We start from the raw sequence: 56,763 nt of genomic DNA on the forward strand, positions 1-56,763 counted from the left end.
GTCCGCGTCTCGACGGGGACGTCGAACGCCTCGGCGTCGGCCCGTGCGTCGGCCATCAGTTGTTCGGAGGTCGCGGAGATGCGGTCGCGTTGCTCTGAGGCGGCGAGCAGCGAGGTCTGATCGGGCACCTGGATCACGTGTGTCGCGAGCAGTCGCCCGTCGTCGTGCTGGGCCAGCGCTCCGGCGAGCGTGACCAGCGAGTGTTCCGTCCGTGGGTTCGAGACCGCGACCATCGTGGTCGGGCGGTCGGCGGGCCTACCGGAGCCGTTCGGTGCGACCGTCGCGGCCGCGTCGACGACCGGCGAGGGGAGCGTCTCGCCACGGTCCAGGATGAACCGGCCGAGCAGCCCCTGTTCTTCGGTCCGGGAGCGGGCGTACAGGAAGTACCACACCACGGCCACGACGATGAACACGGCCGACAGCGCGAGTTCCCGCCCACCGACGAACCCGAGCAAGCCGAGCGAGAGCACGAAGCCGAGCGCGGGGGTGATCGGGTACAGCGGCACGCGGAACGCCGGGTCGTAGTCGGGGTCGGTCTCCCGGAAGACCACCAGCGCGACGTTCATCAGCGCGTAGACCACGAGGTGGAGCACGCTCGCCGCCTTCGCCAGCACCTCGATGTCCTGGCCCAGGAGGGCGATGAACACGACGATCATCGCGCCGGTGAGGACGATCGATCGGTACGGCGTCGCGTGGTCGGGGTGGATCTCGTTGAGCCAGTTGGTGACGATCTTGTCACGGCCCATCGCGAAGTTGATCCGCGCCGACGCGAGGATCGAGGCGTTCGCACTGGAGGCCGTCGCCAGCAGTGCGCCGAGCGTGACGACCGTGACGGCGATCGCACCCAGCCCGCCGCCGAAGGCGATCTCGGTCGCCTGCGTCAGCGGGGCGGTCTGGCTGAGATCTGGCCACGGGACGACGCCGAGCATGATGCTGACGAGGATGCCGTACACCACGGTGACGATGGCGACACTGCCGATGATCGCCAGCGGGAGGTTCCGACCGGGGTTCTTCAGTTCCTCGGCGACCGTGGCGATCTTCGCGTAGCCGAGGAAGGAGACGAAGATCAGCGCCGTCCCCGGCAGGACCGCCCCGTAGCCGAACGGGGCGACACCGCCCTCACTCAGGAGGGTGGCGAGGTCGAACGAGAGCCACCCCTGCACGGCGAAGAGCGCGAGGATGGCGAGCAGGATCGTCACGATCACCGTCTGGACGCCGCCGGTCTCCTTCGCACCGACGTAGTTGACGCCGACGAAGACGGCCCCGGCGACCAGCGCACCGACCTGGATCTCCGAGAGGAACAGCACGCTCGGGACGGGCAGCAGCGTCGTGAGGTACTGACCGAAGCCGATGCTGTAGAACGCGGAGGCGAACGCCAGTCCCATCCAGTCGCCGAGACCGGCGATGGAGCCGAACAACGGCCCGAGCGCCCGGTTGACGTAGTAGTAGCCGCCGCCGGCTTTCGGCATCGCCGTCCCGAGTTCGGAGACCGACAGCGCGTTCACCATGGCGATCAGTCCGCCGACGACGAACGACACGACGACGATTGGGCCGGCCGTGCTGGCCGCGACGCCCGGCAGGACGAAGATACCCGCACCGATCATCGTCCCGATGCCGATGGTGAGCGCCGAGAGGAGTCCGAGGTCCTTGGCGAGTTCCTCGTCGCTCATCGGCGGCCCCCGCTGTCCGCCCGCTCCGTGTCACTCGCGGCGGACTCCTCGGATGTCGTGGTGTCTCTCACGGACGATCCGGGCGTCTCCGGGCCGTGATCGACACTCCCGGTGTGGTCCGCCAGGGAGACGACCGGGACGGTCGGATTCTTCACCAGGCCCGTGGCCGTCTCACCCGAGAGGAGTCGGACGAGTCGACCGCGCTCGCGTGAGCGGAAGACGATGGCAGTCGCGCCCACGTCGACTGCCGTGTCGAGGATGCGCTGGGCGACGTCGTCGCCGAAGACGATCCGGGTCTCGACCGTCACCCGGTCGTCGATGTCCGCCGCCAGTGCGGCGAGAAATCGCTCGGCGTCGGCGCGCAGTTTGTCGGTCGGTGCCTTGTTGATCGCGCCGGGCCGCGTCTCGATCACGTGCCCCAGCGTCACCCGTTCGATCTGATCGAGGTGTGGCGCGAGGGCGAGAGCCGTCTCCGTCGCGTCACGCTCGTTCGCCACGGGGACGAAGCTGTGCCGGAGCAACACCATCTGATCAGCCACCTCCGGCGAGTGTCGACGCGGTCGCCTCGGGCGTCGCCAGTCGAGTACCGACTGGCTGGCGCTTCAGAGGACCGTCGCCGTCTTCGATTCCGTCGAGACCGTCTCTGCTGTCGGCGAGACCGGTCGTTCCACCGGTCTCGGTCGGCCGTTCGCGGTCTTCGGGAGTGACCATGTCGACCGCCTTTGTTTCGAGAAGCTATAACTACTCCGCTTTGATTTGGGATACCGAGAAAATTAGCCCTTATTATTTGTGAAGACGAAATACTGTGTCGGGCCACGGACTCGTCCACGGGTCGCCCCCGGTTCTCGTCACTGACCCTCCAGTTCAGACGGTGGTCTGAAGGCCTCGAAGGCGCGTGCGTCGGACTCGTGACGCGAGAGGAGCGTCACGATGTCGTCGGGGCGGACGACGGTGTCGCCGTGTGGGAGCAGTTCGTCGTCGTCGCGTTCGATCGAGATGACGAGGGTGTCCTCGTCGAGGATGCCGGTGCGGTTCGCGTCTTCGAGCGACCGACCCGCGATCGGGGCGTCTGCGGCGACGTTGACCGTGAGTATCTTCGCGTTACCCGTGAGGTCGATGAAGTCGTTCAGCGCGGGGGCGCGCGGACTGTCGTCGGGGTCGAACGGCGCGTAGGGGTCGAACAGTTCGTCCTCGAGGAGATCCTCGTCTTCGATCTCGATGCCGAGTTTCGAGAGGCTCCGGGAGACCCGCTGGAGGTCCTTCGTGTTCTCCCCGACGGCGAGGATGTGCAGGTTCCGCCGGCCGGTCATCAGCGACCGCACGTTGATGACGCCCGGAATCGCGCGGGCCTCGTGAGCGAGCGCCTCGCGTTCGGGAACCGGGACGTTACAGAGGTAGAGGTTCCGCAGTTTGCCGCCGGCGATCTCGAAGTCCACGTGCGCGCGGTAGCCGGTGATGATCCCGCGGGCTTCGAGTTTCTCGATCCGGTTGCGGACCGTCGCCCCCGAGACGCTGGCGTCGGCGGCGATGGACGCCGCCGTCGCCCGTGCGTCGTCCATGAGCGCGTAGATGATCCGCCGGTCGAGGTCGTCGAGTCGGTAGCCGTCGTCGGTCGGCGTCATCGCCACCCGCCCCGCCGGCGGGGTCGCCGCCAGTCTGCTCGGTCAGGTCGTCCAGGCATATCCGACCGGACGGTGTCGACGGCCAAATAAGTGCTGAGCGTCGAGGACGGGCGACGAGGACCGCCCTCCCGCACTCGATCACAGCTTCGCCAGCGCTGAACCGCTCGGCGGAACTCGCCTGGACCTCTCGCCAGCCGTGCCGAAGTATCGGGTCGCCGACGCGGGTCGGCCGGGTGCGGCCGCCTCTCGACGCTGGCTCCTCGTTTCGGTCGGCGTGGAACGTGTGTCGAAACGGCCATGTGTCGGTGTTCGGTTATCGTACCTATGAGCTGGTACGGATGGTGAACATACGTGTCGACTACCGGGTGAGTCTCGCTTACGTCGGTGCCGTGCTGGAGTATCTCGGGGTCACACCCGCGTTTCCCTTCGTTCTCGCCCTCTACTACGGCGAAGACCCGCTCCCGTTCGTCGTGACGAGTTTCGTCATGATCGGGAGCGGGGCGCTGTTGAAGCGCGTCGACAGCGGCGGCAACCTCGGCAACCGCGAGGCGTTCCTCCTCGTGAGTCTGGCGTGGCTCGTCGTCCCCCTCGCCGGGACGCTCCCGTATCTCGTCGCCGGCACCGGCACCGTCGCACAGCCGGTCAACGCGCTGTTCGAGAGCATGAGCGGGTTCACGACGACCGGCGCGACCGTGCTCGGCGAGATCTCGATCGAGCGACACGGCCACGCGATGCTGCTGTGGCGACAGTTGACACAGTGGCTCGGCGGGATGGGGATCCTCGTGTTGATGGTCGCCATCCTCCCGGAACTCTCCGTGGGGGGCGCACAGGTGATGAACCAGGAGGCACCCGGTCCGTCGCTGGAGAAACTCACACCCCGGATTCAGGAGACCGCACGCGCGCTCTGGCTGATCTACGCGGCGTTCACCGGACTCGCGGCGGCGGTCTACTACGGCCTCCACCTGCTCGGTGTCGCGCCGAACATGGGACTGTACAACGCGGTCGCACACGCGCTGACGACGCTCCCGACGGGTGGCTTCTCGCCGGAGGCGCGCAGTGCAGAGGCGTTCTCGCCGGCGCTCCAGTGGGCGATGATGGCGTTCATGATCGTCGCGGGGACGAACTTCGCGCTGTTCTGGTACGTGTCGAAGGGCGAACCGCGACGGCTGGTCGAGAACACGGAGTTTCGCTCGTACCTGCTCACGATCGCCGGGATCGGCGCGCTCGTCACCGCCACGCTGTTCGCGGGCATCGGTCTCGCGGGGACGCCCGCGAACGTCGGCACGATTCCGGGCAACCTGGAGCCGGCGCTGCGGCAGGGGCTCTTCCAGGTCATCGCGATCGTGACGACGACCGGGTACGCGAGCATGGACTTCAACAAGTGGCACCCCGCCGCACAGACGATCCTGCTGTTCGCCTTCTTCCTCGGCGGTTCTGCTGGCTCTGCGGCGGGGTCGATCAAGATCGTTCGGTGGGTCGTCGTCAAGAAGGCCGTCGACCGGTCGCTGTACACCTCCGCCCACCCCGACGCGGTTGTCCCGATCCGATTCGACGGGACGGCCGTCGACGAGACGGCGGTTCGAGACGTGTTCGTGTTCGTCCTGCTGTTTCTCGGGCTGTTCGCCGTCTCCACGATCCTGCTCTACCTCGACAGCTTCCGCACCCCGGACCTGTCACTGACCGGCCTGGAGGCGATGAGCGTCGCCATCGCCACGCTCGGGAACGTCGGTCCCGGCTTCGGCCCCGTCGGGCCGATGAACAGCTTCCTCGGCTTCACGCCCGCGGCGAAACTGTACATGATCTTCCTGATGTGGATCGGTCGGCTCGAAGTGCTGTCGGTACTCGTGATCCTCACCCCGTCGTTCTGGCGGCGGTGACGGGGCCGCTCGTTCCTCACAAGCGGACGGCACCGGGGAATCATACAAGCCGACGGCTGTCGATACATCGGAGACGGGATGCTGCTCGAGGGCCTCGGCTTCCTGATCGGGCTCGGACTCCTCCTGGTCGGTGCCGACAGAACTGTCGACGCTGCCGCCGAGTTGGCACTCTACTACGGGATCTCGGCGTTCTTCATCGGCGTGACCGTCGTGTCGATCGGCACGTCAATCCCCGAGATGACGACGTCGGTCTACGCGGCACTCTACGACGCCGGCGACCTGCTGGTGGGGAACATCGTCGGCTCGGAGACGGCACAGATCACCCTGGCCATCGGCGTCGTCGCACTGCTCTCACAGATCGAGGCCGAGCGACGGAACGTCCTCGTCTACGGCGGCGCGATGGTTCTGGCGATGGTGATCATGCTCCTCGTGCTCGAAGACGGCGTCCTCATCCGGTCCGAGGGCTTCCTGATGATGCTCGCGTACGTCGCCTTCGTCCACGACCTCTACTCCCACGAGGGCGGCGAGGAGGTCATCGACCCACGACTGAAGTCGCGGGCTTGTCCGTGGACTCCCGGTCTGACGACGAAGCGTCGTAGGCGGTGTAATCGCCGTTCCCGTTCAACGTCCCAGACTTGAGGGCGAGATGACCGTCGCCCAACCCAGAGGGGCGTTTGCCCTCCGGTAAAGTTAGCAGTTTCAGGCCAATATTCTTCGCCGCGTTGTAGTCACCATCAACTGAGTACCCACAGTCGTTGCACTCGAACCAGCCGTCTGAGCTACGGTTCGTGCTGGACTGATGGTCGCACTTCGAGCAGGTCTGACTGGTAAACGCAGGCGGAATCTGCTCGACGCGAATCCCGTACTCACTGGCCTTGTACGCGAGCATCTCTTGGAGTTCGCGGAACGCCCAATTGTGCATCTGACGCTTCACTTGGTCGTTCCGATTGTTCATCCGCTCGCGGATGTGGGTCAAGCGTTCGACAGCGATGTACGAACAGTCGTGGGTGTCTGCCTCCTCCACGATGCGTCGAGAGATAGTGTGCAGGCGATTCAGCACGAAGCGGTTTTCTCGCCCCGACAGTCGCCGGAGTACCTGCTTGGCGGAGCGAGTGCCTTTGTGCTGAAGGCTTCGACGCACCCGGAAGTAGTGGTTCTGCCCCCACAACAGTTCGCCACCATCGTAGAACGAACCCGTACTGGTCACGGCGACGTTTTTCAGGTTCAAGTCCACGCCCAGTATCTTGTCACCGTCGCGTTCTTCGACTTCTTTCTTGATGACGATGTGGAGGTAGAACGCATCCTCGTCCTCGCGGTAGTGGAGCGTTCCCATCCGTTTCTCGTAGTCGTCATCATCGAGGTAGGACTTCTGGTAGTCACCGAGAACGTAGTCTACGGCGACCCGCCCGTTGATGGTCGAAAGAGTGGCCAACCTGTCCTTGATGGTCAACGTCCGTTTGTCGTAGACAGCGGACAGTTCGTTGAATTGAGGGAGTGGTCGGCTGGTACCCTTCTTCCAGTCTGCGACGGTGGACTTCATCGCTTCGACGGCTTTGGAGTAGGCGCGAACGCAGAGGTTCGCGGGTAAGTCTGTCTCGTCTCGCAAGTCGTGGTACACTTCGTCGTGTATCCTCGACCTGTTGAGGATGAGGTAGCCGTCGTTGTTTCTGCCGTGCTGGACGGTGTAGTTGCAGGCGTGGTTGAACTGCTCGATGGTCTGATGGAGGTCGTCCTCTCGGTCTTTTGGAACCGAGAGTTTGACCGGAATGGTTCGTTTGACCTCCATCTGTGACTTTACGTGCGGAGCGTTGCTTTATAAATCTACGACTGACGTAGGGGAGTCGGACTGCCATCGCTCGTGGTTTGATTCGAGGCTTGTCAGATTCCTCTCACGGCTAAAGCCGTGGGCTTCCTCCTTGCATCTGTGTGAAGAACTCGGTATCGTCACCGAAGTCGACCCCGAGTCCGAGGACTGACACCGACCGGCCGGCCAGGGCGATGCTCGACCGTGCTCGTTCGCGCGGCGTCGAGGCGACCGGGTGACCGGGGTCGGGGACCAGGGGGACCGTGTCCGGAGCGTCCCCAGCAACGTCCGAGGCCGGCGACAGGTACAGGCGACTCCGAGGGATGGACATCGTTTTAGGGCCGACCCGACACGCTTGTCGTGTCACATGGTGAGTCTGCTCGCCGTCGTCGGCATCCTCGTCGCGGCGTTCGTCGGGTTCAACATCGGTGGGTCCTCGACGGGCGTCGCGTTCGGTCCCTCGGTCGGGAGTCGTCTCGTGCGGAAGGCGACCGCTGCGGCGCTGTTCACCGGCTTCGCCCTCCTCGGTGCGTGGACGGTCGGCCGGAACGTCATCGCCACGATGAGCAGTAGCATCGTCCCCGCGACCCAGTTCTCGCCGGTCGCCAGCGTCGGCGTCCTCTTCTTCACGGGGGCGTCACTGCTGGTCTCGAACATCTACGGCGTCCCGGCGTCGACCTCGATGACTGCCGTCGGGTCCATCGTCGGGTTGGGGCTGGCGACCGGATCGCTCAACGAGGCGCTGATGTTCACCATCGTCTCGGCGTGGATCGTCGCGCCGCTGGTGGGGTTCGCCTGTGGGGCGCTCATCGGCCGGTACGTCTACCCCTATCTCGACCGACGGCTGGCGTTCACGACCTTCGAGACGCACCTGTTCCGCCTCGACAACTCGGGGAGCGTCCCGCGTCCACGATTCAACGACGACGCGTCCCCCCGCGACCTCGTCGGGTCGCTGGCGGTGATCGTCATCGCCTGTTACATGGCCTTCTCGGCGGGCGCGTCGAACGCCGCCAACGCGGTCGCCCCCCTCGTCGGTGCGCAGGGGCCGCTGACCGTCGATCAGGGGGTCCTGCTCGCGGTGTTCGCCTTCGGCCTCGGTGGGTTCACCATCGCCAGACGGACCCTCGACACGGTGGGCGACGACATCACCGAACTGCCGATTCTCGCGGCGCTGATCGTCTCCGTCGTCGGCGGGACGATCATCACGGTGCTGTCTGCACTCGGCATCCCGGCGAGTCTCGCGGTGAGTACCACCTGCTGTATCATCGGCCTCGGCTGGGGGCGCGCCAGTCGGGCGGCGACGGTCGCCGAACTCGCCGCGCCGACCCCCGAGGGCGAACCGGAACTCGAGGTCGGCACCGGCGCACTCGTCACCTCCCGCGACGAGGACGTGCCCACGGGACCCACGGTCGGCGACATCGCCCGGGGCGAGGCCCCGCCGGAGAAGCCGGACGACGAACCGCCAGCGGTGCCGGAGATCGGTGAGAAAGCGCCGGCCGAGGTCGACAGACAGAGTCTGTTCGATCCGAGTGCGGTCAAGCGCATCGCGCTGCTGTGGGTGCTCACGCCGACGCTCGCGGTGGTCGGGTCGTACCCGCTGTTCCTGCTCGTGCTGTGAGTCGTGTGCGTCGGGTGAGGACCGACCGCGTCACTCGACCGAGCCCCGCTCACCGAACGACCGTCACGGGGACCGGCGAGCGGCGGACGACCTTCTCGGCGACGTTCCCGACGAACAGCCGGTCCGTCAGAGAGCCACCGTGACTGCCGACGACGACCGTGTCGTAGTCGTCTGCGACGTCGAGGATCACCCGTGCCGGATGTCCGCTACCGATCTGCAGGTCGATCTCTGCGTCGTGGTCGGCCGCGATCTCCCGTGCGCGCTCTACGACCGGCGCGGCGTACTCGGCCATCGACTCCTCCGGATGCTCGGAGAGCGCGATGGCCGTCGCCTCCCCGAACATCGCCGACGGTTCACCGACGACCGTCAAGACCGTGATCGACGCCGCCGGAAAGGCGTCCAGCGCGTATTCGAGTGCGGTTTCTGCGACCTCCGAGCCGTCCATCGCGACGAGCACCCGTGAGACCATGCGGGAAGTCGATCCCTCTCTGTGATAAGCGTTCGCACGATCTCTGGCGACCGGTACGCTCGGACCGACCGACCGGAATCGAGTCGACGACTCCGACCTTCGATCGGCCGGTCTCGGTCGATGAACTGGTTGCCCGGATACCAGTAATTATGCCTGCTCGGGTAGTAGAGTACTGTTACGCGTCGTGTCACTGATTCACACGTTCGAGTCGGGCCGACGCGCACGACCGACCAGTCACTCGTGACCCAGCGACGGACCTACCGACCATGTCACCAGACTCCAACACAGACGACAGCATCGCCGTCGACCGACGTACACTCCTGAAGACGCTCCCCCTCGCCGGACTCGTGGGCCTCGGCAGCACACCGGTCTCGGCACGAGGCGGGAGTGCCCGGTTCCCCGACCTCATCCCCCTGCCGACCGGGTTCCAACCGGAGGGGATCGTCTCCGGGAGAGGCACCGAGTTCTTCGTCGGATCGCTCGCGAATGGCGACATCTTCCGCGGCGACTACCGCACGGGCGAGGGCGACGTGCTCTCGACCGAGGGCTCGACCGCAGTCGGTCTCTCGTACGACCGCCGCAGTGACCGCCTGTTCGTCGCCGGCGACGGCACGGGGCGGGCGTTCGTCTACGACGCCCGGACCGGCGAGACCGCCGCGACGTACCAACTCACCGACCCCGGTACCTTCGTCAACGACGTCGTCGTCACGCGCGAGGCGGCGTACTTCACCGACTCGTTCCGACTCTCAGAGGACGGTCGACCGTTCTTCTACCGGGTTCCGCTCGGTCCCGGTGGCCGACTGCCCGACCAGAGCGGTGTCACCGAAGTCGAGATCGGCGAGGACTTCCAGGTCGTCCAGGGGTTCAACTCCAACGGGATCGACGCCCCGCCGAACGGCGAGTTCCTCGTCATCGTCAACTCCTCGACCGGCCTGCTCTACCGCGTCGATCCGGCGACCGGCGAAGCGACCGAGATCGACCTCGGCGGCGATCTCGTCACCGCCGGGGACGGCATCCTGCTCGACGGGAAGACGCTGTACGTCGTCCGGAATCAACTGAACCAGATCGCGGTCGTCGACCTCGCGCCCGACGCGTCGTCGGGTGAGATCGTCGACACGATCACCGATCCGGACTTCGACGTGCCGACGACGGTCGCGGAGTTCGGCAACTCGCTGTACGCGGTGAACGCCCGATTCGGCATCCCGAATCCGGGTGACGCCGAGTACGACGTGGTCGGCGTCTCGAAGTAGATGGCCGACCGCACCGACTGGATCCGGGCAAGCAGCGCTCGGCGCTCCGTTCGGGAGTGGCCGTTCGGGCCGCGATCGCGGTGAGAGCGGCGGGACACCTGCCGAAACCGGCCGTAGGGTGGGACCTTGCGAGGGCAACCACAACGACTTCGCCGCCGAGGAGCCTTCATCTGACGATGTCACGGACGTCGAGAGTGTTCGACAGCCTGTACAGCCGCGAATCGTCGTCGAACCCCACGGAGGAGTCGGTCGAAACGACCGCGGTCGACGACGACACGATCACAGAGACGGTGCGCGAGGCGGTCGCAGAACACGAGCGCACCTTCCACGACGCCGAGGATCCGAGCGTCGACGACCCCGACGGAGCGGAGAGGTCGGTCGACTCGGGCCGGTCGCCCGTGCGAGTGCTGGGCGTCGCGGCGGTACTCGCGCTGCTGGGCTACCTCGCGCGGAAGCGTCGTCGAGGTCCGGACGGCGATCGCGACGCGACCGACGGCGGCGAGTCGGTCGGGTCCGACGACCGGTAGAGCGTCCCGCTGGCGGCTCCGACCCGCGACGGTAGACGCGTTCTCTCCCTTCGCTGCCACGTCTGATCCGACATGCGTCGACCGAACCCGATCCGCCTGAGCAAGTCTGTGCTCGCGGTGGCCAACGAGCGAAACATCAAGATGACGGCCGCCAGCGTCGCGTTCTACACGTTCAACACCGCGATCCCGCTCGCACTGCTCGTCTTCGTCGGCCTGTCGTACTTCGGAGGCGTCGGACTCCTCGATCGGGCCGTCGAGATCGTCATCGGGGGGAGCGCGAGTCGGTTCCAGGCGGTCGCCGATCGTATCAGCGACGATCCGCCGGGTCGGTGGCGTGCCGCCGCGATCGCGGCCGGGATCCTGCTGTGGAGCGCCTTCCGCATGTTTCGCGCGGTCGACAGCTCCTTCGCCGAGGTGTACGACGAGCGCAAGGCGGCGTCGCTGACAGAGACACTGATCGACACGGTGATCGTCCTCGTCGCGGTGATCGTCGGCGTCCTGGTGGTCGGGGTCGCGGGCGCGCTCCTCTCCTTCCGTGCCGAGGGGGCAGTCTGGGTGCCGTACACCACCGGACTGCTGTTCGTCGTCCTGCTGGTCGCCTTTCTCCCGATGTACTACATCTTCCCGCGCGTCGAGACCTCCGTGTGGGAAGCTCTCCCCGGAGCAGTCCTCGCGGCGACGGGCTGGGCGGTCTCGGCGGTGTTCTTCCGGCTCTACCTGAGCCTCTCGCCGAACCCGTACGGGTTCGCCGGTGCCGTCCTCCTGCTGCTCACCTGGCTGTACGTCGGCGGACTCGTCCTCCTGTTGGGTGTCGTCCTGAACGCGGTGCTCGGGGGACACGTCGAAGTGGACTACGAGTGGCTCCCGGGCACCGACGAAGCGTGAGTCGGGTGCGGACACGCTCGGACGGACACTGCACCGAGCACCCCGACCGGTCGCCGGTCTCAGACTGTGCGACCGCGGAGGAAACGGAGCAGCTTTCTGAGGAGATGCACTGCGGTGATCACACTCGAGTCGTAGTACGCGAGTTTGCGGAGTCGTTTGAGCATTCCTCCGGAAGGGAGGCGCCACATCCCCATGGGCGAGGTGCTTTCAGTGGCAAGCCGGCTTCTCTCGGGGGGCAGTGTCAGTGGACACCTCGAGACGTCAGTTACCCACGACTGAAGTCGTGGGCTTCATCCTTGCATCTCTGTGAACGACGGCTGTCTCGCTACTGCGACTGCAGGCGCTCAATCCGCTTTTCCATCGGTGGGTGCGTCGCGAACACGCGGTCCAGCAGGCCGCGCTTCCCGCCGAAGATACACATCGCGGCGGTGCTGGCGTCCACGTCTGCGGCCTGTTCGCTCTCGCCGACCTGCTTGATCGTGGCGAGTGCCCGCGCCAGCGCGTCGGGGTTCCCGGTGTACTCGGCGGCGTCGGCGTCGGCGACGTACTCGCGGTACCGCGAGATTGCCAGCACGAACACCATCACGAGCAGTTGGGCGACGATACTCAGCACGTAGCTGATCACGAAGCCGAGAATCGGAATCTCGTCGGTGACGAGTTCGACCAGGAAGAAGACGCTCAGGCCGACGATGGAGGCGATCGACTGGCCCAGCAAGAGCATCACCACGTCGCGGTTCTTCACGTGGGCGAGTTCGTGAGCCAGCACGCCCTCGATCTCGTCTGCGGTCATGTGACCGTCCTCGTACAGCGCCAGCATGACCTCGCTGACGACGACGACACCCGATCCCTTCCGACCGACTGCGAAGGCGTTCGGCGTCCCCATCCGCCCACGCTTGAACGCCGGGGTCTCGATCTCCATCGCGTCGCTCAGGGCCTCGAACCGTTCGACGAGTTCGGGGTACTCGTTCGCGTCGATGTCCTCGGCGTCCACGCTCCGGAGGGCGAGCCACTTCCCGAGTTTGTACTGGACGCCGACGAACAGCACCGATCCGGCGAGCACGACCGGAATCCCGACGATCGGGGCGGCGAAGACGCCGACCAGTGCGTAGAAGCCGAACAGGATCGTCCCGGCGACGACCATCCGGACCTGCAAGCCACGGTGAGTCATACACGAGCGACTCGATCAGACAGAAAATAAGTATTTGGTTGGTTTCTGGTGATCAGCCGACAGACTGGATCACAGCCCTGCGCGCCGGCCCGGCCGTCTGGAGCGACGCAGACGACACCGATCACCGGTGGTTCGTCTTGCCGGTGAGACACGTTCTCAGTCGGTGAAGTCCGTCTCAGCGGTGCCTATACATCAACAATTTGTGTAGTCAGATCTGATGTACTCGAACGAGACCTCTGGAGTGAATTCCCAGTGACCGACAGTATCGCCGCACCCTCGCTCGCCACGCTGACCGACTACGAGGGGGTGACGTTCGACGTGGACGGGGCGGACGGGGTCGGCCTCCGACTGGACGAGGTGGAGCGCCGCGCGGTGGACGACGACTGGGAACGGTTCTCGCTGTGGTTCAGTTCCGACGACGAGGTGTCACAGGATCTGTACCGACTGACCGACCCGCAGGGCGAGGCGTTCGACGTGACCATCGCACCGACGAGACGGTTCGACGGGAGTCCCGACACGCACACGTACGAGGCCATCTTCAGCCGTCCAGCGTCGGACGCCGAGATCACGGGGCCCAAAGCCGCACTCGACGCCGGGATGCACCTGCCGAACGCGACGAGTGAGAGTCAGAACGTCCCTCGCCGGGCCGAGTTCATCACGGGACAGGTCGTGCTGTTCGGTGGACCCTTCGCGGTCGCGGGGTTCTACGAGTGTTCGGGCCTCCCGCTCCAAATCAGCCAGCACTCGGTTCTCTACTCCGTCATCGGGACGACCTACGGCGGTAACGGAAGAGTGACCTACCGACTTCCGGACTTGAAGGGGCGGGTGCCGCTCCACAACGACCGCCACCATCAGGTGGGGAGCGCGGGCGGCACGGAGACTGTCACGCTGACGAAGAACCAGTTGGCGAGGCACCACCATTACGCGACGGACATCGATCTCCCGGTGAGTGAGGCCGAGGGAACCGAACAGGACCCGAGCGGCAACCTGCTGACGACGGACCCGCACGGCGGGGGACGTGGCGCGAAGACGATCTACGCCGATGGGAACGAGAGTGCCGGCGCGATGCAGGTGGAGGGCACCACCGACGACACCGGACGCGGAGACGAACACACGAACATGCAACCGTACCTCTCGGTGAGCTACCAGATCTGTATGGACGGGATATTCCCCACGCGGTGACACTGGAGCCCTCTCACCCGGCGGGTCGCAGCAACGGGAGCGAACGACGGGGTCCTTCGCGACGCGACCGTCCCTCCCGCGTCCGTCGTGGTGGTGAAAGTGCCACCGTCGATGTTCAGTTAATTCTACAGTTTCGCAGGTGAGACAATATCTCAGCGGTGACTACATATCAGCCATCGGTGTAGTCGAAGACGATGTACGCGACAGCACACGCTGGAGTCGATGTCCGATGACCGACATCGTCGACGCACCGTCACTGAGCACACTGACGGAGTACGAGGGTGAGACCTTCGACGTCGAGAGCGACGCGGGGGTCGGTCTCCGACTGGACGAGGTCGACCGCCGGCGGGTCGGCGACGACTGGGAGGCGTTCTCGCTGTGGTTCTCCTCGGACGACGAGTCGGTTCTGCCGCAGGGCCACTACCGGTTCGCCGCGCCGGACGGAGAGGAGTTCGACGTGACCGTCGCGCCGACCCACTCGGCGACGGCGGCCCCCGAGACACACACATACGAGGCCGTCTTCGACCGCCCGGCACCGGACGGCGAGACGCCCGACGTGAGCGCGGCGCTCGCGGCGGGACACCACCTCCCGGCGGCGGGTGTCGAACCGCAGAGTGCCACCGTCGCGGGTGACGAGTACGTCGGCCAGGTGATCCTGTTCGGCGGAGCGCGGACGATCCAGGGGTTCTACGAGTGTGACGGCGCGCTGGTCTCGATCCAACAGCTCTCGGCACTGTACAGTCTCATCGGGACGAAGTACGGCGGCGACGGGACGTCGACCTTCGGGCTTCCGAACCTCTCCGGGCGCGTCCCGATGCACCGGAGCAGCCAGCACGGCATCGGAAGCGCGGTCGGGTCCGCAGAGACTCGACTCGCCATCGACAACGTGCCGGTCCACAGTCACGGGGCGACGAATCTCAGCGTTCCGGTGAGTGACGTGTCCGGTTCGGAACCGGACCCGGACGGGAACGTCCTGACGACGGACCCACACGGCGGCGGTCGCGGAGCGAAGACCATCTACACCCCCGAAAACGAGATGAGCGGGTCGATGGTGGTCGCGGGCGAGACCGATCAGGTCGGCATGGGTGCGGCGTTCAACAACGTGCAACCCTCGCTGGCGATGAACTACGAGATGTGCGTCACCGGTATCTACCCCGGGACAAACTGACGCCCCACCGTCGAGACGGTGTCACTCGGCTGGCCGACCCAGTTCCCGGACGGTGAAATCGACCCACTCCCGAAGTCGCGGGCTTCCTCATTGCATCTGTGTGAGTGAAACTGAAACCGAAGCCGAAATCGAGTCGTCGGACCGTGAGTCCGGTCGCGGTCAGTCGTCGGCCGCCGAGGCGTCGACCGTCTCGTCGTCGGCGACGTCCGGAGTGCCGGTCCCGCGCACGTCACCCTCGCGCCACGTCCCCCGGCGGAACCAGAGCCACGCGATGGTCGCACCCACGGCGTTCGAGACGAAGAAGGCGATCCAGATGCCCCGTGGGTCCGGACTGCCGAAGAACCACCAGTCGGTCGGCAGGATGCCCTGCGAGGCGACGTAAGCGACTGGAAGCCGGATCCCGGCGAGCGTGACGATGGAGATCGCGGCGGCGACGAGTGTCTCGCCGGCCCCACGGAACCCGCCCGTGAAGGCGCGCATGATCCCGATGAAGCCAAAGGAGAGCGCGACGTACCGGAGGAACTGCGCACCCACCGCGAGGACGCCGGCGTCGGTGGTGAACACCGAGACGATCGGTTCGGGAACGAGGAAGATACCGACCCCGACGAGCCCCAACACCGCGAACAGGCCCTTCGCCGCGAGGTAGTTCGCCTGCTCCGCCCGGTCGTACTTCCCCGCGCCGATGTTCTGCCCGCTCATCGTCTCGACCCCGCGAGCGACCGCGATCGCCGGGAGGAAGATCACCGAGAAGACGCGCGTCCCGATGCCGAAGCCGGCGACGACCGACGTGGAGAACAGGCCGACGACGATCAGCAGGGCGTTGATCGACAGCGCCCGGCCGGTCCCCTCGATGGACGCCGGGACCCCGATCTTCAGCAGTTTCCGGAGGAACTGGAGGTCGGGCGTCATCTGCGAGAGGTGGATCTGGATGCCGCGACTGCCGGACAGCATGATGTAGAGGCCGACGGCCATCGCCAGACTCCGGGAGAAGACGGTGGCGACCGCCGCACCCTCGATGCCCATCTCCGGGAAGGCGACGGGCCCGATCGCCCACCCGTTGATGAGGAACGGGTCGAGCACGACGTTCACGACGACGGTCCCGAACATCACGAGCATCGGCGTGATGGTGTCGCCCGCCCCGCGCATCAGCGAGATGAACACGAAGAAGCCGAACATGAACGGGAGGCCGAGCGCGATGACCTGCATGTACGCTGTCGCCCCCGGCAGGACCTCGGGTGACGCGCCGAGAAAGGCGAGAAACGGCCGGACGAAGGGGTAGCCGAGGGTGCCGAGCAGGAGCGACCCGACCGTCGCGTACAGCACGGTCTGGGAGGCGGCGTACTCCGCCTCGCCCGTCTCCTCTGCACCGGTGTACTGTGCGACGAGGACACTCCCCGCGACCGACAGCCCCATCCCGAGCGAGATGAGCAGGAACACCATCGGGAACGCGAAGGAGATGCCGGCCAGCGCCTCCTTCGAGTACTGGCCGAGCCAGAAGGTGTCCGCGAGGTTGTACGCGGTCTGCATCAGGTTCGTCACGACGATCGGCAAGGAGAGGTACAGCAGTGGCTTCAGGATGCCACCCTCGGTGAGGTCGAGTTCTTCTTGCCCCTTGAACAGGCTCACGGGGACACCTCCGCGTCCCGTGTCTCGTCCTCGTCGTCGGGGTCCGACCCCGACCCGTCGGCGACGGCCGACCGCTCACCCGCCGACGGCGTCCACCCGAGTCGCCGGTCGAGCACGCTCTCGACGACCGCTCGGGTCGCAGACGGGTCCTCGCCGAGTGCGACGGTCCGGACGTGCGCGCCGTTGATGACGGTGACGACCAACCGGGCGACCGCCTCCGGGTCGGCGTCGGCGAAGTGGCCCGCCTCGACACCGTCGTCGACCGCCTCGCGGACGACCGCTCGCATCACCTCGTCCAGCGCCCGGAACCGCTCGCGGAACCGGTCGTGGTACGGTGCCTGCCCCTTCAGTTCCATCAGCGCGACCGGGAACTCGTCGGCCCCGTCGTCTCCGGAGGCGTCGGCGTCTGCACCGTTCTCGGCGGCCGACGAGGGGGTGAACACCGCGTCGAGGAACGTGGCGAGACGCTCCCGTGGGTCGACCGCCTCACAGGCCAGTCGCGCCTCGAACCGGTCCAGCAGGTCGTCGAGAAAGGCGTCCAGCAGATCGTCTTTGGTGTCGAAGTGGTAGTGGATCGCCGCCGTGGTCAGCGACGAGCGCTCGGCGATTCGTTGCATCGTCAGGTCGGCGTAGCCGTGCGCACACAGCGCCCGACCCGTGGCGTCGATGATCTCGCGTTTCGTGTCCGAGTCCATCCGTAGTTACTCGAACTTACTAACTAGTCAGTCAAGAGGGTTGGGATCGATCGACGGCGAGTGAATCCGTCGCGTGGATCGCGGTGGCACGCACCGAGAGACGACTCGGGAGCACACACCGAGAGACGACTGGCGGTGACTCGCGCCGGGGACCGTGATTCATACCGTGTGCGTCCATAGGACCGGTATGGAACTCGCCAGTGGCGTGTACGGACTCACGGTGGAGTCGGACTTCGACGGCCGAACACTGGAGATTCACCCGGTCGCCGTCGAGACACCTCGGGGCCTGCTCCTCCTCGACGTGGGCCTCCCCGAGTGCGTACCGGACCTCCGTGCCGCACTCGACGAGGAGGGCCTCTCGCTAGACGACGTGTGGGCCGTCGTCGTCACGCACCAGGACCTCGATCACGCTGGCTGTCTGGCCGAGGTGATCGAGGCAGTCGGCGTCGTCGTCGTCACCCACGAGGACGAAGCGCCGTATCTGGAAGGCGACAGAGCGTTGGTGAAGTCCACCGACGACCGACCGATGAAGCTGGCTCCCGTGATCGTCGACCTGCAGGTCGTCGGCGGGGAGACGTTCGCAACCTCGGCTGGACCGATGCGGGTCGTCGAGACCCCCGGTCACGCGCCGGGACACACCTCGTATCACTTCCCGGACGCAGAACTGCTCGTCAGTGCCGACGCGCTGAACGTCGTCGACGGCGAGTTGGTCGGGCCGCGCGAGGACGCGACGCCCGACCTCGACACCGCGTGGGGGAGTGTCGGACGACTGGCGGATCTCGACTTCGACGAGACGTTCTGTTTCCACGGTGGGTACGTGGACGCCGGGAGTGAGCGAGTAGCCGAGTTGCTGGCCGAGCGGTAGCCCCGGAACCTGTCGGCATGATGGAGTGCACCGCTTCTCGGCCGAGAAGCCGGTTCTCACCCGGTGGCAATCGCGGTCTCGGTTGATGCTCACCGCCAGCGTAGAGATCGTATGAGCACTCACACCGACTCCTCGACGCGCACCGACCGCAGGCGGAAGAGCCAGCAACAGCACGACCGCCAGTCACAGCACGACCGCCGGCCACGACGCGACCGCCGACCGCACCTCCCGGCGTACGGGCCGATCGACGCCGTCCTCAGCTTCGCCGTCTTCTACGTCTTCGTCGAACGCGCGACCTCGACCGTCGTCGACGTGCTCACCACGGCAGTTCCGGACTTCTCGGCGTCCACCGTCGGCTTCGGCCTGGCGGCACTCCTCTGGTTCGTCCTCGCCGTGACACTGCTCGATCAACTCCAGCGCCAACTCGCGGCCGTGGGTGTGGGCACTCAGTCGGCGGTCGCACGGGCCGACCGTGAAGCCGGGACGCCCGGCGAGACCCGACTGTTCGCGTACCTCGCCGGCCTGACGATCGGTGGGGTGATCGCGGTGTGGACCTTCGAGCCCGCCGTCCAGACGGGGATCACGATGATCCAAATCGTCGGGACGCTCGACGCCACCGCGTTCGCATTCGTCGACTTTCTCACGATGATCGTCTTCTTCGTGGGGTTCGCCGTCACGACCCACTCGCTGGATCGACTCGTGATCGGGACCGTCCGGCGCGTGATCGGCGAGTGACCCGCGCGAGTCACGACAGCCGGTCGACGGGGAGTTCCACCCGCCGGGTGAGCCGAGAGAAGACAGACCCCGGATGCTGGTAGCGGACGGTTCCGCTCGGGATTCGGGGAGCGATCGCTCCTGACTGCGAGTCGGAGAGCAGTCAGTCCTGAGAGACGGGGTCGACGCCCGGCGATTCGGGAGTCGGGGCGTTCGAGAGCTCTCCGGAGAGTGCTCTGAGACACGCGAACGGCGTCCCCGCCGCCCATGCCTGCGGTTCACAGGCCTCGCCGTAGGTGACGGGCACCGCCGAGTCGTCACGGGCGTACCCGGCGAACAGTTCCGGCAGGCGGTCGTTCCCGCGTGCGAGCGCCGCGTCTCTGAGCCCCTCTGTCACCTGCCGGACCGCGTCGTCCCGGCCGTATCGGGCCATCCCGAGCACCGAAAGCGAGGTGTCGTGCGGCCAGACCGAGCCGAGGTGGTAGCTCTGGGGGTTGTACGCGTCGTGTGTCGACGAGAACGTTCGGATTCCCCACCCCGAGAACAGGTCGTCTGCGAGCAACCGATCCACGACGGCGTCCGCCCGCGAGTCGGCGACGATACCGCTCCAGAGACAGTGGCCGGGGTTCGAGGTGATCGACCGCACCGGATCACCGTGTCCGTCGAGTGCCACGGCGTAGAAGGACTCCTCGGGGAGCCAGAACGCGTCCTCGAACCGCTCACGGAGCGACGCGGCCGCCCGATCGTACGTCGCTGCCGTCGCGTCGTCGCCGAAGACAGAGAGGAGATCGGCCCCTCTGCGGAGTGCGTCGTAGTAGTAGCCCTGCACCTCGACGACAGCCAGCGGTCCCTCCGGGTGACGACCGTCCGGGTGGACGATGCCGTCGGCACTGTCCTTCCAGGCCTGGTGGATCAGTCCATCGGTCGTCGTCGGGTCGGCGGGGTAGTCGACGAAGCCATCGCCGTCGTGGTCGCCGTACTCACGGAGCCACGTGATCGCCCGCTCGACCGCCGGCAGGAGATCCCTGGCGAAGGCGTCGTCACCCGTCTCCTGCCACGTTCGGTGGACGAGGCCGACGAACAGCGCCGTGGCGTCGACGGTCCCGTAGTACGGACTGTGTGGCACCTCCCCGCGAGCGGCCGCCTCGCCGTGTCTGATCTCGTGGAGGATCTTCCCCGGTTCGGCCGCCCGGAAGTCGTCGAATGCGTCGGCCTGGTGCGCCGCGAGATACCGACAGGTCGCCTTCGCCACCGCCGGTGCGAACTCGAGGGTCTGTGCGGCCGCCAGAATGGAGTCCCGGCCGAACACCGTGGCGAACCACGGGACTCCGGCCGCGAAGACCGGGCCGTACTCCGTCTCCAGTGTCAGTTCGAGGAGGTTCTCCCGTGCTTCCGTCAGGACGGTGTCCCAGCGTCCGTCCGCCACCGGGAGCGGTCGGTCGGCCCAGTCGTGGTATCGCTCCCGAATCGTGGTCCGTGCACGGTCGGCTACGGCGGTCGGCTTCGAGACCCCCTCCGGCGAGACGACCACCGACAGTTCGGTCTGTCCGTGTGGTTCGAGTTCGACCGGTACCCGAATCGTCCCGTCGGCCCGACCCTCACTCCCTGTCGTCGTCACGGTCGCCGGACGATCCACGGTGACCGTCGTCGTCCGTTCGAAGTCGTGGTCGGCCGGGTCGTAGCCGAAGACGACCCCGTCCTCGCTCGCGTTCACCGTGATGGAACGGTCCCGTCTGGGGTGGTGGCCTCGTACCTCGAAGAGGTCGTCGAACCGGGTCCCGACCGCGAGTTCGAGCGTCTCCGTCGTCGACTGGCCGGTGAGGTTCTCGATCGTGAGAGACTCGATCAGGCAGTCGGTGACGAACTGCCGACGGCGGACACGGAGCGACCGGGCACCGGTGTCGAGTGGATCGGCCGTCTCGACGACCCGTTCGCCGGGCAGGATGTCCGTCAGTTCGAGCGTCTCCAGCGGTCGGTCGGTCGTCAGTTCGTACCGGTCGAGGTGGCGAACGTCCCGGTGATACACCCCGTCGTGGGCACGCGTCGGACGACCGCTGTCGTCCGTCACCAGAAACGTCGTCCCGTTGACGACGGCGTTATCCGACTTCATACTCACCCCGAACGGCGGACCCCACTTAAAACCGGCGGGTGCACACTACTCTAGTAGTGGGAGAACCCAAACGCTTATGTGGAGCCATTCACACGGTCTTTGATGTATATGACAGGAGATGCCACGCAGACCGGACAGATCACACGACGGCGGCTCGTCGAGGGCGTCGGCGCGAGCGCACTGACCGCCGCGCTCGCCGGCTGTCTCGGCGGCGGTGGCGGCGGGAGCGACCCGACAGCGACAGACGGCGGCGGTGGCTCGACAGACGCGACCACGACGCAGGTCCCCCAGCGACAGATTCAGCTCTCGGGGTGGACCTCGAACCAGGAGGAGAAACAGCTCCTCTCCGACCTCGTCGGAACCTTCGAGGAGAGCCACGACAACGTCGACGTAGACTACAGCCCCGTCGAGTCGAAGTACAAACAGAAGCTGAAGACGCAACTCGGTGCCGGCAACGCGCCGGACGTGTTCTACGTCGACGCGAAGTACTTCGGCTCCTTCGCCAGTCAGGGCGCGCTGTTGAGTCTCGACTCCATGGTCGAGTCGGGACAGATCGACACCGACGCCTTCTTCCAGCCGCTACTCGACGCGTTCCGGTTCGACGGGACGCTGTACGGCGTGCCGAAGGACTTCTCGACGCTCGGCCTGTACTCGAACACCGCACTGTTCGAGGAGGCCGGGGCGAACCCCGAACCCGCGACGTGGAGTGAACTCCGCACCTCGCTCCAGACGGTCGTCGACGAGACGGACGTGAAGTCCGGGATGATCGAGTACGCCAACGCGCGGTGGTGGAAAGCGCTGATCTACCAGAACGGCGGACAGATCATGTCCGACGACGGCTCGGAGGCGGTGTTCGCGAGCGACGCCGGTGTCGAGGCGCTCCAGTACATGGTCGATCTGAAGAAGGACGGCCTGCTGTCGGTGCCGAGCGAACTCGGCGCGGATTGGCACGGCCAGGCGCTCGGCAACGGCGAGGTGGCCTCGGCGGTCATCGGTCCGTGGGCCATTCCGTACCTCCGAGGGAACCACTCCGAGGTGAACGAGGCGACAGACGTGTTCCACCTGCCGATCCCGGAGGGTGGCGAGAAGGGCACGGCCGCCTACACCGTCTCCTACAGCGTCTCTGCGAACACGAGCGCACCGGGGGCCGCCCAGACGCTCGTCTCCGCGCTCACGGACTCCGAGGGGATGGCTCGCTGGGCGGAGAAGGGGGTCGCCCTCTCTGCCCGTCCGGCCCACGCCGAACTCGAGTTCTACCAGAACAACCCCCGGTACCGCACCCACCTGGAGGCCGGCGAGTGGTCACACCCGGTCGCCTACGGGGCACAGAGCGAGGCGGTCATCAACCGTCTGCACCCGCAGTTGGAGGGTGCGATGCTCGAGGAGAAGTCCCCCCGCGAGGCGCTCGAGACCGCACAGTCCACGATCAACGACGAGGTCCTCAACTGAGGGTGTGGGATGGCCTTCGAAGGAGGTGAACGCGGCACGACGGACGAACGACTCACGGCCCGACTCCGCACGGGCGTCGGCGAGCGACTCGGCACCAGTGACGAACACGACACCCTCGTCGGTGTCCTGTTCTGTCTGCCGAACCTCGTCGCCTTCTCTATCTTCCTGCTCGGGCCGGTCCTGTACGCTTTCTACATCTCGTTTCACGAGTGGAACATCCTCGCCAACGAGGGGACGTGGATCGGCATCCAGAACTACGTGGCGGTACTCCAGCCCGCTCCGTGGGCGAACGACTGGGCACCGCTGACCGATCCGACCGCCAACACGTTCTGGTACTCGCTGAAGACGACCGTCGTCTACGCCATCGGGACCGTCCCGCTCCAGATCTACGGCGGACTGGCGGTCGCACTGATGCTCGACAAGCGCGTTCGGGGCAAGAAGGTGTACCGCGCCGCCTTCTTCATGCCGATGATGCTCTCGGGGGCCGCCAGCGCAGTCATGTGGCGGTGGTTCCTCGCGGCCGACGGTATCATCAACAGCCTGCTCCCGTCGTTCCTCGAACACAACTGGGCGGGCGACCCCGGCACCGCCCTGATGGGTGTGATGCTGATGGCCGTCTGGGGCGGCATCGGCGGGAACATGATCTTCTTCCTCGCCGGCCTCCAGAACATCCCCGAGGAACTGTACGAGGCGGCCCGCATCGACGGTGCCACCGGCTGGCACCGGTTCAGACACGTCACGTGGCCGAACCTCGGCAACACCAACTTCTTCGTCATCGTGATGGCGATCATCTCGGCGTTCCAGGTGTTCGGCATCGCCCTCGTCTTCTCGCAGGGCGGTCCGTACTACGCCACGACGACGACGGTCCTGCTCGTCTACCAGCGCGCCTTTGAGGAGGGTGCGATGGGCTACGGGGCCGCGATGGCGTTCCTGTTGTTCTGTCTCATCTTCGCGTTCTCGTACTACCAGTACAAGAACCGTGACCAGGCGGAGGTGGGCTACTGATGGCCCGGTCCAGCTACGACTACCCCGGCTACGAGCGTGCCGGCGCACGGTACTGGACGAAGACGACGCTGCTGTACGCCGGTCTCGGACTCGGCGCGCTGTGGATGACACTCCCGTTCTGGTGGACGTTCACCACCTCGCTGTCGGCGAATCCGACCGCCGGTGCCGTCTCGTTCCTGCCGGCGGAGGTGACACTCCAGAACTTCACGACGCTGTGGGAGCGTGACGACATCATGCTCGTCCGCTGGTTCGCCAACTCCGTGGTGGTCGCGGTGGCGGTCACGGCGTTCAACGTCACCTTCGACAGTCTCGCGGGCTACGCGCTGGCGAAGGTGGACTTCTGGGGCCGCGAGAAGCTGTTTCTCGTCTTCATGTCGACGATGATGATCCCCGCGATGGTGACGCTCATCCCGGTGTACATCATCCTCGTCGAACTCGGCTGGACGAACACCTATCAGGGGTTGATCGTCCCGCTGATCGCCAACCCCTTCGGCATCTTCCTCCTGCGACAGCACTTCCGGAGTCTGCCGTCCGCGCTCGGTGACGCGGCCAAGATCGACGGCTGCAACGAGTTCCAGACGTTCTACAAGGTGTACCTTCCGCTGGCGAAACCGGCACTCGCCACGCTCGCCATCTTCACGTTCATGGGTGCGTGGAAGAACTTCCAGTGGCCGCTGATCATCGCCAGCAACCAGGACATGTACACCCTCCCGGTCGCGCTGTTCGCGGTCCGCAACCAGTACTTCGCGGAGTGGGGGCTGATGATGGCCGCCGCACTCATCATCGTCGCGCCGGTCGTGATCGCCTTCCTCGCCGCGCAGAACTACTTCATCCGCGGGATGAGTCTCAGCGGGATGAAGGGCTGACTCACCCGCGACTCACCGTCTCGACGACGATCCGTCTGGCCTCGACGGTCTCGAACATCGCCCCCCAGCCGCCGACCTCGACGGTCCCGTCGGCGGAGGCCACTTCGAGCGTCGCCTCCTCCAGATACGTCGCCAGCAGCGGACTGCCGTCCGCCTGCCCCGTGAACGTCACGTCGGTCACCCGGCCCGTCAACTGACAGTCCTCGCCGGACTCCCGCCACTGCCCGTACACCGTGACGATCACCTCGCGGCCCTCTTCGAGTGCCGGGGCGATGTCGCGGATACACTCTCTGATCTCGGTGTACGTCGCCGGCAGGGAGTCGTCCCGCTCCGAGTGGATCACCTGCCACAGTTCCCAGAAGGCCGTGCCGAACGTCCAGTCGAACATCCGCGACAGCGAGTAGTCGTTGACGTGGACGCCGTACTCGTGGGCCGGGTGGAGACTCTCCTCGGGGGCGAACGACACCTCCTGTCGGTCGGCGATCACCAGAAACGGCGTCGGGAGTCGTCGGTACCGGACCTCGGTAGCGACGCCCGCGAAGTCGAGGTCGTGCTCCTCGGTGAACGTCTCGTAATCGGTCCGCGTGTGCGGGGAGATGGTCAGCAGAACTACGACGTTTCGCTCCCGAGCGTCCGTGAGTGCGTCCCGGAACCGGTCGAACAGATCCGGCGTGAGTGCGATCTGGAGTTCGTTCTCGGCGTCGGCGATGGCCTGAAGCGCCCGTTCGTAGACTGCATCCAGGGGTTTCACGACGCTCACCCGGTGGTTCTCGATCTTCGGCTGCTGGTAGCGCTCCTCGATCTCTGCGGCCGCGTTCGTGATCGTGTCGGCGTACGACGAGAGGTGCTCGAGCACTTCGTCCGGGTTGCGGACGCGGGCGTGGAGACTTCCCTCGTGGAACGTCTCCACGTAGCCGTCGCTCTCCAGTTTCCGGAGTACGTCGTAGATTCGCGCCTGCGGTACGTCACTGGCGTCCGCGACCTCGGTCGCGGAGGCACTGCCGAGGTCGAGGACGGTCACGTAGGCGTCGGCCTCGTACTGCGTGAGTCCGGTGTCCTCCAGACTCGCACGCAACTGCTCGGTGTCCATACGCTCGCAACGAGGTGCGGCCGTTTAATCTTGTCCAGCGAGACGCACGCCGTCGGGCAGTGACTCGCTCTCCTTTGCGCGGTTGAAGATCGCCCCACCGCCGTCGGCGTCGAACGCGTGGACGCGGTCGCGGGGGAACCGGAGCCGGATGCGGTCCCCGGACGTCACCGCCAGATCGCCCGACACCGACGCGGTCATCGTCGTCCCCGCGACGTCGAGGTGGAGCACACTCTCACTGCCCATCGGTTCCACGACAGAGACGGTCGCCGTCACCGTGTCCGGTCCCGATTCGGCCGCGAGTTCGACCGCTTCGGGACGGATGCCGAGGGTGATCGCTCGCGGTCCCGGTCCGAGCACGTCGGCCTGTGTCTCGGTGAATCGATACTCCACACCGTCCGTGACACCGAGACGGTCGGTCGGGTCGTACTCCAGATCGAGGAAGTTCATCGACGGCGACCCGATGAACCCGGCGACGAACCGGTTCGTCGGTTCGTGGTAACACTCCAGCGGGGTGCCGAGTTGCTGGAGTTCGCCGCCGTCCAGCACCGCGATCCGGTCGCCCATCGTCATCGCCTCGGTCTGGTCGTGGGTGACGTACACCGTCGCGACACCCAGTCGGTCGTGCAGTTGCTGGAGTTCGGTCCGCATCTGCGTCCGGAGTTTGGCGTCCAGATTGGAGAGCGGTTCGTCCATCAGGAACACCGCCGGTTCGCGGACGATGGCCCGACCGAGCGCGACCCGCTGTTGCTGGCCGCCGGAGAGTGCGCCGGGTTTCCGCTCCAGCAGGTCGGAGATTCCGAGCATCTCGGCGGCCTCGGTGACGCGGTCGGCGATCTCGTCGGTCGAGAGATCGGTCGTCATCTCCAACCCGAACGACATGTTCTCACGAACCGTCTTGTGGGGGTACAACGCGTAGTTCTGGAACACCATCGCGATGTCCCTGTCTTTCGGCTTCTCGTCGTTGACCACCTCGCCGGCGATGCGAACCTCGCCGTCGGTGACGGTCTCCAGCCCCGCCAAGAGGCGGAGCGTCGTGGACTTCCCACACCCGGACGGACCGACGAGGACGAGGAACTCACCCTCCTCGATGGAGATGTCGAGCCCCTCGACCGCGACCACGTCCTCGTTGCCCGAGTCGAACACCTTGCTCACGTCGTCGTACTCGGCAGTCGCCATTGCTATGCGATGACGTGTGTAGGCAGGTAGTTAACTGTTACTACTAGAGTAGTGTGAGTGGCACCTGCGATCGTGAAGGCTCCGGGACCGACAGCCGTCAGACGCCGGCGACCCACGGGAAGAAGGCCGGGACGAGGTAGAGGAACCACTGGAACGCCCACGCCGCACCGAGCCACAGCAGGCCCCAGTGGGAGGCTGGCACCGCCGGTCGCACCGGCCACGATGTCCCGTCGTGGGTTCGCCGTCGTGGGTAGCCGAAGTCGAGCGCGAGGTGGACCGCGACGCCGAGAGTCACGAAGTGGATCGCGGTCGTCAGTTCCGGGACGCGCGTGAACAGACCGAGTCGGTCCCCGGCCACGTACGCGACGGCCGGGAGGAGGAACGTGTGACACGCCCACGACCGGTGTGTTCGCTCCGAGAGCGCGTCGACGTCGGGCAGGAACACCCCACCGAGCAGTGGGAGGGCGACGATCGGGTGGTGCCCGACTGCGACCGCGAGAAACGCGACCGGGACGACACCGGCCACGGCGTACCTCGCCTCGGTCACGGCGTCCCACCCTGATACGCGCGGACGACTGCACCGGCACCGACGCCGCTCCGCTCCTCGTAGCCGACGACCTCCAGCACCGCGAGCAGTCCAGGACAGAGGAGGGGGAGCGCGACCCCGACCACCCCACAGAGGACGACGACGACCCCGACGAGCAGAGCGGTGAGTGCCGTGAACGAAGGTGCCTCCAGCAGGTGGTCGCCGGCGTCCCGGTACGCTCTGAGTAGCGAGGGGGCACCCCGCGCCCGGAGTGACCCTGCCCGGAGCGTCCAGACGACGCCGAAGCAGAGCGCGTAGACGCCGACCGCCGCCCCCACGAGCGCGACACCGCTGCCGGTCGAGAGCGCCCACGAGAGGTACAGCGTCTCCGCGAGAAGCGCCCCGACGGCGACGAGACCGAGGGGCAGTCCCTCGCGGAGTTCGGCTCGGAACGTCCGCCAGAACAGGCGAAGTCGCGCGCGTTCGGTCGTCTTCTCGCCGCTCGTCTCGTCACCGACCGCCCGTGTGACGACGGCGACGAGCGCGACCCCCGCCGGGACGACGGTGACGACCGGCAGGACCGCGAGCGTGAAACAGAGACTCAGCGTGACGACCGACACCGCCTCGCCGTAGGCGGTCCGACCGAACGCGGAGAAGGCCGCCACCGGGTCGTACCGTTCCGTCTCGTGGCTCATCGGCGGAGGATTCGGATCACCGATATTAAAACTACGGGAGTAGTGTACGTCTCACCTGCGGTCGCGCGCTCGGGATACGCTCAAATGGCTGGCTCACCACGTGAGACGTATGAGCGTGCCGACAGCCCCGAGTGGAGACCAGAGATGACCCGCCTCGGCGCGGCGATGGACCTGCGGTTCACCGAGACGGTGCCGGAGTTCGTCGCGTTTCTCCGGACGCTCGGTCTCGACCACGTCGAGATCAGACAGGGCTATCTCGACTGTCACCCCGACGCGCCGACGCCCCGCGAACTGCGGGCCATCGCCGCGGAGACTGGCGTGAGCTACACGTTCCACGCGCCGTTCCGGGACGCCAACCCCGGCAACTTCAACGAGTCCCTCCGGCAGGCGACCGCCGACGCGGTGAAACGATCCCTCGACACCGCCGCTGCGGCGGGTGCCGAGGCGGTCGTCGTCCACGGCGGGTCGGTCCCCAGACGGTACCCCGACCGGGTGAAGGCCGTCTCGCGTGAGCACGCCGTGCGGTCGCTCCGGGAGTGTGCCCGCCACGCCGACGATCTCGGCGTCCACCTGTGCGTCGAGAACCAGCGGTGGAAGTCCGCCCGCGAGCGCAACACCGAGACGCCGGAGCGACTTGCCGCGTTGCTGGACGACGTCGGCGTCGACTCGGAGTACCTCGGCGTCACGGTCGACGTGGGCCACGCGAAGGTGACCGGCGTCGAAGTCGAGTCGTTCGTCGACGAGTTCGGCGACCGGATCAGAGTCGCCCACCTCCACGACAACGACGGGACCGCCGACCAGCACGACCCGTTGCGAGAGTACGAGGCGCTCGTCGAGGTGATCGACGCCGACTACAACGTCTTCGAGATGAAGTCGCTCGCCGACATCGAGCGGTGTGTCGCTGGAGGCGGGTCGTGACCACCGAGACACCGGGAGACGGCGGTGCGACCATCGGGATCACGGTCCAACCGGACCACCCGGTGTTCGGCGTCGTCTGCGACCGACTCACTGCGCGGGGCCACGACGTGCGGTTCTTCGACTCGAACGCCCCCATCCCGGCCGACGACCTGCGGGACCTCTCGCTGTTCGTCGTCAAACACACGCGCCCCGAGTCCATCCGCGCACTGCTCGCGGCGGAACGACTCGGCGTGCCGACCTGGAACAGCGCGACCGGCGTGCAGGCCTGTGCGACCCGCTTTTCACAGCTCTGTTCGCTGTCCGGTGTCGGGTTCACGGTCCCGTCCGCATCGCGGGAGAAACCGGCCGGGGACTACGTCTCGAAGCGCCTCTACCACTGGGAGTCGGCACCCGAGGTGAACGGCGAGGGCGACTGCTACGAGGAACTGCTCGACGCGGAACCCGTGGACTACAAGTACTACGTCGTGGACGACGGCGAGACGCACCACCCGGTCGTCCTGCGTGCGACCTCGAAGCTGTGGGGAGAAAAGCAGGTGCTCGGTGAGACGACGCCCCACTCCGAGCACGTCGAGCGAATCGTCTCGTTGATGGACGCACTCGGGATGCGCGGCCTCGGTGTCGACCTGGTTCGCGTGGACGACGACTGGTACGCCGTCGATCTCAACCCGTGTCCGGGGTTCGCGGAGACCGGACTGGAGGACGCGCTGGTCGCGTCTATCGAATCGGCACTGGACCGGTGAGTCCGCAGTCAGCACTGGACCGTCGAGTCGGAAGTTGGCGTCGACGGGCGGTCACGTCGCCGTCTGCGACAGTCACTCGTCGCCGGCCAGTTCCTCGTCGTCGGTCTCCGCCTCGTGTTCCTCGCGCCGGCGCTCCGCGTCTTCCTCGCGTTCCAGTTCTTCCTCCACCGCTCGCTCGCGCTGTCGTTCGTCCTCGTCGCGGTTCTGTTTCTCTCTGCCACGTTTCGTGTCTGCCATACCGAGAGAGACGCGCCCGACGAGGATCAACGCTGTTGCCACGTTGTCACGGAGAGGTATCCAATCCCGTCTCCGGCGGGGCTGGTCCGCCCGGTCGTTCGCGACCGATCACCGTTCCTCGTCGTCGCCGAGAATCACCGACTGTCGCTCCAGTGCGCGTTCGAGAAACTCCCGTGGCAGTGCGGCCACGTCGCCGGTCTGGACGCGCCAGAAGTTCGCGTACAGGCCGTCCTCGCGGAGCAGTGCTTCGTGGGTGCCGTCCTCGACGAGACGGCCGTCGTCGACGACGAGGATGCGGTCGGCTCGCCTGACCGTCGAGAGGCGATGCGCGATGACGAACGTGGTCCGGTCGGCCGCGAACTCCGCGAGACTCGACTGGATGAGCGCCTCGGTCTCGGTGTCGACTGCAGAGGTCGCCTCGTCCAGCACGATGATGGCCGGGTCTTTCAGGATCGTCCGTGCCAGCGCGAGGCGCTGGCGCTGGCCGCCGGAGAGTCGCACCCCGCGTTCCCCGACCAGCGTGTCGTAGCCGTCGGGCAGGTTCTCGACGAACTCGTGTGCCTGTGCGCGTCGGACCGCCTCCTCGACCGCCGCGTCGCTCGCGTCGAAGGTGCCGTATCTGACGTTCTCCCGGACAGTCCCGTAGAAGAGAAACGGGTCCTGGCCCACGTAGCCGATGGCCCGCCGGAGACTCCGGAGCGTCACGTCGCGCACGTCCTGTCCGTCGATACGGACGGCTCCCGCGTCCGCGTCGTACAGCCGCGGCAGGAGTTTCAACAGCGTCGACTTCCCCGCCCCGGTCGGGCCGACGACGCCGATCGTCTGGCCGCCGGTGATCGAGAAATCGACGTCGTGCAGGACGCTCCGGTCGTCGTACGCGAAGTCCACGTGGTCGTACGTGACCGCCCCGCTGTCGACGGACAGCGGGCTGGCATCGTCGCCGTCACGGATCGTCGGGGACCGCGAGAGGACGCGCTCGACGCGACCGCCGGCCGCCTTCGCGCGTTCGTAGTCGTCGACCACGTCGCCGAGGCGGACGATGGGCCAGATGAACTGCTGGGCGTAGATGACGAAGGTGACGAAGCCGCCGGGCGTGAGTCCGCCGGGCAGACCGAGGGGCGGGCGGCCGAGCACCCAGAGGCCGCCGACGAGGAAGGTTATCGCGAACCCGACGCCCGAGATGACGTTCAGGCCGGGGAAGTAGGTGATCCGAACCCTGATCGCACGGAGGTTCGCACGCAGGTACTCGTTCGCCGCCTCGGCCACCCGGCCGGACTCGTGGCGCTCTGCCCCCTCGGTCTTGATCACCTCGATCCCGCTGACGTTGTTCTCCAGTCTGGCGTTCAGGTCGCCGATCTCCTCGCGGATCGTCAGGTAGCGCGGTTCGACGATCCGGGTGAACGCGAGCGTGAACGCCGCCAGTACGGGGATCGGGAGCAGTGTCACGAACGTCAGCGGGACGTTCAGGCCGACGAGGATCGCGCCGATCCCGAGGACGGTCGCCGCGATCCACAGGGTCGCGCTCAGGCCGTCTTCCAGAAACGTCTCCAGTGCGTTCACGTCGTTGTTGAGGACGCTCATCAGGTCGCCCGTCCGCTGGCGTGTGAAGTACGCCAGTTCGAGGTCCTGCATGCGTTCGTACGCCTCGATCCGGAGTGTACGCTGGATGCGTTGCGCGAAGACGCTCCACCCCCAGTCTTCGATCCACGAGGCGACCGCCCCGAGGAGCGTCGCGGTCAGGAGAATCCCGATAGAGAGCCACAGCTGTCCCACGTCGGTCGCGGGGATCAGACGGTCGGGAACCAGCGGGAGCGCGTAGGGCCGTTCGGCGAGAAAGACGGCGTCGACTGCCAGGCCGACGATAAATGCGGGAACGAGACCGAACAGCCGACCGACGACCGTCCCGACCGCACCGAGGAGAGCGTACCCTCTGGCTTCACCATAGTCGGTGTAGAGCCGCCAGACCGGGTTTCGCTCCGGCCCGTCTCCCGTCTCGTGAGCGTCCGTGGCCATGCCACAGTGGTCGACTGGACGAGCCAAGAGCCTGCGGGGTGGAGAATCGGGGCTTGTCTCGAAGCGTAGTCGAACAGTAAGTAACTAATAACTATTTGAATCAGACACGACGACCATTCATCAACACAGGAGATGCGTTTCGTATGCGAGACAGAGGTTCCGACGAGGTGGGGGAGCGACGCGCCAGCCAGCAGTTCGACCGGCTGTCCAGTGTCGGCGATCTGACGGCAGTTCTCTGTGCCGTGCTGGTTCTCACGGGGACGCTCGTCCCGTTCGTCACGCCCGCAATCGCGGCAGGCGACCCGCCCGAGCCACGACTCACCGACGTCGACGTGCCCGACAGCGTGACGCTCGGCGAGTCGTTCGAGGTCACGGTCGAGGGGCGGAACGACGGCGGGCGCGGCGGCCACTACTCGACCATCTCGGTCTCCTCGCCGACGTTCGACGACCCCGGTGACGGCGACCGCGTCCGGGTGACAGACGGATCGGATCACGCCTACGACACGGTCGTCTCGGCCGGCGAGACGGTCTACACGAAGTCCGGAGACGCGGTCACGGCCGACTACGCCGTCGCCGAGGCCGGCAGTACCGGGAACAGCTACTGGCAGGGTGGCGACGCCCGCGACCTCTCGGTCGAGTTCACGCCCGAGCAGGCGGGCACCGTGGTCGTCTACGTCCGGGTGACGATGCCCGACGACGACGACCAGGAGGCGAAGTACACCGCCCCCGAGTACGGCGACGACACCGACCAGCAGGGGTTCGAGGTGCGCCGGTACGAAGTCGAGGTACGCGAGGAGGCGGACCCCACCGCGACTATCGAGGACGTGAGGTACCCCTCCGGTGAGTTCTCGGTCGGCGACGAGGTCCGCACCGAAGTCGAGGTGAGGAATACTGGAGCCAGCGACCACGAGTTCCACGTCGGCTACGCGGTCCGGGGCGAGGACGGCGAGTGGCGCGACAACGACGCCTCGACCGACGAGTCCATCCCGTTGCGGGCGGGCGAGACGGACACCGTCACCGTCGAGTGGACCGTCCGCGACGACGCGCCGGTCGGCGAGTACGACGTGCTGACGAAGGTGTACACCGAGAAGTCCGGCGGCGACCTCGAGGACTTCCAGGACGAGGACAGCGACCGCGACGCCTTCCGGGTCGTCTCGGCCACCAGTCCGCCCGACCTCGAAATCGACGCCCCGACCGACGATCCGACCGTCGGACCCGGCGAGCGCGTCGACTTCTCGGTCGACGCCGAAGATTCCGACGGGGACCTCGACGGCGTGGAGTGGTACGTCGACGGCGACTACCGCGACGACAGTTACCTCTCGGGCGCGAGCGACTCGACGTCGTGGGACACGACCTTCGACGACCCAGGCACCTACCGCGTCGAGGCGGTCGCCTACGACGAGGAGCGCGAGTACAGCGAGGCCGTCTCGTGGACGGTCGAGGTCCGCGCGGCCGACCCCGAGGGCGACATCGAACGCGTCGACTGGCCGGCAGGCGAGTACGAACCGGGTGACGTCGTCCGGACCGAGGTCGACGTCGAGAACACCGGGGAGGCCGGCCACGAGTTCGCGGTCGGCTACAGCCTCCGCGGACCCGACGGCGAGTGGCACGACGACGACGGGACGACCCACGAGACGGTGTACGTCCCGGCGTTCGACGACCGCACGGTCACCGTCTCCTGGCGGGTCCCCGAGGACGCGCCTGCGGGCGAGTACGACGGCCAGGTCGCGCTGTACGAACGTGTCTCGGGCGACGAACTCGCCGGCTTCCTCGACGACCGCAGTGACCGGAACCTGTTCCGGGTCGCACCCGAGAACACCGCGCCCGACCTCGGTCGGGAGTCCCCGCGCGACGACGACGTGACCGCCGAAGTCGAGGAGTCGATCGACTTCGCGGTCGACGCGGCGGACACGGAACGAAACCTCGACCGCGTGGAGTGGTACGTCGACGGCGACCGGGTCGACACCGAGTACACGAGTGGCGGGTCGGAGACCGCCGAACTCGACTGGACCTTCGACGAGTCCGGCGACTACACGGTCAGTGCGGTCGCGGTCGACACGACCGGCGCGGAGAGCGCCTCCCTCTCGTGGGACGTGACCGTCGAGGCAGTGCGTCCCGAAGCGACCATCCGGGCCGTGGACTGGCCGACCGGCGAGTACGAACCGGGCGACCGCGTGACGGCGACGGTACTGGTCGAGAACACCGGATTGGTCGGGCACACGTTCCACCTCGGCTACAGCGTCCGGGGTCGTGACGGCGACTGGCAGTCGAACGACGGGACGACCGACGAGGACCGCTACCTCGCGCGCGGCGAGGACGACTACGTCGACGTGTCGTGGACCGTCCCGGAGGACGCCGCACCCGGCGAGTACGACGCACTCGTCGCGGTCTACAGACAGGAGACGACAGACGGTCTCACGGGTCGGATCGACGACGCGGACGAGGGTGACACCTTCTCTGTCGTCACGCCTCGCCCGACTACCGACCTCGACGTCGAGCGACTCCCGGACGGCGAGTACACGCCCGGCGAGACGGTGACGACAGAGATCGACCTGCGAAACACCGGCGACCGGGAGACGATCTACGAGGTTCAGTACCGCCTCGTCGGTCCCGAAGGTCGGCTGGTGCCCGGCGCGGACCCACGAGAGATCAGCCTCCGCCCGGCCGAAGAAGACCCGATCACCCTCGACCGCACGCTTCCGACCGACGCGCCCGACGGCGCGTACGACGTGGTCGTCGTCGTGACCAGCGAGTACGAAAGCGACCGGGTGACCGTCGCCGAGTCCGACGAACGCGACGCGTTCCGGATCGCGGGCGCGGATGTGGCCGTCGGCGCGGTCGATTTCGATGACGACCGGTACACCGCCGGATCGGTCGCCAGTGGCACGCTCGACCTGCGGAACCCGACCGGCACCGACCGACGGTACGACCTCGAACTGTCGGTCGTCGGCCCCGAGGGTCGCACGACCGAGGTGACGGTCGCCGACGACGACCCTGTGACGATTCCGGCCGACTCGTCGGTCACGACCGACCTCCGGTGGTCGGTCGCCGACGGGACGCCGACCGGGACCTACGGGATCGACCTCTCGGTCTGGCCCGCAGACGCGGCCCACACCGACGCGAACCGCCTCACGCACGTCGATCGGGAGAGGATCGTCGAGATCATCGACAGACTCGACGACCGGGCGGCAGTCGGCGAGATTCGGGCCGACCCCCGTATCGCACTTGTCGGCGACACCGTCCAGACGACCGCGACCGTCGAGAACACGGGCACGGAACGCCGGGCGTTCACGGTCACGACCGGCCTGCGCGGGCCGAGTGGGATCGTCGCCGACGAACTCGAACGCACCGAGACCGTCCGACTCAGGCCCGACGAGACCGAGACGGTCGAGGCGGGGTTCGGACTCCCGGCGACGACCGCAGTCGGCGACTACGACGTGGTCGTGACGGTGCAGGAAGCCGACCGCGAGATCACGCGGCGAGTCAACGAGAGCGCCGTCGACGTGTTCGGCGACGAGGGGCAGGGCGTCACGGTCGAGTCGGTGTTCACCGACTTCTACGCCCGACCCGGCGAGTCGATCACCGTCGGGATCGGTGTCTCCTCGGGCGCGGTCCCCCGAGAGGTGGCGGTTCGCTACCACCTCCGGGGACCGACGGGTGACGTCGTCACCCCGCCCGACGCCGAGCGAATCGTCGATCTGGACGACTTCGACTACGAACACCTGACGGTCGACGTGCCGATCACCGACGCGTTCACCAGTGGGAAGTACGACGTGATCGTCACGGTCGCCGATCCGGGGACGGCGGTCGGCGAGTCACCACTCGCCCGGCAGGTCGCGGAGGAGCGCTTCACCGTGGACGCCGCAGAGAGTGGGTCGATCACCCTGGTCCCGACGAGCGACTTCTCGGCGAGCGTCGACCTGCGGCGGGACGGCGATCTCGTGGACTCGAGTTTCGTCGACACGGGCGACGACGTCACGTTCACCGGTCTCGCGCGCGGCGAGTACACCGTCGAGTACCGAACCGTCGCGGTCTTCGGCGGCGGCGAGACGGTCACGCGGTCGGTCGAACTCGGCGAGGGCGACGACCGCGAGATCGAACTGTCGCCGGAGCGGGCGTCCGCACGCGGGACCGTGGAGATAGACGGTCGGCGACTCACGGGCGCGACGGTCAACATCAGCGGAGAGCCGGCCAGCACGAACGCGGACGGGGCGTTCCAGTTCGGCCGGGACCTCTCCGAAGGGGACCACACCCTGCTCGTCGAGTACGACGACCGGATCATCCACCGCGAGGTGGTCGAGATCGACGCCGGCCAGAACGAACTCGACGTGGACATCGACTACGTCGACCCGTACCCCGGTGACGAGTTCGACGCCGACGAGTTCATGCTCGGCTTCTGGTGTGGCGACTTCTGTTACGGCGCTGACGGCAACGGCCACGCCAACGCCGAGTACATGCTCGGCTGGCTGATCGGGTCGATCAACCCCGCGTTCGACGTCCGGGACGGTCTCGCGGCGGCCGGTCGGGGCGACGTGGTCGGGGTCGGTCTCTCGCTGATCGGTCTCGCGCCGTACTACGGCGACGGCGTCTCCTTCGGCGGCCGGTTCGTGAAGTTCGTGGACGACGCGACGCCGCGACAGGTCCACCAACTCCGGGAGATGGTCAGACAGTCCGGACTCGACGCGAAGGATACGATCCTCGCCAAACTCTACGACGGCGCGGAGACGCGGAAGGTCCTCCGCGACGAGTTCGGTGTGAGTCGGTCGGCGACGACCAGGATGTCGACCGCCGACGCCCGGACGCTCCGGCGGTCTGCGGGCCGACTCCGGAACGCCGGGTTCGACGACGACACCATCGGTCGGTTCGTCGAGACGAACAGTCACCAACCGAGTAAAGTCGCGGAGTTCGGCGACGCGGCCCGCGACTACGCGAAGGCCGCCGGGCAGTCGCCGAACGACGTCGACACAGTGCGTATCGCCAGCAACGCCGACATGCTGGAGGCGGTGTGGCTCTCCCGGGTCGCCGACGCCGAGCAAGCGACGGTCGCCGGGAAGTGGGACTACAGCAGCCTCGAACCGGGCGAGACCTACGTCACCTCGAACGTGAAACTCGAATCGACGGCCGGCGAGACGGTCGGTGAACTCGACGTGGTCGTCTTCGAGGTCGCCGACGACGGCGGCGTCAGGGTGACGAAGGCCTACGAGGTCGGCAGCGGGAAGTTGTCGAACAAGCCGGACCGACAGCTCCAGACTGCACTGGAGAACGCGAAGGACACCGGCAGTTCCACCCACGGCTACCTCGACGCAGACGCCTTCGGGCGACAGTCGACCGACGAGATGCACGAGGGCTACGTCGGCCTGACCGACGAGTACGACTACGACCTCGCGCGCCAGGCGACCCCCGACCCCGGCTCGCCGACCTACCCACTGACCGAGTTCAACGACATGAGTCGTGATCTGGACCTCCAGGTCGAGGGCAAACTGATCGACTCGCAGAGCTTCACGACGCCCGCCCTGCTCTCGCCAGGCGAACGGTCACAGTCGACGACGCGACCGATGCCGACGCGACTGATGACGCGGGGGACCGTCGATGCGTGAGGCGTACCTCGCGGTCGGTCTCGCACTGCTCGTCTGTCTCGCTGGCTGTGGGATGCCGACCGGTCCCGACGACGTGCTCGGGTCGAACGGCGGGACCGTAGCCACCGATTCGGCCCCGACCGGCGACGACTCGCAGTCGGCAGGTGACGACACGGCGACCCGGACCGTCGGCGGCGGTGGGCCCGCGTTCGCGGGCTCGCCGACCGGCTTCCTCCCGTACTCCTCGGAGTTACCGGTCTCCGGCTACCTCCGAACCGACGAGGCGGCTGGCGAGCGTGGCGTCGGCGGGTCGGGGGGTGACGGGAGCGTCGACGCCTCGGCGGGCCGGACCTTCGAGCGAACCGACAGCGCGACCGAGTCCGGCCCGGCGGTCGTCGACGCGCGAGTGGTGCTGTACGACTCGCCCACGGCGGCGGCCGACGCGCTCTCGTCGCTGGTCGCCGACTCCCGGGCGAACGACTCGGCGGTCGCCTACCGGGAGACGCCGGTCGACGCGCCGGTCGTCACCGTAGAGACGGTCGAAGACGGCCAGGCGGTGACGCGGGCGATGGCCCAGTACGGCGAGGCGGTCGTCGTCGTCACCGCCAGAACCGACTCAGACTCGTACTTCTCGGGGTTCACGCGGGGGGCCGTGGATGTGACGCTCGTGAAACTCGCGTCGAGTGGCTGAGCAGGCTGGGTTCTGGTCCGCCGAGTGACAGCGTGTCACACCTGGGGTACGCTTTTGCGGGGCTCACGCGACCGAACTGACGGAGGCGACCCGTGACGCGCTATCTCATCTCAGATCACCACTTCGGCCACGCGAACATCATCGAGTACTGCGACCGCCCGTTCTCCTCGCCCGGCGAGATGGACGGCGTCCTGCTGGACCGCCACTACGAGACGGTCGACCCGGACGACACGCTCGTCCACCTCGGCGACGTGGCGATGGACATGCGAGACGGCCGGGAGACCGTCGAACGGTTCGAGCAACTCGACGGCGACCTGCTCGTCCGCGGGAACCACGACGTAGGCCTGACACCGGGTGAGGCCCCGTTCCCGGTCGTCGAGTCGTGCGTCCTCGCACAGGGCGACGAGGAGTTCTACTGCACCCACCGGCCGGAGAACGTCCCGGACTCGTGGGACGGCTGGGCGATCCACGGCCACGTCCACAACAACGACACCGAGCACTTCCCGTTCGTCGCCGGACAGGAACAGCGGGTGAACGTCAGCGCCGAACTGCTCGACTACCGCCCGGTCGCACTCGACGCACTCGTCCACCTGCTCGACACCTGTGACGCCAGCACCCGACTCCGTGACGTAGAACAGGCGCGGGCGTGGCTCGACGACCGCTGAACCCACGAAAAGAGATCGACCGCGTCAGCCGAGAATCCAGCGGAGCCAGCCGTTCTTCTGGACGAACTCGAGCTTCTCGATCCGGGCGTCGAGTCCGAGGATCCTGCCCGCACCGATGGCACCGAGGCCGAACAGCAGGGCCGCGTAGACGAGGTGGTCGTCGACGACCCAGCCGTGTGCCAGCGGGAGGCCAGCCATCAGGCCGCCCTCCAGTGCCGCCGCCCAGAAGAACAGCATCATCACTGCCCCCCAGAAGGCGTTCCAGCGCACCAGCGCACCGAGGATCAACCCGAGGCCGGTGAGCGTCAAGCCCCACATGACCAGTTGGTCGATCACCGGGTTCCCGGCCATGCCCGCCCAGACTCCTCCGAAGGGGTTCCCCTCGGGGATGGCGTTTGCGAGGTAGCCGGCGGCCGTCCAGTTGTTCTCCGGGTTCGCGTCGAGGTAGGTGACGAGTTTCGTCAGGCCACCCTGCAGGAGCGTCCAGCCCATCACCACGCGGAGCGCGATGATCGCGTAGCCGATCCAGGTCTCGGAGTACTGGAAGTTGGTCTCACGTCCGAACAGTTCGGCGTCCATCGTACGAGTTCGAGTTGACATTGGTGATCGTCCTCGTCCTGAAGGTGACGCTATCGGGGCATATAGCGGGTGAGTGATTCCCGGTTTTCGATAATCGCCCGGGTCACGCGAACACCTGCTCTCTGTGACGGAGGATCGACAGACGACGACAACGCCTATGCCGAGGCGTGGCCACGGGTCGGTATGGACGTGCCCTCGGAGTTCGACGCCCGTCTCGGTGGGGGCGACGTGACGCTGACCGAACGCGACGTGAGACTCCTCCGCCGGATCGACGACCACGGGTCGATCAACGCCGCCGCCACCGACCTCGGGCGCTCCTACTCGCGGGCACAGCGCCGGGTCGTCGAACTCGAATCGGCCTTCGGCGACCTCGTCGAACGACAGCGCGGCGGCGCGGCAGGCGGCGGGAGTCGACTGACCGATCACGCGGTCGACCTGCTGTCACAGTACGACCGCCTCTGTGTCGAGTTCGCCAGCGTCGTCGAGACCCGCGAGACGGTGCTCTCGGGGACCGTAGCCGCGGTGGACGGCGATCTGGTCAGCGTCGAGACCCCGGCCGGGACCATCCGGGCGGTGGTCCCCGGTGACGGAACCGACCGTGACGGTGCCGACGGCGGAGTGGCAGATCGCGACGGGCGTGCTGCCGACAGAACAGACCGCGACGGTGCCGAGGTCCGACTGACGATTCGGGCCGACGCGGTGACGCTCCACGCCCCGGATCACGACCGCGACCCGAACGGGACGAGTGCCAGAAACCGGCTCTCGGGGACGGTCGGCGCGGTCGACCCCGGTGAGTCGGTCGCTGTCGTGACCGTCGATGTGGGCACCGCGACCCCGCTGTCGGCCATCGTCACCGACGAGAGTGTGGAACGTCTCGCGCTGTCGCCCGGTCGGGAGGTGGTCGCGTCGTTCAAAGCGACCGCGACTCACGGCGTGGTCGTCGGACGCGAGTCGGCGTGACACTCGCCGTCCGTGCGTGCCTCCGGTCGGGAGTCGGTGGCGAGGAGAGCAGAGAGTCTCTGGTGGCCGGGACAACTGAGATACCGTCGTCTGTCGTGTCTCTGATCATGAACGAGCAAAGTGCCACCGACCACGAGCAGTATCGAACCCACCTCGCGGAGGAACAGACGCGTCTCGCGCGCGAGCGAACCACCCTCTCGCACATCCGGACCGGCTTCGCCTCCTTTCTCTTCGGAGTCGCGATCTTCGGCCTCTTCGGCGACCTAATCTCGACTCTCGCGGGCGGCTTCTTCATCGCCGTCGGCCTGCTGTTTCTGGTCACCGGTTGGGTCTCCTACGTCAGGAGCAACCGCCGGACGCGCGAGCTGATCGAGGAACTCGAACACCCATTTCGCCGGCTGTGAGGAGAGCTACCCTGCCGGTCGGCGGGTGAGTCCTCGCCTCGCCGAGGGACCGGCGGTCACTCACGCGGTGCGAGGCCGTACGGTTCTCCTCGGGCCAGACTCTCGACGAGGAGGACGTACGTCGCCTGCGCCCACTGGAGGTTCGAGTTCCACCGCACGCGGCCCGCACCGTCCACTCGCTCCGGGAGCAATCCGGCCTCCGTCCGCCACGGCTGGCTGTGCGTGAAGACGTGATCGTGGACCGCGTCCGGGTCGACGCCGGACTGCCAGCGAACCACGTCGGTGTACGCCTCACACAGTGGCCAGCCGCCGTCTTCGACCGCGCCCGTGGGAGTGTAGTCGTCGCCCGGATACCGCCCGACGCAGGGACTCTGGTCGGCACGCCACGACTGGTCGGCCGCGAGGTCGGCCGTCGCTCGCATCGGCTCGTGGTCGGCGTCGACCACGTTCCACGGCCAGTAGGCCATGAACGCCGCCGCGTCCGGGCGCTCGTCGGCACGGGGTTTGTCCGCCTGTTCCGGACTGGTCGCCGTCACGTAGTGTGCCCCGAGCAGGCCGTCGTGCCGGAAACAGTAGTCGTCGAAGTTGTCGGCCCACCGGGTCGCCGTCTCCCGACAACGGTCGGCGTAGTCGGGCTCACCCATCGCGTCCGCGAGAGCGGCCATCGACCGCAGGCCCGCGATGGCGGCGGCACTCCCCGCTGTCGTGTACCCCCACGTCTCCTCCCACGGATCCTGGTGACGGCTCGGAAAGTCGCCGTCGTCCCACCGAAGCAGGAAGTCTGCGGCGCGTCTGCTCGTCGGGTAGTACGCGGTCAGCAGTGACTCCTCGCCCGTCTCCCGCCAGCAGAGCCAGTGGGCGTAGATCGGTCCCCCGACCTGATCCAGTTGGAGGGCGCGCCAGTGCGGGTCCCAGTTCGCGTAGTAGTTCTGCCACCACGACCCGTAGCGGTCGATCCCGCGACTGTCGGTCACGTCCTCGGTGATCTGGGCGTGTGAGAGCCAGTCGAGTGCCTCCCGCGCCTCGACGTGAGCCCCGACCGAGAGAAACGCCTGCACGACGACCACGAGATCGCGGGGCCAGACGAACCGGTACGCGAAGTCTCGCGGCTTGAACGCGCCGGCGACGATGCCACCCCGTCGGTCCTGTGCACACTTCATGCTCGTCAGAGAGAGTTCGTAGGTCTCGGTCGCGTACGCGTCGTCCACCGGAGACCCGGAACAGCTCTCGTGCCAGTCCTCCCAGACGGCCGTGAACAGGGATCGCTCCGCCCGGTAGCCGCGCCAGAGCGTCTGGATCGCGTGTTCGATCGCCTCTCGTTCGCTGTCGCCGAAGCCCACGGCCGTCAGCCAGGTCACGTCGGTCGACTCGCCGACGAACAGGCCGAAGCCAGCGTCGACCTTCCCCCGGAGGTGGTCGCTGTCGTCGATCTGGCCGTCGTTCTCCACGTAGATGTCCTGCCACGCGCTCCGGTCGGGACCGCTCGTCACCCCTTGATGGCCGACACGGTGGCCGTCGAAGGTGGTCTGGCCGGTCGCCGTCTCGCGCTGAGCGATGGCGAGGTACCGGCCCGCGTCGTGTGCGACCACGAAGTCGTAGCCGTGGTCGTGTCGGTAGTACGCCTCGTCTACGTCGTCACTCCCGGCGCCGTCGTGGATGCCGAGGCCGAACAGGGTGTAGACGGTGCGGGTCGCAGGCCCCGAGAACTGGAGTCGGTTCCGGACGAGCAGTGCGGCGGTGTCGACGCTGACGAGGACGTCCTGATCGAGGCTCGCCGTCGCACCGCTTCGGAACCGGAAGTCGTTGTGGACGTGGACCTCGGGGACTCTGCTCGACTCGTATCGCACGTCGCTGTCCAGTGCGTCGTCGCGCACGTCGAGCGTCTGACCCGCCGACTCGTCCCACAGGAGGACGTGCATGTCGTAGAACTGCTCGACGTCGAGGCGGAACGCCGACGTCTCCTCGATCAGCGCGCCGTGCCAGTCGCGGCGCGCGACGCCGGGGTAAGAGTTGACCGTGGCGAGAACCTCGGTTCCGTCGCCCAGCGGCGCGCTGACGATGGCGTCCTTGTCGCTTGAGCGGGCACCGCTCGCGTCGTCCGGATGCATGCAAGCCCGCAGACACGAGATTCCGACATAACCGTTCGTACCAACTCGGTAGGTCTCGGCCGACGATACGTCGGGAGAGGGGCGACGCGGTCGTCACGGACGACAGGGACGGACTCCAGCCGACAAGGGAACAACCGACACGCGAGGCCACCGGTGAGGTATCCAGGTGAACGCCTATCCCGATCGCAGTCGACACGTAGAGACGGGATGACGAGACGGCGTGGTCGGGTGGCACCGACTCACCACGAACTGCTCAACTTACAGCGGGAGATCAAAATCGCGACGAAGGGCGTCGGGATTCTGCGACAACGCCGAGACGGACTCGTCTTCGTCTTGCTCGATCTCCTAGACCGGTGGCGTGACCTCCAGCACGAGATGGACGCGGCCTTTCGGTCGGCGACACGCCTCCACGACCGCGCGATGGAACAGGAGGGCGAGAGTGTCCTGCGGCCGCTGGCGAACTCCCGGTCGAGTCACCCCGAACTGCTGTTCGACGAGACGAAACTCCTCGGGCTTCCGATCCCGATGATCCTCTCCGACCACGTCACGACACCGGTCGCCGAACGTGGCTACGGACTGCTCGGGACGACCGCCCTTGACGATGCGGTGGTCTCGGCGTTCGAGATGGTACTCGAACTCGTGATCAGGATCGCCGAGTTTCGACTCGTTCTCAGCGTGCTACTGGCCGAGATTCGGCGACTGCGGGTGCGCGTCAACTACCTCGAACGGTATCTGCTCCCGAATCTGGACGCCGAACGCGAGTACGTCCAGCGCTATCTGAACGAGCGGGACCGCGAAGAACGGTACCGGCAGTTCCGGGCGAAACGCCGGAAGGAAGAACGCCGAGAAGCGACCCAACGGCGCACCGATCGCCGACCGGCCGGCACATAGCGGAGTGTCTAGCACTATCTCACGTCCGACACGTAGTGGAGAATCTAGCTCGCGTCCTCGAATTGTTCGCCCTCCGCGGCGACCGGACGAAATCGGTGGTGACCACTCCCGCGTCCGTCGGTCGGCTCTCTCCACGGTCGAACCGAGACCGGCTGCGGTCGGTCCCGAAACACTTTGCGTCCGACGTGTCTCAGTGGTGGTATGGTCCATTGCCCCGACTGCGATTCGACCCTCTCTGACGCCGACGACGTGGAGTTCGTCGAGACCGACGCCCGACTTGGGTTCATCAGGGCGTCGAAGCGCTTCTACACAATCGAGTGTGCCGACTGCGGGAACGTCCTCGGGAACGGCGTGGCCGCAGCACAGGGGAACGGCGGCGCGGCGGGCGGTGCAGGCGGCGCTGATTGACGACCGTCTGGTGAACTCCCAACGCACTGCCGGACTCGAAGCCAAAGGTTTTGCCCGGCCCCCGAGTGGTCGGGGACATGGCACACTGCCCTGAATGTGACGCCAGCCTCTCCGAACAGGACGACGTGGAGTTCGTCGAGATGGACGCCCGAACCGGCTTCATCAAAGCCTCGAAGCGGTTCTATCTCGTGGCCTGCAACGACTGCGGTGCCGCGATCGGTGGCGGTGTCGCCGGGGCGAAGTAGGACCGGTCCGCTCCCGTCGGTCCGCTCCGGCGGTCGTCTCTCGTTGGTTTCTTTTTCGGCCGAAGTGTGTTCGTTGTTTGCCTCACTCGCGGACTGTCTCACTCCTCGTCGAGCAGTCCCATGTCCTCGACGACGAGGTTCGCCAGTTGGTCGGCGAGGTCCGGATCGACCGTGGCGACCTCCTCGCCGTCGTGGTGACGGTCGTTGTGTGCGTCCAGTTTGTCGGCCACGTCGTCGAGTGGAATCCGGGCGTCGGTCCCGCAGTCGGTGCAGACGATCGGGACTCTCGGCTCGTCGTCGCTCATGTCGGTAGCTGTGACGACTGTCGACAAAACGCCGACGGTTCGGCGCTGGCTTCCGAGACTGGCGTGCCGCGAGATGAGCTGTTTTGGTGTGCCGCGAGGTGAGGCGTTCTGGTGTGCCGCGACGTGAGGCGTTCTGGTGTGCCGCGACGTGAGGCTTTTTGCGGCGAGCGTCCGCCTGTGTCGATATGCGAGCTGCGACTTACCACGGACCGGGCGACATCCGGGTCGAGTCGGTTCCCGATCCCGAATTGGAGTCCTCGAAGGGTGCCATCGTGCGCGTGACACACACCGCGATCTGCGGCTCCGACCTCTGGTTCTATCGCGGTGAGAGCGACCGCGACGTCCCCTCTCGCGTCGGCCACGAGCCGATGGGTATCGTCGAGGAGGTCGGCGAGGACGTCGTGTCGGTCGAGCAGGGCGACCGTGCCTCCGCTCCGTTTCTCGTCAGTTGTGGCCGCTGTGAGTTCTGTCGGAAGGGACTCCACACCTCCTGTGTGAACGGCGACGGCTGGGGCGGTGAGAACGGCGGGGCTCAGAGCGAGTACGTCCGGTGTCCCGAAGCCGACGGGACGCTGGTCCGCGTGCCGGACCGCCACGCCGACGACGAGGAAACGCTTCGGTCGCTCCTCCCGCTGACGGACGTGATGGGCACCGGGCACCACGCCGCCGTGAACGCGGGTGTCGAAGCCGGGGCGACCTGTGCGGTCGTCGGCGACGGTGCGGTCGGACTGTGTGGCGTGCTCGCGGCCCGTCGACTCGGTGCAGAGCGTATCATCGCGCTCGGTCACCACGAGGATCGACTAGCGATCGCGGAGGAGTTCGGCGCGACCGACGTCGTGACGGCGCGCGGAGAGGAGGCGATCGAAGAGGTCCGGGAGTTGACCGGCGGCGGCGTGAACCACGTGCTGGAGGCGGTCGGTGCCAGCTCGGCGATGGAGACGGCGGCCGGTATCGCCCGCCCCGGCGGGACCGTCGGCTACGTCGGCGTCCCGCACGGGATGGGCGACGGTCTCGACCTCGGGCCGTTCTTCTCCGACAACGTCACACTGAGCGGTGGCGTCGCGCCCGTCCGTGCCTACGCCGAAGAGTTGATGGCCGACGTACTCCAGGGGACGCTCGACCCGTCCCCGGTGTTCACGAAGACGGTCGATCTCGACGGCGTGCCGGAGGGCTACCGCGCGATGGACGAACGCGACGCGATCAAAGTCCTCGTGAAACCCTGAGTCCACAGGTCGTTTGCCGTCCTCGAAGAGTCTATGAAACCCAACTTCACCCTCAGGTCAGAGCCATCTGGAACCCAGCCTCGTCCTCTGCTCACAGCCCCTGGAACACCACCATGTCCGGAGTTCTCGCGCGCTGATCGCGTGCGCTAACTCCCGCTCACTACGGCTTCGAAGCCCCGAAGCACCCGGAAACAGCGGACATCGTGGTGTTGCGTCGGTGATCGGTGTCGGAGAGTCGTCTGGAGGGAGAGATCGAGATTCGACAGTCCTCTCGGAGAAGTATCTGGACTGGTTCTCGGTCGTGTCGACGGACCGTCTCGAACGCGCACTGTCTCAGATGGTGGCTCGTCTCGGATGTGAACCGTCTCGATTGCGGACCGTCTCGGATGTGAACCGTCTCGATTGCGGACCGTCTCGGATGTGAACCGTCTCGATTGCGGACCGTCTCGAATGTTGATCCGCCTCAGATGGTGAATTCGGTGTTCTCACTGACTTCGCTCGGGAGTTGCTCGGTCGGTGCGACCGGTGGACACACCACGATGTCCGCAGTTCCGGTGTCGGTCGTCGGAACAGCGGACACGGTGGGGTGCTATCGGGCCAGTTGGAGGCCGGTCGGGCGGATCTGATCCGGTTGCCGAAGTGACCTGTCGCAGAAACCGCCTAGTACCAGTGGGTGAGAACGGTTCACACATTCATACCGGTGAGAGCGGTTTCATCACTCTCGCAGGATGGGATCGATTCAACCGATCTCCTCGACTGAACACGAGGAAGTTGCCGAGACGAACACCCCACCGTGTCCGCCGTTCTAGTGACACGTTCGGGGGAGAACAGCGGACATCGTGGTGTTCGGGTGGTTCAGCAGTGGACCAGCCGGAGTCGATTCTGTGGAAACAGTCGAGAAGAGACGGTTAGACACGGGAGTAGCAGTTACACGAGGGACGAGAGGAAGGCCGACCACACTCTCCCCCCACTTTGTCCGCGGTTCCGTCGCGAGGAACGGGGAGGGGGGTCGGCCAGACGTTCTTTTGACCCGTGAACGAGTCAAAAAAACACCACACTAGTGCCGTACGGACTAACTCGCATCGGTAAGTAATAAAGGTGGCGGTAGTAATATAGGCAATATTCCCCGGAGCAGACAGGGGGTGGTGTTCTTGGAGCCGAGAACAGCGGACACAGTGGGGGGAGTGTGTCCCCGGCTGTTTCGTGCTTATTTTATATATGAGCAGAACAGCGGACATCGTGGTGTTCGCCCGCAAGAACTGCGGACACGGTGGTGTCTGACGGACGGGACTCCCGGTGCCCGACTCCAGTCAACAGTCCGCCGACCCGTGACTCTCGAGCCTCGACCTTCGACCTTCGACTCGTGACCCTCGACCCTCAACTCTCAACTCCCAACTCTCAACCATTGACTCCGACGTCGACTCTCGACTGTCGACCCCGGAGCCGTGACCGTCGCCTCTCCGACCACCGATCTATCGCCCAGCGGCCCTCCAACTTCCACCACGACGGCCTGCCGACCTCCTGCAGGCTCTCCGGGAGAACGGCGGATGGAGTGCCGGGAGAACAGCGGACGGAGTGGTGTGGCGACGAATATTGTGGTCTCCCAGACGACTCAGAGCTCAGTGCTCGGAGCCGTCCGAGGTCGGGTTTCTGACCTCGACGGGCGTTCACGGCAATAGCGTCTGTGGCCGAACGAGTGGTGCACGTCGGAGTGTTCCCCCGAGTCTGGTCACGGCCACACCGACACCGAGACCGGTAGACGCGTAGGTGTCGCCCGACACACATCGTCGACACACGTCGTTTCGTCATCCCCGAACAGCGGACGTAGTGGTGTCGCCCCTCGCCGGTTTACTTATAAATGCGGAGAACGGCGGACACTCCGGACACTCCGGACACGGTGGTTTTATGTGACGTGGGGCACACGTGACGCCCGAGTAGCCGATGGGACTCTTCGAGCGCGACACCGAAATCTACCGGGACCGCGACGCCCTCCGCGAGGACTACCAGCCGGAGGAGTTGGTCGGACGAGACGACGAACTCGCGACCTACCGCACCGCCCTCCAACCAGTGATCAACGGCGAGCAACCGAACAACGTCTTTCTGTACGGGAAGACCGGGGTCGGCAAGACCGCCGCGACGCGATATCTCCTCACGCATCTCGAAGCCGACGCCGCCCAGTACGACGACATCAATCTGACGGTCGTCACGATGAACTGCGACGGTCTCACCTCTTCGTACCAGATTGCCACGCGACTCGTCAACGAGTTCCGCGACGAGGGAAGCCGGATCAGCACGACCGGCTATCCGCGTGCGAGCGTCTACGAGATGCTGTGGACGGAACTCGACGACTGTGGGGGGACCGTTCTCGTCGTCCTCGACGAGGTGGACCACGTCGAAGACGACTCGATCCTCTATCAACTCCCGCGTGCCCGCGCGAACGACAACCTCTCCGAGGCGAAGATCGGGATCATCGGTATCTCGAACGACTTCTCGTTCCGGGAGGACCTCTCGCCGAAGGTCAGATCGTCGCTGTGTGAACAGGAGATCCACTTCCCGGCGTACGACGCCTCCGATCTGCAGATGATCCTCGAACAGCGTGTCTCGGTCGCGTTCCACGAGGACGTGCTCGAACCGGGTGTCATCCCGCTGTGTGCCGCCTACGGTGCGAAAGACGCCGGTGACGCCCGGCAGTCGATCGACCTGCTGATGAAAGCCGGGGACCTCGCGCGCGACGAAGACACCCAGACGGTCACCGAAGATCACGTCGAGCGCGGTCGCCGGGAACTCGAGCGCGGCCGCATCAAGGAGGGGATCACCGGGCTGACTCAACACGGACATCTCGTGCTCTACGCACTCCTGACACTCGATCTGGAGGGCGAGGCCCCGGTCCGATCACGCGACGTGCGGCCGCGATACACCCGGTTCACCGAGATGGCCGACCGTGATCCACTCGTCCCGCGTCGGATGCGCGATCACCTCTCCGAACTGGCGATGCTCGGCATCGTCTCGGTGACCGAACGCAACGAGGGCCGACGCGGCGGGACCTACCGCGAGTACGCAATCGACATGGACGTCGATCTGTTGCTCGACGCCATCGAAGACACGGTCCGGGAGGTCGGCATCCACCAGTCGGTCAAGCGATTTCTCGTGGACGACGAACTCGACCACGGCGACACGGACCTCTCCGACTTCGCTCCCGAGAGTCGGTGACGACCACTGCGCGCTCTCGTCGACGAACGACGATCTGCCCCGGCAGGGAGCGCAGTTTTCTCCGGACATGGTGGTGTACCTCGGTGCCCTCTCGGCCGACGTTCGAACGGTCTCCCGGTCGCCAGGCTCACTGCCGACTCCGGCACTCGGCAAAACCGCTGGTGACACCTCACCCCGACACCACCGTGTCCGGTGTAACTCGGTAGAGTCCTCCTCTCGGCTGTTGACGCTCGGTCCTCGTCGAACACCACCCTGTCCGCAGTAACCGTCGGCTTCAGGCGCTGAAACGAGTGCAGAAGCGACCTCGGTTTACTCGCTACTCGTCGGTCACCGTGTTCGGGACGTCCGAGAGCGGCGAGTCGGTCGCACACTCCGGGCGACCGCAGACACCTGCCTCGTCGCCGGCGCGTTCGACACCCGAACTCAGCCGGCCCAACTCCCAGATCGCTTCGTGATCGGTCTCCTCGCGGTGGGTCTCGATCAGCGACCGGGCAGCAGCCAACCTGTCGAACGTCTCGTGAAGCGCGCAGTCGGGACAGGTGACGGTCGCTCTGCTCGCCATAGTCGTCGGGAAGAACCGTGGCGACAAAGAAGATTCGGCTCCGACTCGGAGAATACCGACCGAACGATCGGACGAGATGCCGGTCGAACTGTCGGACGCGATGCCGGTCGAACTGTCGGACGCGATGCCGGTCGAACCGTCGGCCGAGTGTGTCGTGACCGCTCACCACTTCGGGACCGAGTGACGATGCCGCGACCGACGCGCTCTTTCACCTCCGGGCCGAACAGTTCGTGTGAGCGACTACAGCTACGAGTGTCTGAACTGTCACGAGTTCAGCGTCTCTCGAGGGTTCGACGTGGCGTTCCTCTCGGTCACGTGTGAGGTCTGCGACTCCTTCGAGCGACTGGTCAACGGGACGATCCTCGATCAGTTCCGGGCCTTCGAGGAGTCGCCGCCCGACGAGTTCGACTGGGACCGACTGGACCGCAGAGAGAAGCTGATGGTCAGCGAGAAGATCGTTCGGCAGGGCCGATCTGTCGACGACTTCGAGATCACCGACCTGACAGACGACGAGAAGTGACCCTCGAAAAGCGTTCGAGCGTCTCGACGAGACAATCGCAGTGCGGGCGAAGAGATCGCGCAGTCGTCGCCTGTGGAGTCGGTCACTCCTCGTCTGCCCGTTCGGCGTCGATCTGTGCTGCGATCTCGTCGACGTGTTCGGCCGCGACGTGGACGACCGCGTCGTGGAACTCACGGCTCGTCAGGTCCCTGATCCCGTGTTCCGAGCGAAGCGCCGCCTCTACGCCGAACTCGGTGTCTTCGAACAGTTCGAGCGTTCCGTCGCGCACGTAGAGACTCTTCGCGCTCGTTTCGTCGAAGGCGAACGCCGGTCCCCCGGCGCGATCGGCCTCCGTCTCCTCTGTCGACTCGGACGTATCGGTCCCGTCTCCGCCGGCGGTCGCATCCGTGGCGGTGGCGTCGTCCGATCCGGACACGTCTTCCACTTGCTCGGGGTCGTCCAACTGCTCGCCGATCCCGGCGAAGCGGTTGTCGTCCGGCATCAGTCACTCCCTCCGGGCGGTCGGGTTGTCGTCCCACCGTTCTCTACGATCCGTGCGAGTTCGTCCAGTCTGTCGAGCATGTCGTTGTCGGGGTCGTACTCTCTGAGCGTCTGTCCGTCGCGCCACGCCCTGCTGAAGGCGATCCGGTGGCGGATTCCCGGGCCGGCACTCGCCGGTTCGTCGAACTCCACCGACCGCGCGAACTCCGGTAAGAACTCGGCGAACGGCGAGTCTTCCAGATCCTCGATGATCCGGCGCTCCTCGTTGTTCCCCGTCAGATCGTTCGGGACGATGGCCAGCAAGTCCAGATCGACCTCGTTTCTGATGGGTTGAATCTGGTGGCTCCACATCCGCTCGAAGCCGCTGACGCTCGGTTCGCTCATCAGCAGTGGCACGATCACGTGCTGGGACCCGATCAGTGCCGCGTCGGACAACGGGCCGAGGTTCGGCGGGGAGTCCATGACGAGGTAGTCGTACTCGTCGCCGACCAGTGGGTCGACGATCCGGCGCTGGACCCACAGCATCCCGAACGTCGAGTTCCGGATCTTGTCTTCGGCCTGATCCAGATCGACGTTCGCCGGGAGCACGTCGAACGTCTCGCCGTCCCCCTGGGCCGGTCGTTCCCGGATCACTTCGCGCACGTCCACCGGATCGGTGTCGGTCAGTACGTCGCCGACGTGTGGTGATCCGGACTCGTACACGTCGCTCATGCCGACGCCTTCGGTCGCGTTCCCCTGCTGGTCGAGGTCCACCAGCAGGACGTCGTTCCCCCGCGCGACCAGTGCGTCCGCGAGGTTGATCGCCAGCGTGGTCTTGCCGACCCCACCCTTCTGGAGGGAGACGCTCACCGCACGACTCACGTGTGACGCCCCCTGCGTCGCTCACAAATTCTACAATTTTTGAACCGTGTGAGCTGTCTACAAATCATGGTCTGCGTACGACACACTGCACCGCGATCCAGTATAAATGTTCGTCAGACGCTCTCTCCCCGAAACTCCACGAATTCTACACTTTTTACAAATTTTAGACGGTCTCTATTCCCAATCGGGCTTCGAGTTCCGAGAGGGTTTTCTCTCGCCAGCCGAACGGGGAACTATGTCCGGAGAACACGACGAGACAGAGAAGACCCTCATCAGAAGCGGCCGCGACTTCGAGCAGGAGTACCGACTCGACGCGAGCGAGGCGGGGGAGTTCCTGATCGCACTCGGCGAACAACTGCGCGACGGCGACGAACTCACCATCTCGACCGACGAGTGGGAGCTCCCCTTCGCGTTCGGGGAACCGGTCGAACTCGAGATCGACTACGAGGGCGTCGGGGAGCCGGAACTGGAGATCGAACTGGAACTCCCCGGTCGGACGGACGAGGACGCACCGAACGTCGAGTAGTCGACCGACCTGCTCGATCCTCGCCTCGGAACCGGTTCTTCACCTCAGAAGCCGAGTCGGGCGATCACTGGTCTGTAAGCCGAGAGAGGTTTTGGCCCGCCTAAATTTCGAAAGCGGCTTATAGTTTTAGGGAGGCCTAAAAAGTGTATGCCGAGAGAGACGGACGATCACGACGATCCGACACGACGAACGTATCTGCGGTACGGTGCGGCCCTCGCAGGCGCGGGGCTGTTCGCTGGCTGTGCGGGCGAGGCGGATCCGGTACCGGAACAGACGGAGACTCCCCGGACAGACGAACCCGGGACCACGACGGAGACGACGAGCAGTGGCCAGGCCCGCGAGGCGTGTCTGTTCCCCGTCGGATGCCGTGAGTTCACAGATCCTCCGGACTCCGTGACGACCTACAACATGGGTTGGGCCGACATGGTCGTCGCGCTCGGCCACGCAGACAGGCTCCGGACGAACCGACTCACCGCGCCGACGCTGTTCTACGACCGGTTCGACATCGACTACGAGGCCGGCTACCCGGCGCTGTGGCAGGACGGCGGTTTCTCGAAAGAGGTGTTCTACGAACTCGACTCCGACCTGTTTCTGCTCGATCCGAACCTGCTCGAAGCGTGGGACGACAACTGGGACGAGAGCGACACTGCGGAGATCGAATCGACCGTCGCCCCCTTCTTCGGCTGTTACAACCGACGCATCCGTGGCGAGTGGCAACTGGACCTCGGCTACCCGGAACAGGCCCCGACCATGCTGGAGTCGTTCGACGCCGTGGGGACTGTCTTCGACGAACGCGCCCGCACCGACGCGTGGCTCGAACTCCACGCGGATCTCCAGGCCCGGATCGACGATCGACTCCCGGCCGACCCCGACCCACCGTCGATCGCGCTGATCAACGGCGGATCCGCACCCGGCGACGGCGAGTTCTACGTCCTGTCGCTGGCGGACGACGGCTACGAGATGAAACCGTACCGTGATCTCGGACTCGTGGACGCGGACGGCTTCGCGGGCATCGAGACGGGCCAGTACGGCCTGACCGACTACGAGACGATGTTAGAGGTCGATCCGGACCTGATCCTCGTCCACTGGGGGATCACCACGGGATCGGTGACCTTCGGCGGTGACGGGGCCTTCGACGCGACCCAGTTCCGCGAACAGTTCGTCGACCCGATGGCGTCCCACGACGTCGGAAGCCAACTGACCGCCGTCGCGGAGGACCGAGTGCTTCCGGGACCGACCGCCGAACAGGGACCACTCGTCAACGCCTTCCAGACCGAACTCACCGCCCGACTGTTCTACCCCGACGAGTTCGGCGTGCTCGACCTCGACGCGCCACTGGACGTGCCGGAGTCGGAGCAGTTGTTCGACCGGGAACGGGTCCGAGACATCCTCGCAGGCGACCTGTAGCCAGTCGCACCCGACTACGACGCCCCCTCTCGACGTTCCCGTGTCGAACTGTCGATATTTAGGCCCGCCTAAAATTCGAAAGTCGCTTATACCTTTAGGTGAGCCTAAAACGTATGTCGAGACAGAGAGCCGATCACGACGCCCCGACACGCCGCGCCTATCTGCGGTACGGCGCGGCACTGGCGGGCGGCGGACTGCTCGCCGGGTGTACCGGCGCGTCTGAAGAGCCGACCGAACCGCCGACAGAATCGCCCTCCGACTCGGAGACCGAGACACCGACCGAGACTGCGACCGAGGCGGACACCGAGACGAACGAGTCGTACTCGGTCACGCTGTCGCCCGCCGGCACCGTCCAGTTCACGGAGCCACCGTCGAACGTGATGGTGTACAGCCTGCTCTACGCGGACATGGCCGTCGCGTACGGCCACGGCGACGCGGTGAACTCGCTCGGGTTCAGCGCCGAAGCAGGCGGCAACACTCTCGACGCGTACTACGGCCGACTCGACGGCGTCTCCTTCGACCGTGAGGGGTTGGCACAGCTCAACACCGGATCGGGGAACCTGACGGTCGACCGGGAACTGTTCTACGAACTCGACAGCGACCTCCACCTCGTCGACCCCGCGCTCGTCGTCTCGTTCGACGACTGGAGCGTCTCCGACGTGGAGACCATCGAGGAGGAGGTCGCGCCGTGGTTCGGCAACGTCTACAGCAGAAACAACACCGAACCGCCGGCACCCTACGCGGGCGACTACGACTACTACACCCTCTGGGAACTCGCCGAGACGGTCGCCGAGGTGTTTCAGGAGCGGCAGCGATACGAGCAACTTCGCGCGGTCCACGACGACCTCCTGACTCGGATCGAGAGTGACCTCCCGCCCGAGGACGACCGCCCGACGGTCGCGTCGGTGATCTACGTGGACGAGACGTTCTACCCCTTCCGGAGCGACACGCCGGGCTTCGCGAACGCGCACGTCCGACCGCTCGGCGCACCGGACGCCTTCACGTCGGGTGACGTCTCCTACGAGTCGGCCTACGACTTCGAGACGATGCTGGAGATCGATCCGGAGGTGATCCTCCACCGGTTCGGGGTCGCCTCGTACTACGACGTGAACGAGATTCGCCAGACGCTGGCGGAGCACCCGATCGGCGGGCAGTTGACGGCGGTCGAAACCGACCGCGTCTACCCCTCCGGCAACCCGCTCCAGGGACCCCTGATGAACCTGTTCCAACTGGAGATGACCGCGAAACAGCTCTACCCCGAGCAGTTCGGCGCGTGGCCCGACTACGACGGGGGCGCGTACCCCGAGATTCCGCCCGAGGAGCGACTGTTCGACCGCGAGCGTGTCGCCGAGATCGTCTCTGGCGACGCCTGAGTCTGACCGACGACAGCACCGGAACCGGCGACGGACGACCGCCGCGACCCACCCGACGAAGACACCGAACCGACGATGCACGAACACGACGCCGACGACACCGACACGACCGACGTACCGACCCGCAGACAGTACCTCGGCTACGGCAGTGCCCTCGCACTCTCCGGCCTGCTCGCTGGCTGTACCGGCGACACCGACTCCGGGACCGAGTCAACAGCATCGCAGACGACCACGGACACCGAGACCGACACGGCGACCGAGACGGAGAGCGGAACCGAGACCGAGACCAGCTACGAGGTCTGTATGGAGCCGAACGGCTGTCACACGCTCGACTCGGTTCCCGAGACGTTCGTGGCCTATCACCAGGGTCCGGTCGACATGATGCTCTCGCTGGGGCAGGCCGACGGCCTCGTCGCCGCCGGCTTCCCGTCGACGTTCCCCACCGAGTACTACGACCGGCTTCCGGGCGTCTCGGTCGACCTCTCGGACGTGACCGCGCTGGCAGAAGAGGGCACGCCCGACAAGGAACTGTTCTACCAACTCGACGTGGACATCCACCTCGTGGGTCACCACCCGGCGATGGAGTACTTCGGGCTGGACGAGTCCGACCTCGCCGAACTGGAGACGAGCGTCGCCCCGTTCCACGGGAGTTGGATGCGCCGGCCGGACTACACCGACGGCCACCCGTACTACGGACTCTACGAGGGCCTCGACAGGTACGCCGAGGTGTTCCAGACACAGGCACGCGGCGACGCCTTCCGGGAACTCCACGACGAACTCGTCGCCGACATCACCGCCGAACTCCCGCCGGCCGAGGAGCGCCCGACCGTCGCGTATCTCAACACCAACTACTGGGACAACGGCGAGACGGTGTTCGTCCGCGACCCGACTGTTCCGGGCTACCAGACCAAACCGATCCGCGATCTCGACCTCCCGAGTCACGACGCCTTCGCCGGCCAGTACCCGTCCGACAGCAACTTCATCCGGGGTGACTACGAACTGCTGCTGGAGGTCGACCCGGAGATCGTCGTCTACCACGCCGGCATGAACATCGTCCGGGATACGGAGACGAGCTTCGAGGCCGACATCGTCGAACCCCTGCAGAACGACCCGGTCGCGGGCGAGGTGACGGCGATCCGCGAGGGGCGCGTCTACCCGCACCACGAGTTCGAGCAGGGCCCGGTGATCAACCTGTTCAACACCGAGCAGTTGGCGAAGGCGCTGTACCCGGAGGCGTTCGGCGAGCCGACCGGGATGGAGCCAGTGCCCGAGGCCGACCGACTGTTCGACCGCGCACGTGTCGCCGAGGTCGTCTCGGGGGATCTGTAGATGTCCACACTCCCAGAGGAGACGCCAGCGACCGACCCGGACAGCCGACCCGACTGGGACGTGGTCGTGGCCGGTGGCGGCACGGCCGGACTCTCGGCGGCGGTGTTCCTCGCGCGCTACGGACTCGAAACGCTGGTGCTGGCTCGGGGGAAGTCGGCGATCCATCAGTGTGCCCACCTGGAGAACTACCTCGGTTTTCCCGGCGGGATCAGCCCGGAGCGGTTTCTCGCGCTGGGCGAGACACAGGCCGAACACGAGGGAGCGACGGTCGACGACGACATGATCGAGTCGGTCGAGCCACACGACGACGGCTTCGTGATCTCCACACAGGAGGGCCGTGAAATCGTGACCACCCACGTGCTCGCGGCGAGTGCGTACGACGGTGACTACCTCTCGGCGTTCGCGGAGGACCTCCGGACGGCAGACGCCGACGACTCGGACAGCGACCACGAGTTTCTCGACACGGACGCCGGGC

General features: G+C 66.3%; 53 protein-coding genes (2 of these 53 cut by a window edge). 31 read left to right on the forward strand and 22 right to left on the reverse strand.

Going from position 1 to position 56,763, the window contains the following annotated elements; translation table 11 throughout:
- From LI337_RS17770 to LI337_RS17785, 4 genes are all read right to left on the reverse strand, one after another.
- Positions 1-1,670, reverse strand: the 5' portion of a protein-coding gene (locus LI337_RS17770) for an amino acid permease (protein ID WP_227231261.1). 574 nt of this gene lie to the left of the window's left edge; the window shows 1,670 of its 2,244 coding nt (coding positions 1-1,670); it begins with the start codon at positions 1,668-1,670; its stop codon lies beyond the left edge, outside the window.
- Entirely contained in the window at positions 1,667-2,209 is a 543-nt protein-coding gene (locus LI337_RS17775; RefSeq protein WP_227231262.1) for a universal stress protein, read from the reverse strand. The genes LI337_RS17770 and LI337_RS17775 overlap by 4 nt, the downstream gene beginning before the upstream one ends.
- Positions 2,202-2,381, reverse strand: a complete 180-nt coding sequence (locus tag LI337_RS17780) for a hypothetical protein (protein ID WP_227231263.1) — start codon at positions 2,379-2,381, stop codon at positions 2,202-2,204. Before LI337_RS17780 ends, LI337_RS17775 begins: the two co-directional genes overlap by 8 nt.
- Before the next feature lie 137 nt (positions 2,382-2,518).
- Positions 2,519-3,292, reverse strand: coding sequence for an Lrp/AsnC family transcriptional regulator (locus tag LI337_RS17785; RefSeq protein WP_227231264.1), 774 nt, complete (start codon positions 3,290-3,292; stop codon positions 2,519-2,521).
- Between the two features lie 338 nt (positions 3,293-3,630).
- On the opposite strand from LI337_RS17785, the gene LI337_RS17790 reads away from it, so the two are divergent.
- Both LI337_RS17790 and LI337_RS17795 read left to right on the forward strand, forming a co-directional pair.
- Positions 3,631-5,169 carry a TrkH family potassium uptake protein gene (locus LI337_RS17790; protein WP_227231265.1) on the forward strand — a complete coding sequence of 513 codons (1,539 nt, stop codon included), beginning with the start codon at positions 3,631-3,633 and terminating at the stop codon, positions 5,167-5,169.
- A 78-nt stretch (positions 5,170-5,247) separates the two neighbouring features.
- On the forward strand, positions 5,248-5,808 hold the full coding sequence (locus tag LI337_RS17795) for a sodium:calcium antiporter (RefSeq protein ID WP_227231266.1): 561 nt from the start codon (positions 5,248-5,250) through the stop codon (positions 5,806-5,808).
- Here LI337_RS17795 and LI337_RS17800 read toward each other — a convergent pair.
- Positions 5,702-6,955 carry an RNA-guided endonuclease InsQ/TnpB family protein gene (locus LI337_RS17800; protein WP_227231267.1) on the reverse strand — a complete coding sequence of 418 codons (1,254 nt, stop codon included), beginning with the start codon at positions 6,953-6,955 and terminating at the stop codon, positions 5,702-5,704. The two genes, LI337_RS17795 and LI337_RS17800, sit on opposite strands and share 107 nt — an antisense overlap.
- A 385-nt stretch (positions 6,956-7,340) precedes the next feature.
- Here LI337_RS17800 and LI337_RS17805 point away from each other — a divergent pair, with 385 nt between their 5' ends.
- Positions 7,341-8,591 (forward strand): inorganic phosphate transporter, encoded by a 1,251-nt coding sequence (locus tag LI337_RS17805; protein WP_227231268.1) that lies wholly within the window; start codon positions 7,341-7,343, stop codon positions 8,589-8,591.
- Between the two features lie 49 nt (positions 8,592-8,640).
- Here LI337_RS17805 and LI337_RS17810 read toward each other — a convergent pair whose 3' ends face one another.
- On the reverse strand, positions 8,641-9,060 hold the full coding sequence (locus tag LI337_RS17810) for a universal stress protein (RefSeq protein WP_227231269.1): 420 nt from the start codon (positions 9,058-9,060) through the stop codon (positions 8,641-8,643).
- 266 nt (positions 9,061-9,326) lie between these two features.
- On the opposite strand from LI337_RS17810, the gene LI337_RS17815 reads away from it, so the two are divergent.
- The 3 genes from LI337_RS17815 (at position 9,327) to LI337_RS17825 (ending at position 11,722) form a co-directional block, all read left to right on the forward strand.
- Positions 9,327-10,310 (forward strand): SMP-30/gluconolactonase/LRE family protein, encoded by a 984-nt coding sequence (locus tag LI337_RS17815; protein ID WP_227231270.1) that lies wholly within the window; start codon positions 9,327-9,329, stop codon positions 10,308-10,310.
- Between the two features lie 56 nt (positions 10,311-10,366).
- Positions 10,367-10,837: a hypothetical protein gene (locus LI337_RS17820; RefSeq protein WP_227231271.1), complete on the forward strand. Its 471-nt coding sequence runs from the start codon at positions 10,367-10,369 to the stop codon at positions 10,835-10,837.
- Positions 10,838-10,909: 72 nt separating this feature from the next.
- On the forward strand, positions 10,910-11,722 hold the full coding sequence (locus tag LI337_RS17825) for a YihY/virulence factor BrkB family protein (protein ID WP_227231272.1): 813 nt from the start codon (positions 10,910-10,912) through the stop codon (positions 11,720-11,722).
- Between the two features lie 325 nt (positions 11,723-12,047).
- Here the strand turns inward: LI337_RS17825 and LI337_RS17830 are convergent, their stop codons facing one another.
- The gene (locus LI337_RS17830) at positions 12,048-12,890 is read right to left on the reverse strand and encodes a M48 family metallopeptidase (RefSeq protein ID WP_227231273.1); all 843 of its coding nucleotides are present in this window, start codon (positions 12,888-12,890) and stop codon (positions 12,048-12,050) included.
- A 252-nt stretch (positions 12,891-13,142) separates the two neighbouring features.
- On the opposite strand from LI337_RS17830, the gene LI337_RS20245 reads away from it, so the two are divergent.
- Together LI337_RS20245 and LI337_RS17840 are read left to right on the forward strand one after the other, a co-directional pair.
- Positions 13,143-14,072 carry a phage tail protein gene (locus tag LI337_RS20245; protein WP_227231274.1) on the forward strand — a complete coding sequence of 310 codons (930 nt, stop codon included), beginning with the start codon at positions 13,143-13,145 and terminating at the stop codon, positions 14,070-14,072.
- 229 nt (positions 14,073-14,301) lie between these two features.
- Positions 14,302-15,240: a phage tail protein gene (locus tag LI337_RS17840; RefSeq protein ID WP_227231275.1), complete on the forward strand. Its 939-nt coding sequence runs from the start codon at positions 14,302-14,304 to the stop codon at positions 15,238-15,240.
- A 159-nt stretch (positions 15,241-15,399) separates the two neighbouring features.
- On the opposite strand, the gene LI337_RS17845 is transcribed toward LI337_RS17840, so the two are convergent.
- Together LI337_RS17845 and LI337_RS17850 are read right to left on the reverse strand one after the other, a co-directional pair.
- Complete coding sequence (locus LI337_RS17845; protein WP_227231276.1) at positions 15,400-16,866, reverse strand: MATE family efflux transporter; 1,467 nt, start codon at positions 16,864-16,866, stop codon at positions 15,400-15,402.
- Positions 16,863-17,561 (reverse strand): TetR/AcrR family transcriptional regulator, encoded by a 699-nt coding sequence (locus LI337_RS17850; protein ID WP_227231277.1) that lies wholly within the window; start codon positions 17,559-17,561, stop codon positions 16,863-16,865. The genes LI337_RS17845 and LI337_RS17850 overlap by 4 nt, the downstream gene beginning before the upstream one ends.
- Before the next feature lie 187 nt (positions 17,562-17,748).
- On the opposite strand from LI337_RS17850, the gene LI337_RS17855 reads away from it, so the two are divergent.
- Together LI337_RS17855 and LI337_RS17860 are read left to right on the forward strand one after the other, a co-directional pair.
- The gene (locus tag LI337_RS17855; RefSeq protein WP_227231278.1) at positions 17,749-18,426 is read left to right on the forward strand and encodes an MBL fold metallo-hydrolase; all 678 of its coding nucleotides are present in this window, start codon (positions 17,749-17,751) and stop codon (positions 18,424-18,426) included.
- A gap of 111 nt (positions 18,427-18,537) precedes the next feature.
- Entirely contained in the window at positions 18,538-19,161 is a 624-nt protein-coding gene (locus LI337_RS17860) for a hypothetical protein (protein ID WP_227231279.1), read from the forward strand.
- Positions 19,162-19,303: 142 nt separating this feature from the next.
- Here the strand turns inward: LI337_RS17860 and LI337_RS17865 are convergent, their stop codons facing one another.
- Complete coding sequence (locus tag LI337_RS17865; RefSeq protein WP_227231280.1) at positions 19,304-21,250, reverse strand: amylo-alpha-1,6-glucosidase; 1,947 nt, start codon at positions 21,248-21,250, stop codon at positions 19,304-19,306.
- A 108-nt stretch (positions 21,251-21,358) separates the two neighbouring features.
- Between LI337_RS17865 and LI337_RS17870 the strand changes: the two genes are divergently transcribed.
- The 3 genes from LI337_RS17870 to LI337_RS17880 are packed head-to-tail and all read left to right on the forward strand — an operon-like array spanning position 21,359 to position 24,570.
- A complete protein-coding gene (locus LI337_RS17870; RefSeq protein WP_227231281.1) occupies positions 21,359-22,699 on the forward strand; it encodes an ABC transporter substrate-binding protein in 1,341 nt (446 codons plus the stop codon).
- 9 nt (positions 22,700-22,708) lie between these two features.
- Complete coding sequence (locus tag LI337_RS17875) at positions 22,709-23,704, forward strand: carbohydrate ABC transporter permease (protein ID WP_227231282.1); 996 nt, start codon at positions 22,709-22,711, stop codon at positions 23,702-23,704.
- Positions 23,704-24,570, forward strand: coding sequence for a carbohydrate ABC transporter permease (locus tag LI337_RS17880; protein ID WP_227231283.1), 867 nt, complete (start codon positions 23,704-23,706; stop codon positions 24,568-24,570). The genes LI337_RS17875 and LI337_RS17880 overlap by 1 nt, the downstream gene beginning before the upstream one ends.
- 1 nt (position 24,571) lies before the next feature.
- Here the strand turns inward: LI337_RS17880 and LI337_RS17885 are convergent, their stop codons facing one another.
- The 4 genes from LI337_RS17885 to LI337_RS17900 form a co-directional block, all read right to left on the reverse strand.
- Positions 24,572-25,660, reverse strand: a complete 1,089-nt coding sequence (locus LI337_RS17885; RefSeq protein WP_227231284.1) for a TrmB family transcriptional regulator — start codon at positions 25,658-25,660, stop codon at positions 24,572-24,574.
- 24 nt (positions 25,661-25,684) lie between these two features.
- Positions 25,685-26,836 (reverse strand): ABC transporter ATP-binding protein, encoded by a 1,152-nt coding sequence (locus LI337_RS17890; RefSeq protein ID WP_227231285.1) that lies wholly within the window; start codon positions 26,834-26,836, stop codon positions 25,685-25,687.
- 97 nt (positions 26,837-26,933) lie between these two features.
- Positions 26,934-27,383, reverse strand: coding sequence for a hypothetical protein (locus LI337_RS17895; protein WP_227231286.1), 450 nt, complete (start codon positions 27,381-27,383; stop codon positions 26,934-26,936).
- Positions 27,380-28,057: a DUF624 domain-containing protein gene (locus tag LI337_RS17900; protein WP_227231287.1), complete on the reverse strand. Its 678-nt coding sequence runs from the start codon at positions 28,055-28,057 to the stop codon at positions 27,380-27,382. Before LI337_RS17900 ends, LI337_RS17895 begins: the two co-directional genes overlap by 4 nt.
- Before the next feature lie 144 nt (positions 28,058-28,201).
- Between LI337_RS17900 and LI337_RS17905 the strand changes: the two genes are divergently transcribed.
- Positions 28,202-28,975, forward strand: a complete 774-nt coding sequence (locus tag LI337_RS17905) for a sugar phosphate isomerase/epimerase family protein (RefSeq protein WP_227231288.1) — start codon at positions 28,202-28,204, stop codon at positions 28,973-28,975.
- Positions 28,972-29,715 carry an ATP-grasp domain-containing protein gene (locus tag LI337_RS17910; protein ID WP_227231289.1) on the forward strand — a complete coding sequence of 248 codons (744 nt, stop codon included), beginning with the start codon at positions 28,972-28,974 and terminating at the stop codon, positions 29,713-29,715. The genes LI337_RS17905 and LI337_RS17910 overlap by 4 nt, the downstream gene beginning before the upstream one ends.
- Before the next feature lie 72 nt (positions 29,716-29,787).
- Here the strand turns inward: LI337_RS17910 and LI337_RS17915 are convergent, their stop codons facing one another.
- A complete protein-coding gene (locus LI337_RS17915; RefSeq protein ID WP_227231290.1) occupies positions 29,788-29,952 on the reverse strand; it encodes a hypothetical protein in 165 nt (54 codons plus the stop codon).
- Between the two features lie 108 nt (positions 29,953-30,060).
- Positions 30,061-31,965 carry an ABC transporter ATP-binding protein gene (locus LI337_RS17920; protein ID WP_227231291.1) on the reverse strand — a complete coding sequence of 635 codons (1,905 nt, stop codon included), beginning with the start codon at positions 31,963-31,965 and terminating at the stop codon, positions 30,061-30,063.
- A gap of 143 nt (positions 31,966-32,108) precedes the next feature.
- Here LI337_RS17920 and LI337_RS17925 point away from each other — a divergent pair, with 143 nt between their 5' ends.
- The 3 genes from LI337_RS17925 to LI337_RS17935 all read left to right on the forward strand — a co-directional run bounded on the left by LI337_RS17925 (position 32,109) and on the right by LI337_RS17935 (position 38,897).
- A complete protein-coding gene (locus LI337_RS17925) occupies positions 32,109-37,562 on the forward strand; it encodes an Ig-like domain-containing protein (protein WP_227231292.1) in 5,454 nt (1,817 codons plus the stop codon).
- Positions 37,555-38,232: a hypothetical protein gene (locus LI337_RS17930; protein ID WP_227231293.1), complete on the forward strand. Its 678-nt coding sequence runs from the start codon at positions 37,555-37,557 to the stop codon at positions 38,230-38,232. The genes LI337_RS17925 and LI337_RS17930 overlap by 8 nt, the downstream gene beginning before the upstream one ends.
- Before the next feature lie 92 nt (positions 38,233-38,324).
- A complete protein-coding gene (locus tag LI337_RS17935; RefSeq protein WP_227231294.1) occupies positions 38,325-38,897 on the forward strand; it encodes a metallophosphoesterase in 573 nt (190 codons plus the stop codon).
- Between the two features lie 24 nt (positions 38,898-38,921).
- On the opposite strand, the gene LI337_RS17940 is transcribed toward LI337_RS17935, so the two are convergent.
- A complete protein-coding gene (locus tag LI337_RS17940) occupies positions 38,922-39,497 on the reverse strand; it encodes a DoxX family membrane protein (RefSeq protein ID WP_227231295.1) in 576 nt (191 codons plus the stop codon).
- A gap of 162 nt (positions 39,498-39,659) precedes the next feature.
- Here LI337_RS17940 and LI337_RS17945 point away from each other — a divergent pair, with 162 nt between their 5' ends.
- Both LI337_RS17945 and LI337_RS17950 read left to right on the forward strand, forming a co-directional pair.
- Entirely contained in the window at positions 39,660-40,436 is a 777-nt protein-coding gene (locus tag LI337_RS17945; RefSeq protein WP_227231296.1) for a TOBE domain-containing protein, read from the forward strand.
- 107 nt (positions 40,437-40,543) lie between these two features.
- Positions 40,544-40,840, forward strand: a complete 297-nt coding sequence (locus LI337_RS17950; protein ID WP_227231297.1) for a DUF202 domain-containing protein — start codon at positions 40,544-40,546, stop codon at positions 40,838-40,840.
- Positions 40,841-40,896: 56 nt separating this feature from the next.
- Here the strand turns inward: LI337_RS17950 and LI337_RS17955 are convergent, their stop codons facing one another.
- Positions 40,897-42,948: a glycoside hydrolase family 15 protein gene (locus LI337_RS17955; RefSeq protein WP_227231298.1), complete on the reverse strand. Its 2,052-nt coding sequence runs from the start codon at positions 42,946-42,948 to the stop codon at positions 40,897-40,899.
- A 207-nt stretch (positions 42,949-43,155) separates the two neighbouring features.
- On the opposite strand from LI337_RS17955, the gene LI337_RS17960 reads away from it, so the two are divergent.
- From LI337_RS17960 to LI337_RS17970, 3 genes are all read left to right on the forward strand, one after another.
- On the forward strand, positions 43,156-43,839 hold the full coding sequence (locus LI337_RS17960; protein WP_227231299.1) for a V-type ATP synthase subunit D: 684 nt from the start codon (positions 43,156-43,158) through the stop codon (positions 43,837-43,839).
- Positions 43,840-44,040: 201 nt separating this feature from the next.
- Positions 44,041-44,247, forward strand: coding sequence for a hypothetical protein (locus LI337_RS17965; RefSeq protein WP_227231300.1), 207 nt, complete (start codon positions 44,041-44,043; stop codon positions 44,245-44,247).
- Between the two features lie 77 nt (positions 44,248-44,324).
- Entirely contained in the window at positions 44,325-44,492 is a 168-nt protein-coding gene (locus tag LI337_RS17970; RefSeq protein WP_227231301.1) for a hypothetical protein, read from the forward strand.
- A gap of 98 nt (positions 44,493-44,590) precedes the next feature.
- Here the strand turns inward: LI337_RS17970 and LI337_RS17975 are convergent, their stop codons facing one another.
- Positions 44,591-44,797 carry a DUF8149 family protein gene (locus LI337_RS17975; protein WP_227231302.1) on the reverse strand — a complete coding sequence of 69 codons (207 nt, stop codon included), beginning with the start codon at positions 44,795-44,797 and terminating at the stop codon, positions 44,591-44,593.
- A gap of 185 nt (positions 44,798-44,982) precedes the next feature.
- On the opposite strand from LI337_RS17975, the gene LI337_RS17980 reads away from it, so the two are divergent.
- Entirely contained in the window at positions 44,983-46,020 is a 1,038-nt protein-coding gene (locus LI337_RS17980) for a zinc-dependent alcohol dehydrogenase family protein (RefSeq protein WP_227231303.1), read from the forward strand.
- 1,941 nt (positions 46,021-47,961) lie between these two features.
- Entirely contained in the window at positions 47,962-49,230 is a 1,269-nt protein-coding gene (locus LI337_RS17985; RefSeq protein ID WP_227231304.1) for a Cdc6/Cdc18 family protein, read from the forward strand.
- A 316-nt stretch (positions 49,231-49,546) separates the two neighbouring features.
- Here the strand turns inward: LI337_RS17985 and LI337_RS17990 are convergent, their stop codons facing one another.
- A complete protein-coding gene (locus LI337_RS17990; RefSeq protein ID WP_227231305.1) occupies positions 49,547-49,792 on the reverse strand; it encodes a DUF7542 family protein in 246 nt (81 codons plus the stop codon).
- 232 nt (positions 49,793-50,024) lie between these two features.
- Here LI337_RS17990 and LI337_RS17995 point away from each other — a divergent pair, with 232 nt between their 5' ends.
- Complete coding sequence (locus LI337_RS17995; RefSeq protein WP_227231306.1) at positions 50,025-50,312, forward strand: hypothetical protein; 288 nt, start codon at positions 50,025-50,027, stop codon at positions 50,310-50,312.
- A gap of 82 nt (positions 50,313-50,394) precedes the next feature.
- On the opposite strand, the gene LI337_RS18000 is transcribed toward LI337_RS17995, so the two are convergent.
- Positions 50,395-50,793: a DUF7970 domain-containing protein gene (locus LI337_RS18000; RefSeq protein ID WP_227231307.1), complete on the reverse strand. Its 399-nt coding sequence runs from the start codon at positions 50,791-50,793 to the stop codon at positions 50,395-50,397.
- Positions 50,793-51,653 carry a ParA family protein gene (locus LI337_RS18005; protein ID WP_227231308.1) on the reverse strand — a complete coding sequence of 287 codons (861 nt, stop codon included), beginning with the start codon at positions 51,651-51,653 and terminating at the stop codon, positions 50,793-50,795. The genes LI337_RS18000 and LI337_RS18005 overlap by 1 nt, the downstream gene beginning before the upstream one ends.
- 235 nt (positions 51,654-51,888) lie before the next feature.
- On the opposite strand from LI337_RS18005, the gene LI337_RS18010 reads away from it, so the two are divergent.
- The 5 genes from LI337_RS18010 to LI337_RS18030 all read left to right on the forward strand — a co-directional run.
- Positions 51,889-52,179, forward strand: coding sequence for an amphi-Trp domain-containing protein (locus tag LI337_RS18010; RefSeq protein WP_227231309.1), 291 nt, complete (start codon positions 51,889-51,891; stop codon positions 52,177-52,179).
- 147 nt (positions 52,180-52,326) lie between these two features.
- Entirely contained in the window at positions 52,327-53,586 is a 1,260-nt protein-coding gene (locus LI337_RS18015) for an ABC transporter substrate-binding protein (protein WP_227231310.1), read from the forward strand.
- Between the two features lie 113 nt (positions 53,587-53,699).
- On the forward strand, positions 53,700-54,959 hold the full coding sequence (locus LI337_RS18020) for an ABC transporter substrate-binding protein (protein WP_227231311.1): 1,260 nt from the start codon (positions 53,700-53,702) through the stop codon (positions 54,957-54,959).
- Positions 54,960-55,034: 75 nt separating this feature from the next.
- A complete protein-coding gene (locus LI337_RS18025; protein ID WP_227231312.1) occupies positions 55,035-56,288 on the forward strand; it encodes an ABC transporter substrate-binding protein in 1,254 nt (417 codons plus the stop codon).
- Positions 56,289-56,763: the 5' portion of an NAD(P)/FAD-dependent oxidoreductase gene (locus tag LI337_RS18030; RefSeq protein ID WP_227231313.1), read on the forward strand. It continues 431 nt past the right edge of the window; the window shows 475 of its 906 coding nt (coding positions 1-475); it begins with the start codon at positions 56,289-56,291; the stop codon falls past the right edge of the window. It abuts the gene before it with no gap.

Origin of the sequence: Salinirubrum litoreum (genome assembly GCF_020567425.1) — an archaeon.
Taxonomy (GTDB): Archaea; Halobacteriota; Halobacteria; order Halobacteriales; family Haloferacaceae; genus Salinirubrum; species Salinirubrum litoreum.

What these genes read in the sequence shown, in the direction of transcription:
- LI337_RS17870 (WP_227231281.1), top strand. Translation starts at nt 21,359, where the DNA reads ATGACAGGAGATGCCACGCAGACCGGACAGATCACACGACGGCGGCTC.
- LI337_RS17855 (WP_227231278.1), top strand. Translation starts at nt 17,749, where the DNA reads ATGGAACTCGCCAGTGGCGTGTACGGACTCACGGTGGAGTCGGACTTC.
- LI337_RS17865 (WP_227231280.1), bottom strand. Translation starts at nt 21,250, where the DNA reads ATGAAGTCGGATAACGCCGTCGTCAACGGGACGACGTTTCTGGTGACG.
- LI337_RS17940 (WP_227231295.1), bottom strand. Translation starts at nt 39,497, where the DNA reads ATGTCAACTCGAACTCGTACGATGGACGCCGAACTGTTCGGACGTGAG.
- LI337_RS17915 (WP_227231290.1), bottom strand. Translation starts at nt 29,952, where the DNA reads ATGGCAGACACGAAACGTGGCAGAGAGAAACAGAACCGCGACGAGGAC.
- LI337_RS17840 (WP_227231275.1), top strand. Translation starts at nt 14,302, where the DNA reads ATGACCGACATCGTCGACGCACCGTCACTGAGCACACTGACGGAGTAC.
- LI337_RS17970 (WP_227231301.1), top strand. Translation starts at nt 44,325, where the DNA reads ATGGCACACTGCCCTGAATGTGACGCCAGCCTCTCCGAACAGGACGAC.
- LI337_RS17850 (WP_227231277.1), bottom strand. Translation starts at nt 17,561, where the DNA reads ATGGACTCGGACACGAAACGCGAGATCATCGACGCCACGGGTCGGGCG.
- LI337_RS17875 (WP_227231282.1), top strand. Translation starts at nt 22,709, where the DNA reads ATGGCCTTCGAAGGAGGTGAACGCGGCACGACGGACGAACGACTCACG.
- LI337_RS17800 (WP_227231267.1), bottom strand. Translation starts at nt 6,955, where the DNA reads ATGGAGGTCAAACGAACCATTCCGGTCAAACTCTCGGTTCCAAAAGAC.
- LI337_RS17925 (WP_227231292.1), top strand. Translation starts at nt 32,109, where the DNA reads ATGCGAGACAGAGGTTCCGACGAGGTGGGGGAGCGACGCGCCAGCCAG.
- LI337_RS17945 (WP_227231296.1), top strand. Translation starts at nt 39,660, where the DNA reads ATGGACGTGCCCTCGGAGTTCGACGCCCGTCTCGGTGGGGGCGACGTG.
- LI337_RS18010 (WP_227231309.1), top strand. Translation starts at nt 51,889, where the DNA reads ATGTCCGGAGAACACGACGAGACAGAGAAGACCCTCATCAGAAGCGGC.
- LI337_RS17960 (WP_227231299.1), top strand. Translation starts at nt 43,156, where the DNA reads ATGACGAGACGGCGTGGTCGGGTGGCACCGACTCACCACGAACTGCTC.
- LI337_RS18025 (WP_227231312.1), top strand. Translation starts at nt 55,035, where the DNA reads ATGCACGAACACGACGCCGACGACACCGACACGACCGACGTACCGACC.
- LI337_RS17965 (WP_227231300.1), top strand. Translation starts at nt 44,041, where the DNA reads ATGGTCCATTGCCCCGACTGCGATTCGACCCTCTCTGACGCCGACGAC.
- LI337_RS18000 (WP_227231307.1), bottom strand. Translation starts at nt 50,793, where the DNA reads ATGCCGGACGACAACCGCTTCGCCGGGATCGGCGAGCAGTTGGACGAC.
- LI337_RS17900 (WP_227231287.1), bottom strand. Translation starts at nt 28,057, where the DNA reads ATGAGCCACGAGACGGAACGGTACGACCCGGTGGCGGCCTTCTCCGCG.
- LI337_RS17825 (WP_227231272.1), top strand. Translation starts at nt 10,910, where the DNA reads ATGCGTCGACCGAACCCGATCCGCCTGAGCAAGTCTGTGCTCGCGGTG.
- LI337_RS18015 (WP_227231310.1), top strand. Translation starts at nt 52,327, where the DNA reads ATGCCGAGAGAGACGGACGATCACGACGATCCGACACGACGAACGTAT.
- LI337_RS17920 (WP_227231291.1), bottom strand. Translation starts at nt 31,965, where the DNA reads ATGGCCACGGACGCTCACGAGACGGGAGACGGGCCGGAGCGAAACCCG.
- LI337_RS17975 (WP_227231302.1), bottom strand. Translation starts at nt 44,797, where the DNA reads ATGAGCGACGACGAGCCGAGAGTCCCGATCGTCTGCACCGACTGCGGG.
- LI337_RS17885 (WP_227231284.1), bottom strand. Translation starts at nt 25,660, where the DNA reads ATGGACACCGAGCAGTTGCGTGCGAGTCTGGAGGACACCGGACTCACG.
- LI337_RS17880 (WP_227231283.1), top strand. Translation starts at nt 23,704, where the DNA reads ATGGCCCGGTCCAGCTACGACTACCCCGGCTACGAGCGTGCCGGCGCA.
- LI337_RS17810 (WP_227231269.1), bottom strand. Translation starts at nt 9,060, where the DNA reads ATGGTCTCACGGGTGCTCGTCGCGATGGACGGCTCGGAGGTCGCAGAA.
- LI337_RS17815 (WP_227231270.1), top strand. Translation starts at nt 9,327, where the DNA reads ATGTCACCAGACTCCAACACAGACGACAGCATCGCCGTCGACCGACGT.
- LI337_RS17785 (WP_227231264.1), bottom strand. Translation starts at nt 3,292, where the DNA reads ATGACGCCGACCGACGACGGCTACCGACTCGACGACCTCGACCGGCGG.
- LI337_RS17985 (WP_227231304.1), top strand. Translation starts at nt 47,962, where the DNA reads ATGGGACTCTTCGAGCGCGACACCGAAATCTACCGGGACCGCGACGCC.
- LI337_RS17955 (WP_227231298.1), bottom strand. Translation starts at nt 42,948, where the DNA reads ATGCATCCGGACGACGCGAGCGGTGCCCGCTCAAGCGACAAGGACGCC.
- LI337_RS18020 (WP_227231311.1), top strand. Translation starts at nt 53,700, where the DNA reads ATGTCGAGACAGAGAGCCGATCACGACGCCCCGACACGCCGCGCCTAT.
- LI337_RS17795 (WP_227231266.1), top strand. Translation starts at nt 5,248, where the DNA reads ATGCTGCTCGAGGGCCTCGGCTTCCTGATCGGGCTCGGACTCCTCCTG.
- LI337_RS17905 (WP_227231288.1), top strand. Translation starts at nt 28,202, where the DNA reads ATGACCCGCCTCGGCGCGGCGATGGACCTGCGGTTCACCGAGACGGTG.
- LI337_RS17980 (WP_227231303.1), top strand. Translation starts at nt 44,983, where the DNA reads ATGCGAGCTGCGACTTACCACGGACCGGGCGACATCCGGGTCGAGTCG.
- LI337_RS17890 (WP_227231285.1), bottom strand. Translation starts at nt 26,836, where the DNA reads ATGGCGACTGCCGAGTACGACGACGTGAGCAAGGTGTTCGACTCGGGC.
- LI337_RS17780 (WP_227231263.1), bottom strand. Translation starts at nt 2,381, where the DNA reads ATGGTCACTCCCGAAGACCGCGAACGGCCGACCGAGACCGGTGGAACG.
- LI337_RS17790 (WP_227231265.1), top strand. Translation starts at nt 3,631, where the DNA reads ATGGTGAACATACGTGTCGACTACCGGGTGAGTCTCGCTTACGTCGGT.
- LI337_RS17805 (WP_227231268.1), top strand. Translation starts at nt 7,341, where the DNA reads ATGGTGAGTCTGCTCGCCGTCGTCGGCATCCTCGTCGCGGCGTTCGTC.
- LI337_RS17950 (WP_227231297.1), top strand. Translation starts at nt 40,544, where the DNA reads ATGAACGAGCAAAGTGCCACCGACCACGAGCAGTATCGAACCCACCTC.
- LI337_RS17830 (WP_227231273.1), bottom strand. Translation starts at nt 12,890, where the DNA reads ATGACTCACCGTGGCTTGCAGGTCCGGATGGTCGTCGCCGGGACGATC.
- LI337_RS17990 (WP_227231305.1), bottom strand. Translation starts at nt 49,792, where the DNA reads ATGGCGAGCAGAGCGACCGTCACCTGTCCCGACTGCGCGCTTCACGAG.
- LI337_RS17860 (WP_227231279.1), top strand. Translation starts at nt 18,538, where the DNA reads ATGAGCACTCACACCGACTCCTCGACGCGCACCGACCGCAGGCGGAAG.
- LI337_RS17930 (WP_227231293.1), top strand. Translation starts at nt 37,555, where the DNA reads ATGCGTGAGGCGTACCTCGCGGTCGGTCTCGCACTGCTCGTCTGTCTC.